The following is a 57,671-nucleotide window of genomic DNA, read 5'->3' as shown; positions in this document are numbered from 1 at the left end:
TCTTCTTACAGCATAGAACTGGAAACTTTTACCGATGACGACAGCATGAAACTTGTATACGATTACGTTCATAAAAATTTCGATAAGAAAATAACACTTGAGGAAGTGGCTGCAGTTTCTAACATGAGCATCGTTACATTCAACAGGTTTATTAAGAAGAGAACAGGAAAAACATTCATTAATTACCTGAACGAGATAAGAGTGGGCTACGCTGCAAGATGGCTCATTGAAAAAAAACTGACGGTGTCGGAAGTTGCTTTCGAGTCGGGTTTTAACAATATTGCCAACTTCAATAAAATTTTCAAATCTTTAAAGAAATGTACTCCTTCGGAATTCAAAAATCAATTTACCGGTATTAAAAGGGTTCAATAATTCAACAAAATAATTCTTTTACTCTTTTTTTGAGATGTTGGTGATGTTTTTTGTTAATATTTTATTAATTCTAAAATACGTAAAAGCGGCTTTTTAGCTATAAAAAGCTATTTTATTTTTCAAATAATTTAAAAAAAAGACACAAATATGACGATAAACAACCACAATAACCCCCTCATTAAAAACAAAATAAATAACTAAAAATCAACAAATTAAAATAAACAAAACGGAATAAAAATTTAGCATCAGGTAAAATAATACTGAATTATGACAAAATAACATTAATCGCAATTGGCTTCAAAATTTAGCTTTGTCATCAATGTGAACAAAATGTTAATTCAACCTAAACATTAATTTCTTTTCCGTAGCAATTATGAGAAAAATAAACACCCCCTTACTAAGCCCGGTTCTACAGAATAAAGCCGCCTTATTTTTTGCTTTGGCCTTTCTTCCTGTAAGTTGGGTACATGCTCAAAAGACAAAGCGCGATACTTTAAAAGAGACAAAAATTGATGAAGTTGTAATGATAGGTTATGGCGCTCAGAAAAAAACGGATATAAATTCTGCCGTATCCTCTATAAAATCGAAAGACATTCAGGATCTGAAACAGGTTTCCGTAGACCAGATGCTTCAGGGAAAAGTTGCGGGAGTTTCCGTAACGAACGGTAACGGACAGCCGGGAGCGGCTGCTTCTGTACGTGTGCGCGGAACGACTTCCATCAGTTCCAGTAACGAACCATTGTATATTATTGATGGTGTCCCAATTTCCGGAGATGCAACCAACAGTTCCACTACGGGAAGACCGATTGCAGGTAACGATACTTCTGCAACGGGAGGTTCGGGAAACGCCGCAGTTTCTCCGCTTACCTTTCTTAACCCTAATGATATAGAATCAATAGATGTACTTAAAGATGCTTCTGCAACGGCAATCTATGGTTCGAGAGGAGCAAACGGTGTTATCATCATTACTACGAAATCGGGCAAAAAAGGAGCGGGAAAGATAAGCTATGAAGGTTATACATCGGTTTCCAGTATTTATAAATATCTGGATGTGATGAATCTTCAGCAGTATGCAAGATATCAGAATCAATTGTCTGATCTTTTTAATCTTCAGCCAAGACCTGAGTTTGCCCATCCTGAATTGCTGGGTAACGGGACAAACTGGCAAAAAGCGATTTACAAGACTGCTTTTTCTCAAAGCCATCAGCTTTCATTTTCCGGTGGTAAAGATAATACCACATTTTACATTTCGGCGAACTATCTTAATCAGGAAGGTAATATTATCAATACCGGACTCAAAAGATATACGTTCCGGACGAATGTAGATTCTCAGGTAAATAACTGGCTGAAAGTGGGCACGAATATTACAGGCGGAGTAAGCAATGAAAACTTTACGGTAAACCAAAGTTATAACGGGCTTATCTCCAATACGCTTTTACAGGCTCCGGATATGCCGATTTATAATTTTGACGGAAGTTATGCTTCTCCTCCTGCAGGACAAAATGTTAATTATTTCAATCCTGTTGCCGAAGCTCTTACCAATACGAATAAATTAATCCGTAAAAATTTCCTTGGAAATCTGTATGCTGAAGCTAAAATTACGAAAGGACTGAAATACAGAATGGAACTTTCTGCGAATACGGAATTTTCTGAAAACAAAGAATTTCATCCTTCTTATAACAGAGGCTCTCAATTTAATCTGATCGCAGATTTGTATGTGAGAAATCAGGACTGGTATTCTGTAAATTTTAAAAATTTATTAACGTATGATTTTTCTTTAGGAAAGAATAAATTTACGATACTTGCCGGACAGGAAGCACAGGATGTTCATTATAAAGGATTCAGCTCCATAGGACAGGGGTTTAAATCGAACGATGTTTACGGATTAAATCTCGCAGACGATGTTACAACAACTTCATTCCAAGGAAGCAATTCTCTTTCTTCACTTTTCGGAAGAATTATTTATGATTTCGACGGCAGATACAGCCTTACTGCTTCCATAAGAGCAGACCGTTCTTCGAAGTTTGATCCTGAAGCGGATAACGGCAAAAAACAGTTGGGATATTTTCCGGCAGTTTCTGCTTCTTGGAGAGTAACAAAAGAAAAATTCATGGAATGGATTCCTTCAAACATCATCAGTAACATCCGGTTCCGTGGAGGTTACGGAGAGACAGGAAACCAGAATATTCCAAACAACAGATATACTTCCCTGCTTACTATTTATAATCTTGTAGGAAATCTTTCTAATAAAAATCTGAAGTGGGAATCTATGCAGCAGACGAACATCGGGGTAGATCTTACTTTACTGAAAAGACTTAACGTAGCGATAGACTGGTACAATAAAAAATCGAAGGATTTTCTTTTTCAGGCACCCCTTCCTAGTTACGTAACCGGAGGAGCAAATTATTACGGAGGTATTGATGCCATGTACTCAAACATCGGTTCTATGGTGAACAGAGGTATTGATCTTAATATTTCTTATGAAACAAAAGGGGAAAAATTCAACTGGACATCAAATCTTGTTGTTTCCAGATACAGAAACAAATTATTGAGTCTTGCGGACGGTTTGTCGGATATTAATACTCAGGTAAACCTGAACGGTTATCTACCAATGGTGGCAACCAATACTTTAATCGGCGAACCTGTGGGCGTTTTCTGGGGATATAAAACCAATGATCTTTATCGTACGGCAGACCAGCTTAATAATGCACCTACTCAGTTCGGAAGCGCACCAAAACTGGGAGACGTTCGTTACGTGGATGTAAATGGAGATGGTAAAATCAATGAGTCTGATATGACGATCATCGGAAATCCGCACCCGGATTTTACATTCGGATTTACCAATACTTTCAGATATAAAAATGTGGATCTTTCTGTTTTTGTACAGGGTTCTGTAGGTAATGACATTCTGAATCTTACGAAAAGAAACGGTACAATGAATTCCCAGTTATATCAAAATCAACTGATGGGTGCGCTTGATTACTGGACACCAGATAATCCAAATGCCAGTTTGCCAAGACCGGTTGCAGACAATAACAGCACCAATCTTCTTATTTCTGACCGTTATGTGGAAAAAGGAGATTATCTGAGAATACAGAATGTAACTTTAGGATACACCGTTTCCCCTACTTTTGCTTCTCAGCTTAAACTTACAAGATTCAGAATCTACGTAAGCGCACAAAACCTGTTTACCATTACAAAATACAGCGGATACGATCCTGAAATAGGATCTTTCAATCAAAATGTCTTACTGACAGGAGTTGACAACGGAAGATATCCTTCTCCCCGAACATTTAATTTTGGAGTTAATTTAGATTTTTAATTAATTATTTATGAAAGCTTTACAATATTTTAAACATACAGGTTTAGCCGTTTCATTTTTGGGGCTTGGCCTTCTGTCTTCTTGCAGCAGAGAATTTACAGACCGTCCTTCCGAGGATTCCATCAGTCTGGAGAATTATTATCAGAACAACGAACAGGTACAGGGAGCAACAGACGGAATGTACTACAAAACATGGTTTCAGTTCAATAATAAGTTTTTCTACGCCATTTCGGAAGTAGGTTCGGGAAATATGTACACGAATTCCTCGGATGTGAATGCCATGCGTAATTTTTCCATCAACTCTTCCGATGCGGAAATGTTCAATGGATGGCAGTCGTTGTGGGCGAATGTAGCACAAGCTAATAATCTCATCAATAATTTACAGAAAAGAGCCGGTGCGGGAGTTTCTCAGGCGGTGATCAATCAGGCTTTGGGAGAAGCTTACTTTATGCGTGCCACTGCTTACTTTTATTTAGTGAGATTATGGGGACCTGTTCCTATAATTATTGATAATGAAGCTGTTGCTGCCAATCCTAAAGTAAACACTAATTTTACAGAAGATGTATATGAGCTGATCCGGAGAGACTATTCCAAAGCGATAGAATTACTGCCTGCAAAAATAAGAGGCGGAGACTATTCTTCGAATGCGAAGGTTTCTAAAGGTTCTGCGAAAGCTTTTCTTGCAAAAGTATATTTGTACAATAAAAATTATACAATGGCAAGACAACTTGCTGAAGAGGTGATTAACAGTGGAGAATTCAAATTATTAGGAGGAACATCGCAGTATTCTCTTACCAGTAAATCTTTCGGAGATCTGTTCACTTATCCTAATAACAATAATGAAGAATCTATATTCGCATTGCAGTGGAAAGGCGATATTAATTATGGATCTGCCAATAACTGCAACACACAATTTGGGATCAGCAACGGAACGTATTCTACCTCCAATGCGTCTTACGGCGGTGTTTTTGCGCCTTCTCAGGATATTTTAACGTTATATGATACGAATGATATAAGAAAAGCCAATACCATCATGTTTCCCGGATATACGTATACGGATATAAAAGTTAAAAACGGACAGAATTTTCAGACTGGTTTCACTGTTCCGCCAGCAGACCAGATCGGAGGTCAAGGTGCAGGTGCAGCCATTAAAAAATATTGCATCGGAATTGTAAATGGAAATTCCACAGGTCCTGTAGACAGTTGGGCAATGATGAACAACAATACGTACATTATGAGATTTGCAGAGCTTCTGCTGATTGATGCCGAAGCGATTTTAGCAGGTGGAAGTTCTACTTCAGACGGCAATGCCTTAAAGGTTTATAATGCTGTAAGAAACAGAGCAGGTCTGTCGAATGTTACTTCTTTCACTTTTGATGATTTGTTTAAAGAACGAAGAAGAGAGCTTGCTTTCGAAGGCGATTATTGGTTTGATCTCGGAAGAATCGACCGCAGTAAAGCCATCGCCATCATGTCTGCTCAGAACCGTGGAAATATGTATACTGCTGAATATTTTACACCTTCTTCCAGCAGCTTCACCCTGCCTTATCCTGCAAATGATGTGGCTAAAAATCCGAAGCTTTTGGATAGCCCGGTACATTATCAATTTTAAAATTTACAGAAAATGAAAAATAAAATATTTTATACGAAATTATTGGCATGGCTCATTCCTATCATCGGTTTGCTTTCTTCACAGTCCTGTAACAACGAGGATGATGATATGAAGGGGACGACTCCTGTTATCGAACTGGTTTCTGCATCGGTAGATGCCAACAACAAGCCTGTAGATCCTTTGGTAAGCACCCATATCGGTTATCCGTCTAATACTTATGTTATTAAAGGTTCCGGTTTTGCCAGTCTCAGACATATCTATTTTAATGATTATGAGTCTACCTTTAATCCTAATCTGGTTACAGACAATGCGATCATTATTACCATCAATATCAATACACCTTATGTTAACGGAAGTAATAAATTAAAATTAGTGACCGCAACCGGAACTGTTGAGTATGATTTTGTCATTGCTCCTCCATCTCCGATTTTTAACGGATTCCAAAGCATCAACGCTGCCGACGGAACCAATATTACTCTTAAAGGGAACTATTTCGTTAACCCGACAGTAAAAGTAGGCAATACGGATGCAGCTATTGTTTCTTACGATCTTACCCATATTGTTGCCACGCTTCCCGCAGGATCTCAGGGTAAAAAAGTGTCTGTAACTACTTTATCGGGAACTGTTACGTACTCGTCTCAAATAGGCACTTCAATTTATGATGATACCTTCTCTGGCGGTATTTCTAATGCTACATGGGCAGGAGATACTTATGATACGGCATACAGCACAGATCCTGCAAACATTAAACAGGGAGAAAAAGCAATAAAATGGGATGTAAAAGCATGGTCTGCATTCCAGATCGATAACAGTCCTTCTATTCCTTCCGCTGCAAAAGGAATTCGGTTTTATATAAAATCTACCTCTGCAATAAACAATGGATTACGTCTTATCTTAAATTACAGTTGGGGAACTACTCCTTCTATAAGCGTAGGAACAGAATATCAATATGTTGAAATACCTTGGTCGTCTTTCGGATTAACTTCCGCGCCTTCTACAATGAATATTGTATTCAATAATAACACAGGCAATACCAATACAATATATATGGATGATATTGGTTACTACTATTAAAAAAAGCATTCAGTCATCCCATATACAAATACAGCACACAATACTAAAGATATTTTTTTTATATAGTTTTATTCTCTTAGACGTACATGGTAAATCATGTACGTCTTTTTTTCAGCCAAATCTATTTTTATACCGACTTTCTTTCTGCCATCCAGCCTCACCATATGTGTCTATAAAGCATATTTTAACTTGTACCATTCCTACAGAAACGAAAGAAATAACACAAGTAGCATCCTGTTTGTTACGCGTGATATACCAAAGTGCATCACCATGAGCCACTCCCCATGAGGAAACCCTGTGAACTAATAAATCTGCCTCATCTCTGCTGTTTACGACTGCAACCCTTACCTGCGCTTCTCCTGACGATGCAGTCTGATATATTCTTGCCATTTTAAACGTTTTTTATATTATGTACGAAATAATCTCACTAAGGTTTCGCGTATTTCATTCTTTTAAGTAATTGAGTAGTGTGATAGCCGTCGAGAGAAGAACCGGCAACTGTTCCTGCCTTTTCAATATCCAAGATTCCTGTTTCATCCCAGATTTCTTCAGGGAAATATAAGTCTGTAATTTCGCCGACAATTAAATGCGTACCGTTGCTTTTTACAGAAACAATTTCTTTCAGGATTAACCCGATCTGTATGCTCGACTCCTGAACAAAAGGTGCTGAAAAATTATTTTTGTATTCAGCAGTTAGTCCAGAAGCATCAAATTCTGACTGTTCGCGCTTGTATCGTGCCGATGTCTGGTGTGCTTTTTCAAAAATTTCTTTATTCACATGGTTAATGGTATAATAACCTGTCTGTTGTATATTTTCCAGCGTATGTCTTTCAACGGAATCCGGTCGGGAAATAAATCCCATTAAAGGAGGATTCGCGCCGATGTGCATTACAGAATTAAAGACAGCAAGATTGGCTTGCCCATCTTTATTTACGGTTCCAATTAAATTAAGACTTTTAAAGCCACTCAAAGAATTAACAAGTGCCGTTCTTTTCCTTTCTTCTGTTTCGGCTATCTGCTGATTGGTAAAATGAATTAACATTAAGTATTGGGATTTAAATTTTTAATTAAAATGTATTTAAAACAGAATTTAATTCTGCTGATGTTGAATGATTTTTGGAGAAAATGTTATTACGCTTACAAAACTGTATGAGAAAGCCTGTCAATTACATTGTCAATTTTAAAGCATAAATTTTACAGACAATGATTCATTGTCACAGTGCAGTTCTCTTTTTAAACATCTGAAAAAAGACATTCACAAAAATAACGATCGCTGTGATGATTGCCGCAATATAAACGGTCTGGTTGGAATGCTGATTGGCTACCGCAATTGCAATTAATGCCCAGACTGCCACCAAAGCAAAAGCTCCCATCTTCTGTTTCCAAACCATATACAAATGAATAATGGCTGCAACGGCAAACATGATCACCGTCCACACAGTTTCTGAAATTCCAAAGCCGGACCACTGTATTTTTTTAAGATAAGCTGCTATATCGGCAATTAAAGCTACAGAAATCCAGCCCGAATAAATATAAAAAGGCAGACGAAGGAAAATTGCTGTTTTAAGATCTTTAGATACTAAAATGCTACGGTTATTTCCTATAATCTTAAGCAGAGATATGAATAAAACCACCATAATTGGAATCGTAAGAAAAGTATATTCATACAACCACGTAAATATCCAAAGGCTGTTTGCCACGCAGGAAACGGTAAACCACCAACCGACATTTAAAATAGTTTTTTCTTTGGTATCGGTATTTTTCGTAAACGGGCCGTAATATATTAAAAAGCCCAAAAGTCCGAGGTAAATCAGTCCCCAAATGGAAAAAGCATATCCTGCAGGAGTGAACAGGTTCTGATATCTGGCTGAAATGGTAGCCATCGTTTCATTATTAAAAATTCCGGTGTTGGAAAGATAGTTTACCACAATAGTTGCCACCAAAGCAACTGCATTTAAAATCTGAAATAGCTTTGCCATAATTTACTTTCAGTTAAATTAATCAAATTTACATCAAGCGGAGAAATTCTGCCAACAAAAAAGTATGAATTTTAAACTCTGTGAAGATTTGAGTTGAATCTGTTTTAGCCTAGCTGAACTTTTACGAAAAAAAAAGAAAAATAACACTCCCATTTTGAAGTTATACATTTTGTTTTATTTTGGGCTTAATTTTTGACATCAGTTCGAAAAGTGTATATGCAAGCAGACTTTTTTTGGTAGATTTAATTAAAATTTAGTTTGAACGTTCTTCGATCAGATTGACATCGTAAACATCATATTTCATGTATTCAGTTCTTGAAAAATTTATCCGGAGTAAAGGCGAAATCTCTTCTGAAAAAATAGAGATCATTACTTCCTGTTTTCAGCCGGTGAACACAAAACGAAACGAAATACTTCTCCAATATGATGAGGTATGCAAATGGTATTACTTCATCAATAAAGGATGCATCCGTCTGTTTACCACCACCAAAGACGGAACAGACAGTTCAAGATATTTTGCTTTTGAAGGAAATTTTGCAACCGCTTTGCCCAGTTTTATCGACCAGAAACCGGCACAGGAATATCTTCAGACCATTGAAAAATCGGAGCTGCTCCGCATTTCGAGGAAAGATTTTTATCTTCTCGTAGAAAATGTACCCGAATTTGCCAAAATCTATACCGAAATTCTGGAACTCGGATTCATCATTGCCCAAAAGAGGATTTATGGATTTCAGGGTTTTGATGCTTTGGAAAGAGTAAAATGGCTGATCGAATATCAGCCGCAGCTTTTGCTTCGGGTATCGAACAGGATGGTTGCTTCTTATCTGGGAATATCGCCTTCCACATTAAGCAGAATAAAATCGAAACTGTAAAAACGTTGACATAGAGCAACGTTTTTAATTTTTGGGGTGTCTAACTTTGCAAGACATCGAAGTAATTTAAAATATAGAAAAATGAAATCATTAATTTTTAGCATTCTTTTCGCTCTTTTGTCGATAGGAGCTTCTGCTCAGAAAAATAATTTTCAGCTATCCACTCACATTCTGGATGTTTCAAAAGGAATTCCTGCTCCGGGAGTTAAAATTAAGCTGGAAAAATACAATGAGCAATCGAAAACATGGTCTTTTGTGGATGAGAAAAGTACAGATACAAATGGCAGAATTCCGGATTTTCTTCCGGCAGAAAAAGAAAATCTGGGCATTTTCAAATTAACCTACTACACGAAAGATTATTTCAAAAAAGACCATACCGAAAGCTTTTATCCTTTTGTTGAGGTCGTGTTTGAAATTAAGGATAAAAATCATTATCATGTTCCCATCACGCTTTCGCCTTATGGATATTCCACATACAGAGGAAGTTAAAAATAAAACAGTATTTTGAAAACAGGCTTTAGCATTAATTTTGGTTAAAGCCTGTTTACTTCTATTAATTAAAATTGACGAATGCCCATTCCTGTTTATAATCCTACACTGAACTCACATTAAGTTGCATTCGTAATTTGGGCTGCCTGTACAGATATTCATTTGCCAGTTGTACGCCGCCATCTTTCAAACCAATGAACTGATTTTCTTCTGCGTTATATTCTTTTCCGAAATGAGCGTTTTCATGCTTAAGATAGAGATCAATATCAGAAAACTTCCGATAGGTTATATATAGACGCAAAGTATCATTAATTGTTGTTATGTAATGAAAATCGGTGCTTTTATTCAATTCAATCACAAGATGCGGCCAGTTTTTAATGGTCTGTGAATGCAGCAGAATTCCGTAATACGATGCATCATAATCAAATACATTTTTCAGAACGTTATTCTGCATAATGTAATCTTCAAAATCTGTCAGGCGCAATTGAGGACCCGCACTGAAAATTCCGAATAAAAAAGCGGTAATCCACGAATTATCAATTTTAAAATATTTAATGCTTTCCTCCGTACTCAGATCTGGATGAGGAAGAAGGTAATAAACAGGAAAATTTCTGAACTGTATTAATCCTGTAATATAATTCAGCAACAAATCCGGAACAGCAGGAGCCTGCGTTACTAAATTAGGCAGATAACTGTATTGGTTTTGTTCCTTTAGCAGATGATGTATTTCCAGATCGTTCTTCCATTTTTTCAATTCCTGAAGAACCTTATTGTCATTCATAATCATTAATCTTCCGAGTTGCCATGCCGCAGAATAGGTCATGTCGTACATCTTCGTATCTTCATTCAAAAGATTAAGATAATCCTGATGATCCGGAACATCCGTCCATCCTCTTTCCTGTATCCAACCATAAAGATCGAATGAATAATTCCAGTTGGTAAAAGGTCCCTGATACCATGAAACGATTTTCCCTCCTGCTTTCAGTTGATGTTCAAGCGGTATTTTTGCAAGATCAATTAATTTTCTTACCGCTTCATGCTCCACATTCATAGTCATTTTAAAAGGCTGAAGCTGTAATTCATACAGATAACCTTTTAAGTTTTTACCGTTGTATCTTAAATATTCAAGGATGTAATTATTCTGCTCTTTTTTCCCGTTTTCAGTTTCTTCAAAATCGCGGACGGATTTTGGTTCCGGCAGTTTTTCCCATTCTTGTTTACGTGCTTTTAAATAGGCTTCATTCTCGGATATTAACCAGGCAAGTTCAGGATTGGCTGCTTTTTTCAATTCTTCCAAAGTTAAAACTTCCGAGTCGGCTAAGCCTTTCTGAAACGTATTGAAATCAGGATGTTCTTTCAGCTTATTGATATTAATCTGATAAAGATCTGCACTGATGCTTTCAAAAGACCATTCTGCTAAAACAACGCAGGATTTTGTCTTTTCATATTCATTTGCTCCGCTGAAATTATTTAACTGATATTTTTCTTTTTCCTGATTGTTTACTTCAGCAGAATAATAACAGACGAATACTTTATATTTGGTATCCGGTTCTACCCTTCTGTGAGAGATCACAATGGAAGTTTCTTCAGGAAGATTCAGCTTTTTCAGTTCTTCATGTTCCTGAACTCTTACGTGCGCGAGCTGCGAAACAAAATCCACAGACGGAAAAATTTCACGGTTTCCTTTTAAAAGATTAAGAATTTTTAGTGGTTTTGGCTCCGCAATGTCTTCCAATGAATCATTAAGATGGTTGGTATCGCTTTCCAGTATTTCAAAATCTCCGGAAGCCAGTTCTTCTTCTTTCAGCAAAACCAAAAAAATGTAGGGAATTCTGTTTCCTTTATATTGACAGTCAAATTCCCAAGGCAGAGTACTTCTCCTGAACTGTACATGCGGAAAAGCTCCTGCAAAATCGCCTGTATGTTCATTCGGAGGATACATTGCCAGTATTTCATTCTGAGGAATAGCGGCGTTGTAACCTTCTACATAAAAAACAATCTCCTGTTGCTGAACTGTGGTGAGATTATTCTGAAGATCAGTCTTAATCTGGTATTTTCCTGATCCTACTGTGGGGATATGCGACGGAGCAATGCCTGTTTTTTCTTCTGCCATTTTAAGCGATTTGATAGGTTCCTAAAGATTTTCCTTTGTATTTGTAAACTTCCGTGGTATTTTCCAGATCGGAATAGTCGATTTCCTCTTCATTTAAAATTCCTAAAACAGTCATCATGCTTTTATCCGGCTGTGCAGAATTTTGATTGTATTTTGCTTCCGGTGATGTAAAATCATCCCGATAGGTTTTGGCACAGGTATCGTATAAAGATGTGGTAACAGGATTAATTCCGGATTCTGTTTTAGAAAACTCCAAACGGATGCCTTTGCATATTTCTTTCAGCAATTTTGAACCGGATAATATTTCTTCCTGATCCGGAATTGTATTTGTGTGATTCCAAATGGACTTGGGAAGCGATTTCAGCACCGGAGAAACCTGAAAGGAGGAAAAGTGCGAAACGGCTCCTGTAACCGATAACCCGAGTTTGCTGTCTAACGGAGCAGAATCTTTGTAAACAGGATAGATATTCTCCTTTTTTACACTTTCGGCAGTCAGTTGATCTCCATTGATTTCTGTAACCGGAATTTCGGAAAAAATTTCTAACGCAAATGTTTTCGGATTAACCACAATAGATTCTGTTCCGTCCTTTCTCTTTATTTTTTTTATAATTCCTGATGCAATATTGCAGACCAGAATTTTTGCAGGTTCCGGTAAAAAGCCGGCAATGAATTCTTCTCTGGTTAATGCAGTATTAATAGATTTCTGATGGTTGCCGAATTTAACTTCCAGTTCATAACCTGCCACTTTAAAAGTCGCTAATCCTCTGAAATCCGGCCCTTCCAGTTGTAATCTGGCACTCAGATTAAATGTCTGATTGATGCTAAAAAGCCATATATCCACCACTATTTTGGCATAGATCTGAACATATACTTCTGCTTTGTAATAAAAAGGCTTCCATGAAATAATGAAATCTGCACTGAAGAGAAGTCCTATTTCTGCATAAACCACGCGTCCGTTCAGGATAAGATTCAAACCTCCTGCAAGACCTGCCATAATGCAGCTTGGCGTTAAAGCAAAATAGGCTTTACCGTAAAAATTAACAGGTCCCAGATTAAAGCTGAATCCTAAACGCGGCGTATTATTGGGATAGTGAACCGGAACTTTAAAATTGGGATGATACCCTCCCAGAGTAAATACGAAGTCTCCTGCAGTTTCTCCTTTCAGCCACATTCCTAAAGCAAAACCGCCTGTTAATTTCAGTTGAGGCAACAATATATAGTTGTTCTCCGTTAGTTGTCCCTGTGCGAGAAAGATTCCTTCTTCTAGATCTGCACGCATGGAAAATGCGAATTCAAAATAATAAACTCCCTCCAGCTTCATGGTAGATAAGCCCAAAAGATGTAAAGACGTTTTATTTCCGAAAGCTACTGCAAGTATTCCTGTAGTAAAAATCATTTTGTAGGAATCAAATTTAATTCCTGCAATAATTACATAACTGTTTTCGCGAACAGGCAAATAACGGTTAAAATCTCCAAAAATCTTTTTAATGGAATCTCCCTGTTTTAAACCTCCCTGATGAACGATTTTAATGAGGGGAAAATCCGGAATCTCGGTAATCTGAGGCATTATAAAATCTCGGTTTAATCCAAATCCCAAAGCAAATCCGTGGATGTAAAAAGCAGGATCTAAAGGTATGGGAATGCCCAAATATCCGAATGCGAATAATGAAGAGTAGTTTGGTGTTTTGATGTAAGATCCAATGGCTATTATTTCAATTTTACCCAATCTGAAGGTTAATAAACCATTGTATTCTTCCGTTCCGTTGTGTATTTCTCTTAAAAATGCTCCTGCGATAGAAAGTGAAGGGGTATCATAGATTATGGCAAGTCCCTGCAAAGTAAACTGAAGCTCCTTCCATAATTTTTCCAGACTGAAGTTCTGAAAAACCGTAAAAGGAACTTTAATTCCCAAGCCTACCAACTGCAAACCAAATGGCCCGACATTGAAATCTGCAGATACCGCAATCTGTATGAGATTTTTTTCGATGGAGGGTTTTATCTCATTAATTTTTACCAACGGATGCTGTTTCTCTTTTTCCTGCTGAGTATTTCCTGAAGTCCCGGAATTTTGTTTTTTTGCGGGATCTGAAGCCGGAAGCGCAGGAACTTTTATGCCTTTAAGATCAAACCCGGGAAAGGTAATTTTCTGTTCTTCGTTTCCTGTTTTTAAAATCAATCCTGCATTGAATCCGGCGTTGAGAAACAAATTATCATTGTTTATCCAGATTTTCTGACTGATGAAATTTTTCTTTGAAAAGCTGATCAATTTCTCCCGATCAGGCGTTAATGAATTTTCCTTCTGCGAAAGATACACGAGTTCAAGATCTGAAATTGCATATTCTTTAAGATACTCTCCCACCAAAGGCATTTTTGAAAAACTGATGGCTTGGTTAATGGCTACTGAAAACAGTTTAAACTCTTTAGAAAATACACCTTTAAGCTTTAAGTGTGAATATTTTGCTTCCAGTTGAAAAGCGGTAAGGCTTTCTGTATCGTCTGCGATTTTATAGATCCCGAAATTAAGTTTTTCCGGTACAAAAGGAATGATAATGTCTTTTACATCGCCTTCGTCTTCCAGAAGTCCGGAAATATTTTTTGAAACATCCGGCAACTGACCAACCAAAGAAGTTACGGAAACGTCATCATCCATTTTCGTTCTGTTTCCTGTAATTTTAAAGTCAATCTTTTTTATTGAGACATCAAGCTCAAGCTGAATATCAGCTTTTGATAATGATGGTTTTTCCATGATGTAAAGCTGTTTGATGGTTTTCGCGGATCATATTATAAAGATTCAGTTTTTTCTTAAAATCATTATCTTATTTTCATGATATAAGCTAATTTTACGTGCTGTGGATTCGGGACTTCCACCGGCGTTGGAGTTTCATGACCGATCGCAAATTCTGTGGCTATATTCTCGTCTGTACACCAACTGTTTTCTCTGTAAATAGTCTGATTTCTGGAAGTAGCTTTCGTTCCTAAAAAATCAAAATTATTTCCGCCTGTTCCGGCTTCTACTTTATAATATTTTGTGGTAACGGTACTCCAAACCCGCGGAATATTTTTTTCGCTTAGTGTAATGGTATTAGACCTGTTGTAAACCTGGCTGTTTTTCTGGCCGATTCCGGAGTTCCCGAGAATAAAGCTTCCTCTAAGATCCGGAGTGTTATTAAAGCCGTCGCAAAAAGCCCAGCCTTCGGGAAGCGTGGTTCCGTAAAATGCAACGATGGCTCCTACCGGTAAAGAAACCAGTTCGTTATTGGTATATAAAGAGTTGTTGACATCGGTTCTGCCGGAAGTGATCTTCACCAGTTCTTTTGATCCTTTCATAATTTTAAGCTCCTCATTAAGTAATTCTATCTGGTTTTTCAGCTTAATGAGATCTGCTGTTAAAGTACTGATGACTGTATTCTGAGAATCCAAAGCATTAATGGTTGCTTTTCCGGAAGTAAGCTTTTCAATGTCTGCTTCATTCGCTTTAAAGTCTTTGATGTTTAAATTTTCTGCCATGATTTTAATGCTTTAGAGTGAGTAAAAGATTTTGCCTGTTTTGATGTGGAATTTCATCTTTCCGTTTCTGTAGCCGGGAATATTTTTGTATTCGAGATAGAAAGGATATGCACCGGACGGATTTGCAGGGGCAGATTGTTTTGCTTTTAATCCCGATATTTCCATAATAATGGATGTTCCTTTTTTCAGCAGGTATTCTTTCTGAAAACACAGGAAGTCGTTGTCTGTAGATTTGGGTTTTGCAGGTATGGTCGTGAAGGACTGGTGTTCCAGCAATTTGGTATTGTTGGTTTGTTTTGCATCATTTTCGAGGATGGTAAAAAAGTTGCCTGTAATCCTGAAACCGCTGTTTTCCGACAGCTTAAGATCCAGCTCGGTGGTGTTGCTTATTGCCAGTCTTATGGTCTGTGCTTCGTTTGCTGTGCCATTGTACAACGTATCGTTGCCCAGAATAAATACTTCGAACGGGCTTTCGTTTTCTCCTCTTATATCCATTATTTCAAAAACTTTATCGATGATGAGAGGCTGAGATTTTGTATAGGTTTTAGAGAATTCATCTTTCGTAAGTGTTATATTATACATTTCAAGCTGCACTAAAATTCTTTCCTGATCTAAGCGGTTCACGATGGAGAGATCATTCAATACTGCGGTTAAATTTGTATTTTCAGTGTTCTGATTTTTAAAGCTAAAGGAAATGTGCAGATCGTCTGATTCTTCGGTCTTGTTTGTTTGTACAGCAGAATATTGAAAAAAACCTTTTTTCACTTTAAGTTTTGCCGCACTGTTGTCCTGTCTTTCTATGGTCATCTCTCCCGGAAGAAGTTCGAAGGATAAAGGTTTCGGATCATTTTCTATGACCAGTTTATCAAAAGCGGAATTGTTGCTGAGAGTAAAGCTTACAGTATCAATTAAAGTAGATTTTGAGAGTAAGGTAAGGTGTTTTCCGATAGATGTATTGACGAGGTTTTCTATTTCATCTTTGGAAACATCATTATATACCGACAGATCTGCAATGCGAAGCTGATCTCCGTCTTTATTGCCTCCGACAATGATGTTCTGATCTTCAGCAGCGTCGTTAAATGAAATTATGGCTTTTTTCAGAACTAAGAAATTATCATCCGTAAGATAAAGCTCTATATTTCCTGAAGAATTATAATAAACGGAGGCATTAAACCAGTGGTTTTCCCGGATTCTGAAGTCTTCATCGTTTATTCTGACGTTACTTTTAAAAGAGACAGCGTTTCTGTTATTAGATTTGATGACGCTCAGTATTTTATCCCCGATGGTGATGAGATTAAGAGCCTCGCTGCTGTTTTTTTTATGATAGTTAAAAAAGAAATTAATTAAAGTTCCTTCTTTACCGATGCTTTTTTTAAAGTTTAATTCTAACTGGGTTTTATCTTTAAAATTGAGATAAGAACCTTTATACTCATCAAAATCAACATTTAAAGCACTATTTTGTAAACCGGACTGAACCTGGGTTTTGTAATTATTAACAATGTCATTATTCACTAAATTATCCAGTGGAAAGTAATATAACAGTTTTGCCATGATGTTTAGAATTTAGTAGATTTTATAGACAGCCATCCTTCTTTTAAAACAAGATCGGGAATGTTTCCGGAGTTGGTATTAAAGTCCCCGATCTCCAGAATGGCTTTGGAGGTATTCTCAATCAGCTTCAGCAATAATTTTTCATCGTCATCGGGATCTTCTTTTATTTTAATCTTTTCCCATTCTTCCCGGTTTACAAAATGGATCTGATCTTCCGGATAAAAGGGATATTCCTGAATGATTTTTTTATTGATGAGGCTTTGCTTAAAGCGTTCTCTGATGATTGCTGAAGCGTTTTCTGTGGTAAAAATGTACATTCTGCCCAACAATTCTCTGAGTGTGATGATTTTATTGGAGGTTTTCATTAATAGAAGTTCAGCCAATTCTTTTTCAGGATCATTTAATTCAGAATTGTCTTTTTCTTTAAGTGTTTTTGTTTTTTCAGTGTCTAAATAATAAATTTCTTCGCCCAGCAGATTGTTTTCCTGCTTCATCACATATTTTTCCCGAATGATAAATTCTTTGAGTGCTGTATATTTTTTATTTTTAAACTGATTAAAATCTAAAGCGATCTGCATAGATTTAACGTTTTCGCTTCTGCCGATTTTACCGGTTATCACATCGTTAATAAATTCATTTCTTATGCTGTATTTTTCCGTTTTATTTCTTATCTGAAATTCATTTTTATCGATGAAATAGATATCTTCCTCCGGAAAAAATGTCTTCAATTCATTAATTAAAATATGTTCTTCTTTTAAGTCTGAAAGCAGCGTCTGTAAGTAGGCTTCGGATTCAAAATTCTGAGAAAAATCGATGGCTAAATTTTGGGTCATCCGTTTTTTTAAGGGCGGATTTGCAGGAGATAAAGGTTCTTTTTTATTCTTTTTTTCCAGTTCGATCCACGACCACTGATAGCGATTATCTTTAGCAATGGATAGCTGAAGGTTTTCTTTGGGCGTTAAAACAGGCGCTGTTAATAACGTAAGTTCAATTCTTCTCAAAGCATCTTTAATGGCATTGTACGGCAGTCTTATGCGCTTTTCGGGTAAAATTCCTGTTTTGATGTTCAGGTTTCCTTTAGGATGAATCAGAAGATATCTTTGGCAGGCATTCAGCGTATCATTCAGAGCCAGAAAGATTTCTTTGTCCTGATTTTTATAGCTTATTGAAGAGCTGTACATGGTTTTACCTTCAATTTCGTTCCATTTTTCTCTTCCGTCGATTGGGTTTTCTTTCAGAAAATCTTTCAGAGAATAGTAAAAACGGCTTATTTTCTTTTCTGCATCATTATTAAAATAAATTTTGCTTTCCAAAGCTTTCAAACCAAGTCTTTCGTTATGTTCTTTATTTTCCAGATGGTAATGCCAGTAAGCCAGAACGCCGTCGTTATACTGATTTAAATCTCCAATGGACATCGGGATTTTCACTTTATCGTATTTTCTCTGGCTGTTGTAGGTATTGATCGTGATGTTTTCTGAATAACTGATGTCATGCAACGCTTCTCCTCTGGTGAATAAATTGATGTTCACTAAAGTAATCGCAACAGGCACGGAAGAGATGGTTTCCAACAGAGACGGATTGGCATAATCTTCGGGTGAAATATGCTCCATTGTTCTCTGCAGTTCTTTTATAAACTGATCTTTTTTGTTGGTTTTGCCAATTCTTTCGATAATCCAGTGAATAATTCTTCTGAGATGAGGATTTCTAACAACTGTTGTATAGTCTGTGTTTTCCTGAGCTAAACCGGCATCAAAAGGGGAAGATTCCCAAGCTCCTTCTGTGTCTATTGCCCCTAAATGTTTTCCGTGCGCATCGAAAAACTCTATCCGCTGATTAAGATACACCGGAACCATCCATCCGAGTACAGGAGATTTTTTTCCTTCTGTTGCTGTTCTTGTAAATCTTGTGCTTACGGCAGAAGGCTGAAGATATCTTGGCGGCAGTGCAACCCAGTTATCTTTATTTTCGATTTTCTGCACATGGGTTGTAATTATTTTTTCCGGCTCGATGATTCTGTTTCTTCCGAAAGAATCTACAATTCTCAGTCTGCTCATTTTAAAGGCTCCGTTTCTGAACGGATTGAATATGGATAATCTGTTTGGTGTTAAAAGATCAAGGCTGTTTCCATATTCTTTGCATAAATCTTCTATGCTTTTTGCCATCTCTTTATGATCTGTAAATCCGTTGGGAATGAGGGGTAAGACGGACAAGCCATTGCTTCTCTGAAGCATTAAATTATTGAAATCTGAAAGGGTAAGTTCAAACAAGGAAGTTTCTTCCAGTTTCTGAAGAAATATTTTTATTTTTTCTATTAATTCCGCGTTGTCTTTTTCATCAATACGAAGAAGATTTTTGCCTAATTTTTCTTTTACATATTCTTTAACCTCATCGCTTACAAAGGAATGCCCATAGTAAATATTAGGATTCGGCATATACGCAATATCATGCAAAGGATAGGCTTTTATTAAGTCTGCATTAAGCTCATCCAAAATGTAGGAATCCTGTAAAAAATTTTCTGTAAAATTAGTATCGGAAGCCAGATAATGGCCTTCTTTTTTAGGCAGAAATAAACTTTCCCATTCTACTTTATAGGTATGCCATTGATTGATCCTGATTTCCTGAGAACTGACCAGATTGAGAACATTTTGACGGCTTTCTTTCTTTTCCGGATTGAATAAAGGTACCGACTGTATTTCTTCCGGAGCAGAAGGATTGCTGAAAAGATTGAAAATGCTGTTTTTTTTCGGAGACGAAATAATAACGCTTGGCGGCAGCGGTTCGTAATAATCGGTTCTGTTTTTTTTGGACAGAATCATTCTTGTTTTATACCGCTGATGCAGGAGGTTCCGGAGTTCTTTTTCATTTATGGTTTCTCCGGTCTGTTTTGCTTTCAGTAGAAATTTAATGAGAGCATAATCGCGGTATCTTGTGTAATGTTCTGATATTTTTCCGGAAAATAAATCTTTTGCATTCAGAGCTTTGTCTTTTGTATTTCTCAGCTTTTCTTTTAAGATGCTGATCTGTGAAATTAACAGTTTAAGATCTTCTTTAAGTTTATTGATGTTTTTATCTTTGCTTAAAAATAAAGCGTTTAAATACGTAGACCAGTGCAGATACAGACTTTCAATTTTAGCCTGTAATCTGAAGGTATCCAGCTCATAGCTGTTTTGTATTTTGTTGAGATTTTCCAGCTCATCTTCCAAAGCTTCGGTATAAGAAATCTTGAGGAGATCCGGTAAAGAAACGCCTTCCCAAACCGCAAGAATTTCATCGGATTTTGCAGACTCCTGAAAGGTTTTAAGCTTATCTTTTATCTTTTCATACTGTAAAGCCACATTTCCGCTGAACTCAAAATCCAAAAGACTGCTGTCTACATCATATTCCTGAACAGCATCTTCCTGATCAGAAATAACAATATTCAGAACATATTTTGTTGTTCCGGATGTTTTATTAAACTGTTGCTCGTGCTGTTTATTCCTCAGTCTGGAAATCCAGTCCAGATTAAGCTCCTTCAGTTCATCAAAATTAATGATTGAAGCAATCTGTTCTTCCTGTTTCTGAAGATCCTGCCTGGAAAGATCCGGGTTGTTGCTATTGATGATTAATGCAGAAAGTGTCTCGGGCAAGGTATTCGCAACAGCAACATCAAAGGATTCTTCATTTTCTGTGGCTTCTCCGGATTTTAACTGAAAATTACCTGCAACGATATATTCATCGGCTGCGCTTTGTCCGTAATGATCTACCCATCCGATAATCTGATATACTTCGTTTTCTGTTCCGTCTTCATCATAAAATCCAAATACACTTCTGCAATTGGGATAATGGATATCGAATGAAAAACTTCCCCATCCCAAAGCACTGAGATTTTTTAAATAATTCGTCTGGGAATTGGTCTGATAGATCCAGTCGTTCAGTTTATATTTTCTTCCCACATATGCAAACTGAAAAGTATCTGTTGCTTCTTCCGCGTAGGTACAGGTATTGTTTTTATTCAGTTTAGGATCGTTAATGTTCCATATATAATCGCTTTCCACAATCCATTCCTCCCCATCACGCTGTCTTTTTATATACCAACGATTGGGAGCTTTTGGCAGATTTCCTTTATCATTAAATTTTTTAAAGAATGAAGGAAGAATAAAATGAAGATGAACTCCCTTATCCAGATAAATGGAATTATCCCATGAAAAAGGCCTTGGAATAATCGAGTTTGTTTCGAGGGGAACATTGGGATTTTCAAAGACATGACGCTCTGTATTCATCCACGGAATATTTTCAAAACGGATATCCTGACCAATTACCTGTTCAGGCGAATTGAGATACAAAGTATTTATCCGGAAAGGAAGTATATTGGGCATAATTATTTTACAGAGTCTTCTAACTGTTTAAAGATATCATCCGTAGATCCCAAAGTCATCATTTTCTTCACCACGTTGCGGTCTGTATTCCAGATAGAAAAATTAACTGAATTGATGGACATTGTATTAAATTCTGAGAAGAACGCCTTACTGTCTATACTTATGGACAGTGCATATTCCCATTTTGCTTTTTTGTCATCCTTCAGCTTGGTTCCTCTTTCATCGCATTCTTCCATTACAGGTGGTTTGCTTAAATCTGCTTCTGTATTAATATAATATGCCTTTTTATATAAATAAGCAGTTTTCAGATAAAAATGAATCTTATTGATGTCGAATTCATTATCCGAGCTATTCTGTTTTAGCTGATCTGTAACCTGTTGTGTAGCGGCGTTAGAATCACTTCCAAATATTTTATCAAAATCATTTTTTAAATCCTTGAAAGTTACAAAATCATCCGATGAAACTTTTGTAGGGACAAGCAAATATTCTTTAGCAGTAATCTTTCCATTCGCAGTCTCCTGATCCGTACTTTGAACAACTAAGGCTAAATCTCTTTTTAAAAAAGTCAGGGATATTCCCAATTGAAATTGACTCATGATATAATTTTTTTTAAAATTCCTACTCGTGTGGCTTTTCAGAATACGCCCCGTTTTGTAATGGTTTCTGGTCTCCATGATTATTGTTTATTTTTACGCCTGATTAAGAATCGGGTTATGTAAATTTAATAAAAGAAAGCACTCGGCATCATTTTCTCTATCATAAATTTCTGATTTTTAAATCATTAATAAATCGTCAGAGTTTTTCATTCATCCTCTCCGTCATTTGTCGCGTTTAGTAACCAAAATTATAGGAAAATAATCCTATTCATTTCAGTAGAAATACTGGTTTTTTTATCAATTAAAGTTTTAAAATCTACCTAAAAAATTACTGTAAATAAAAATCACGTCGCTTTATGAAGCGACGTGATGGTATGAAATTTATAAATTTCTGAGCTCTGTTGTATTTGAAAGAATTATATCAACCTGTCAAAATGAATCGGAAGATCATAAATTCTCTTTCCGGTTGCATGGAAAATCGCGTTTGTAATGGCAGGAGGCATTCCTACTCCACCGATTTCGCCTACCCCTTTTACGCCCAAATCATTTACAAATGAATCATTTTCTTCCACAAATACCACTTCCAGATCATGTATATCTGCATGGACAGGAATATGATATTCACCCAGATTGGCATTCATATATTTTCCCAACTCATGATCGAGTATGGTTTCTTCGTGCAAAGCTTTGCTGATTCCCCAGATCATGCCTCCCAAAACCTGACTTTCTGCTGTTTTAGGATTGATAATTTTCCCTGCTGCAACGGCTGTAACCGCTCTTTTTACTTCAATAATTCCCAACTCTTCATCCACTTCTACCTCAACGAAAACCGCACTGTGAACAGCTCTGGCTTTTTTTCCATACTTTAATGGGTTGGGCATTGCAGAATTTGTGGTTCGAATTGCTTCTCCGCCATTTTTTTTGAAAATTTCTTTGACATCTACCTGTATTTCAGGCTGATCTTTTACGGTGATAAAACCATTTTTGAATATAACGTCTTTAAAATTTACATTTTTTAAAACAGAATCATTCAGATCTTTAGCTCTTTCGAAAAGTTTCTTGTTTAAAGCCTGACAAGCATTCTGTACCGCAGGTCCCACTGTTGCCGTAGTAAAAGATCCCCCTTGAATCGGAGCAAACGGCATCTTACTGTCTGCATACGAAAACGTAACATCTTCCATGGAAAGTCCCAGTTCATCTGCCGCAATCTGCGTCATGATCGTCTTCGTTCCGGTTCCGATGTCGGTCACTGCACTTTTTATTTCAACTTTTACATCAGCAGTCATGATCGCTTCTGCACGTCCCAAAATACGGTTGGCATCCCAAATTCCGGTAGCCATTCCGTAACCGACGAGCTTATTTCCACGCTTCATACTTCGGGGTTCGGGATTTCTTTCCTTCCATCCGAATTTTTCCGCTCCTTTCAGGTAACATTTTCTAAGTTCTTTACTCGAATATTCTTTATCACTGCTTTTATCAATTTTTGAATAATTGATAAGCCTTAATTCCAGCGGGTCTATATTTAATTGATAAGCGATTTCATCCATTGTTACCTCTATAGCATGCATTCCGGTACTTCCGCCGGGTGCTCTCATATCAAGCGGACTGTAAACGTCTAACGGAACAATTTCATGTTCCAGCAATGTATTTTCTGCAGGATACAGCATATTGCCCCAGTTCACTACAATTTCCACATAATCTTCAAACCGCGAAGTTTCACCGGTTGCTTTGTGATAAATGGCATTTACTTTCCCCTCTTTATCGGCTCCAAATTTTGTATGCTGCAACGTCGGAGGTCTGTGTCCGATCATGTACATCTGCGCACGATCCAAAGTGACACGAACATTACGTTTTAAAGCCAGCGAAGCCATTACCGCCATAAAAAGCTGCTGCTGCGGACGAAGCCCCGAACCAAAACCACCGCCTACAAACGGTGAGATGACCTGTACATTTTTCATTTTAAGCCCGAAAACATTCGCAACATACATTTGGGAATTAATCGTTCCCTGTGTTTTATCGTAAATAGTGAGTTTGTCTTTTCCTTCGTAGATCACGGTGGAAGCATACATTTCCATAGGATTGTGATGCTCGGTTCCGTGGCTGAAATGGCTGTCGGTTTTAACAAACGAATTTTCATATTCTTTTTTGAAATCACCGGTAGGTTTTGGCGGAGGCGGTTTCAGCAGCGAAGCCAGTCCTTTTTTAGGATCTCTGGCTTTTTCAAGATTTTTCTTCAGATCCGTTTCAAAATTTTCGTCTTCTTCATAAACCACTTTTATTTTTGCTGCCGCATAACGTGCCATTTCAAATGCTTCTGCAACCACCAGAGCAATCGGTTGTCCGTTATATCGGATTATATTATCTTTAAGGGGTTTAAAAACAGTTCCGGGAGGCGCATCCATATCGGCATACTGAAAATCAAACCAGGCAGTTGAAGGTTTATTTTCATGGGTGAAGACCTCAATAACTCCTTCTAATTTTTTTATTTCTGATGTATCGATGGTCTTGATTTTACCTTTTGTAATCGAACTGTTCACAATGTACCCATACAATAAGTCCGGAGCATCATATTCTGCTGCATATTTTGCTTGACCTGTTACTTTCAGATGACCTTCAAGACGATTTATTGATTGTCCGACAGACGGTGTATTTTTCATAAAATTTTCTTTAGCATTCATAATAATTTATAAAGAAGGTTTTGCACCCGGTCTTTGTGACGCCGGATCAAGAGCCATCATACAGTTTCTGACGATTGCTTTTTTAGCGAGATTAATTTTAAAACTGTTATGCTCAAAACCTACGGCTCCTTCCAAAATAATGTCAGCCGCAGCCGCAAAGTTTTCCGGATTTGCTTCCTTATCTGTTAAAAAATCTTCAGCTTCTTTTACACGCCACGGTTTGTGCGAAACACCACCCAAAGCAATTCTTGCTTCTTTAATTATTCCGTTTTCCAGTTCCAGACCGGTAGCAACGGAAACTAATGCAAACGAATAAGAACTTCGGTCTCTTAATTTCAGGTAAGAATAATTTTTTGAAAATCCTTTTTCGGGCAGCTCAATTCCTGTGATAATTTCTCCTTTTTTCAGATTATTATCGATCTCCGGAGTATCTTCCGGAAGTCTGTGAAAATCTGAAAATTTCAATGTCCGATCTCCATCCGTTCCCGATATATGAACGACTGCCCCCAAAGCTGCTAGAGCAACACACATATCCGAAGGAAAAACAGCAATACAGTTTTCGCTGTGTCCTAAAATTGCGTGAATTCGGTTGTACCCTTTCATCGCAGAACATCCGGAACCCGGAACTCTTTTATTGCAGGGAGTATTAATGTCGTAAAAATAATAACATCGGGTTCGCTGTAATAAATTTCCGCCATTGGTCGCCATATTTCTGATCTGTGCCGAAGCTCCCGCCAAAATAGCTTTAGAAAGAATCGGATATTTTTCTTCAATAATTGGATGATACGCTGTATCTGCATTCGTCATTAAAGCACCGATACGAATTCCTCCGTTATCAAGTTCAGTAATCTCAGCTATTCCGTCAATGGGATTAATATCGATTAAAGTGTCTGCCTCGGTAACAAAATATTTCATCAGATCGATGATATTAGTACCTCCGGCAATGATTTTATTATTTTCATTTGTATGGGTCAATGACACCACTTCATCAACGCTATTGGCTTTTGTATAGGAAAAATTATTCATAAGTACCTTGTTTTACTGCCATTACAGCGTTAATAATTCCTTTGTTGGCTCCGCATCGGCAAAGATTTCCGCTCATCAGTTCCTGAATTTCTTCCCGCGTATTTGCCTTATTTTCATTCAGTAATCCTATGGCGCTGCAGATTTGTCCTGGAGTACAGTATCCGCACTGGAAAGCATCATGTTCAATAAAAGCTTTCTGAACGGGATGCAGGTTTTCACCGTCGGCAATCCCTTCTATGGTTGTAATTTCAGCATCATTTTTCATAACGCAGAGACTGAGGCAGCTCAAAACTCTTTTGCCGTCAATCAGAACCGTACATGCGCCGCACTGCCCATGATCACAGCCTTTTTTTGTTCCGGTAAAATGCAGATTTTCTCGAAGAGCATCAAGAAGTGATACCCAGGGAAGTACATCCAGATGATGTTCCTTTCCATTTATTTTTAATGTAACAGATTGTTTTCCAGTGTTCGCCATAAATCGGTAGTTTGGTTATGGATAGTGATACAAAAAAAGAACCGTTATTATTGAAAATATCCTTTCCGTGGTATATTAAAGCCTGAAATTGATTTAAATATATTCAATCTAAATAAGGAAAACAGATCATAAAAGGATGAAAAAATATTCTGTACCGTTCAGATACAGAATATTGATATGATTCTAAAATAGAAAACAGCAATCTATTTGTGTGACAATGCCATTAAAATTTTATCGGGAGTAATCGGCAAATCTCTCATTCGTATACCAATGGCATTATAAATTGCATTGGCTATCGCAGGTGCTGTACCAATAATTCCTACTTCTCCGAGACCTTTCGCGCCGGAAGGGTTAATATTCGGATCGGGTTTATGAATAAAGTCGACTTCAATAATCGGAGCATCCGCATTAACGGCAAAATGATATCCTGCAAGATCATTACCGATTAACGTTCCTAATTTTGCATCGATCTGGTTTTCTTCCATCAGCGTCATTCCGATCCCGCCAACTGCGGCTCCCGACATCTGATTGGCTGCTGCCTGACTGTTGATAATCTTTCCTCCGTCTGCCACGACTGCCAGTTTTTCAATTTTAACTTTTCCGGTTCGCTTATTAACGCGGACTTTGCAAAAATGTGCCGCTGATGAACAGAAGGCAAATTTCTCACGCTCGCTTCCCGGTTTTGAAGCTACTTCAAGACGAATTTCAGCCAGATTATTCTTTTCGAACAGTTCTTCATAAGAAACAGAAACAGTTGAATTATTTTTTAAACTGATGCTTTTATCTGAAAGAAGAATATTTTCCAGAGCAGCTCCTTTAAAGCTTCCATTAACTAAGGATGCATATTCCGCCAGTTTTTGTTTCAACTGATTGCTTGCATCGTACACCGCACCACTTACCGATGAAAGCCCCGTACTTCCACCCTGACTTGGCGCAGGAGGAAGCGCAGAATTTCCCAATTCTATATTGATTTTATTTTTTGAAATTCCGGTAATTTCGTGGGCAATGTTCTGCATTCCGGTTCCGGTTCCCGTCCCGATGTCTGTCATCGCGGTCTGTACAACGAGACTTCCGTCTTTGCTCATGATAATTGCTGCTTTGGCTTCTGCTCTTCCTGCATTCCACATTCCGACAGCCATTCCGTAGCCGATGTACCAGTCGCCTTCAATAACGGTAGACGGAGTTGCTTTTCTGGCATTCCATCCGATCATTTTAGCACCTTTGTTTATACATTCATCCAGAAAATGAGTAGACCACGGCAAATTTGAATCAGGATGTTTTTCCAGTGAAATATTCTTTAACCTCAACGTTACAGGATCCATTTTCAGCTGGTAGGAAAGTTCATCAATGGCAGATTCCAGAGCGAATACTCCGGTACAGTCTCCCGGACCGCGCATCCAAGTTGGTGTGCTTAAATTTAACGGAACATTTGCCGCTTCCGTTTTTAAATTGGGAAACTTGTAAATTAATCTTGTCACGCGGGTAATACCGTCGTTAAAATTTTCATAGACTGAAGTTTCATTCTTTGCCTGATGTAAAATTCCTGAAAGATTTCCCGACGGATCTGATGCCAATTTTATTCTCTGCCATGAAGCCGGTCTGTAACCTGTTGCCGCAAACATCTGCGGTCTGGTAAGCATCAGTTTTACAGGACGTCCAACCTGTTTAGCTCCCATTACCGAAGCTAAAACGTGTGGCCAGATTCTGAGTCCGGAGCCGAAACCGCCTCCTACAAATTCACTGAATACCTGTATATTTTTTTCAGGAATGGAAAATAATCTTGCAAATGTTCTCTGAACATTATTTACCCCTTGGTTTTTATCGTAAAGCTTCAACGTATCATTGCCTGTCCAATGAGCAATCGTGGCGTGCATTTCCATCGGATTATGTACATCTGCCTTAATATTGTATTGCTGATCTACTGTGAATGGTAAATTTTGCCAGCTGTCAAAATTTCCTCTTTCTTTTCCTTCTGCTTTTAAAACAACTCTTTCTTTCGCAGAATTAAAATCGACTTCAAAACTGTCTTTCTGATATTCTGTTTCTACCAATGACGCGGCAAAAGTTGCGTCTTCCAGTGTTTCTGCAATCACCATCGCAACAGGCTGTCCTTTGAAAAATATCTTATCCGTATGAAAAATCGGTAAACCGAATCTCGACTGTTTAATTTTTTCTTCAGTATCTATACCCGGAACCGAAGGTTTGTGCAGATGGGTAATGATATCAATAACGCCTTCCACTTCTTTAGCTTTATCAACTAAAATCGACTGTATTTTTCCGGAAGGAACTGTACTGTTGACCAACACGGCGTAGCACATATTTTTAACTTCGTATTCAGCAGCGTATTTACCGCTTCCGGTAACTTTTTCCACTCCTTCAACACGTCCTTCGGGTCTTTTGGATCTGATGTTCAGTAATTCTAGTAATCCCATAATTGTTACTTTTTAATATATCCCGATCTTATTGATTTACACAATTTTGTAATGCTGTAACGATAGCTCCCTGAAGCATCGGTATTTTGTAACCGTTCTCAGACAAGGGTTTCAGATCTTTGGTTGCCAGTTTCGCAGCTTCTTCAAAGATTTCTACCGTAGCTTTTTTCCCGTTCAGAAATTTTTCTGCTTCTAACCATCTCCAGGGTTTATGCGCCACACCACCGGAAGCTAAGCGGGCATCTTTTATTCTTTTCCCGTCCAGATCCAGTGCTGCTGCAACCGAAACCAATGCAAAAGCATATGAAGTCCTGTCTCTTACTTTTACATAAGCAGAATGTTTCCCGAAAGCATTATCCGGAATTTCTATATTGGTTATTATTGCATCCTGTGGTAAAGTATTATCTAGCCAAGGTGTATTTTCCGGCAGTTTATGAAAATCTTTAAAAGGTATTTTAATTTCTTTCTGATCTTTTGTCTGAGCGGTAACAGTGGCATCCAATGCAGCCAGAGCCACACAAAAATCCGACGGATGAACCGCAACACACTGATTATTATATCCTGCAACGGCACTCATTCGGTTTGCGCCATCAATGGCACTACAACCGCTGTTGGGTTTTCTTTTGTTGCAGGGGGTTGTAATATCATAAAAATAAGGACATCTGGTTCGCTGCAACAGATTTCCCGCTGAACTTGCCATATTTCTTATCTGTGGTGAAGCTCCAGCTAAAATAGCTTTTGAAATGAGAGGAAATTTTTCCGTCACTTCTTTGTTGTTTGCTACTTTACTGTTACTCGCCATTGCGCCAATCTGCAAACTGTTATTCTGATGATTTACTGCATCGGATAATGCTGTGGTAATATCAATCAGCTTCTCCGGCTGGGCAATGTTTTTTTTCATCAGATCTACCAGATTCGTTCCGCCTGCAATATACTGACTGACTGCTGATTTCATGGCAGAAGCTTCAGCAGCAGATTTTACTTGTTCAAAATTAAATGGTCTCATTGGGCTGCAACTTTTTGAATGGACTGAACAATACCGTTATACGCTCCGCAACGGCAAAGATTACCGCTCATATATTCTTTAATTTCTTCTACAGAACCTGTATGACCTTCATTAACGCAGGCAACAGCAGACATAATCTGTCCCGGCGTGCAATATCCGCACTGGAAACCGTCACATTCTATAAATGCCTTCTGCATCGGATGAAGCTCATCTCCGTTTGCGAGACCTTCGATGGTTGTGATCTCTTTTCCCTGAGCCATTGCCGCCAAAGTAAGGCAACTCAGGGCTCTTTCCCCATTGATGTGGATGGTACAGGCGCCACATTGTCCGTGGTCACAGCCTTTTTTAGATCCTGTAAGATTTAACTGTTCTCTGAACAGATCCAATAAGGTAGTTCTCGTATCCACATAAAGGGTATGACTTTTTTTATTGATGGAAAGCGTAAGTCTGGATACGTTTTTCTTGGGAACAAGATACTGTTTCACATCCTGATAAAATGCTTTTACCGAAGACGGAATAGCCATAAAACCAGCCAGTAATCCTGAAACTTTGAGGAAGCTCCTCCTGCTGTATTGTCCTTTTAATTCCATAAGTTATTTTTTAATCAATATAATTGTATACGGATAGGTTTTAACAAATATCATCAATTAAAATAAGAAATTGATGATATACATTACAGTTTTATATACCAATATTACAGTTTTGGTTGAGGCTGCGAAAAAAACAGATAATATTTATGTAAATTTGAATATATAATAACTTTTTAATGATTTTATCTCAACAAAAATCATACATAAGTTGAAAAAACAATGAGTAATCCATAAAAATGTTTTCGGATGAAAGAGATCAATGATATTGTAAAAGCATATAAAAAGGCGCATTTAAATGGGTTAAAGGCTGCTTTGGCAACGGTGGTAAAGGTAGAAGGTTCTTCATACAGACAGGCAGGGGCGAGAATGTTGGTTACAGAAGACGGACAGCTTACAGGCGCCATCAGTGGAGGATGTTTAGAGGGTGATGCTTTGAGAAAAGCGCTGCTTGCCATTCATCAGAAAAACAATAAGCTCATTACGTATGATACCAGTAATCCGGATGATCTGGAATTTGGCGTTCAGCTAGGATGTAACGGAATCGTACATATTCTTTTTGAATATATTGATGAAAATTCCTCTCAAAATCCCATCTCCCTTTTAGAGAAAACAACGAAAAAAAGAGATGAATCTGTTATTATCACCATATTTTCACTGGAAAAAAGAAATAAACAGACCGGAACTGTCGGATTGATAAAAAAGGAAAATACAATAATATCGGACTCAGGTTGTATTTCAGAAAGTGAACTGAATCGCTTTTCTTCAGAAGTTTTAGAAAAAAAACAAAATATACTCACTCAGATTTCGTCAAATGAAATTCTGTTGCAATATGTTCCGCCACAGACCACGTTGATTATTGCAGGAGCGGGAAACGATGTTAAACCTTTGGTAGAAACGGCTTCCATTTTAGGATGGAAAACAATAATTGCAGACGGAAGAGCAACACACGCCCTGAAAAAGAGATTTCCTATTGCGGATGAAGTATTGCTCGCAACGCCTGAAGAAATCATAAAAACAATAGAAGTTGACGGAGCAACGGTTTTCGTGATGATGACGCACAATTATAATTATGATCTCGCTTTGCTGAAGCTCATTATCCATCAACCGATACAATATATAGGATTACTGGGTCCTAAAACCAGGTTCAACAGAATGATGGATGATCTTAAAAATTCAGGAATTACGGTCGGAGAAAAAGAATTAAATAAACTTTTTGGTCCGGTTGGAATAGATATTGGTGCAGAGACTTCGGAAGAAATTGCCATTTCCGTAATTGCAGAGATCAAAGCGGTCTTAAGCGGAAAAAAAGGTTCCTCATTAAGGGATAAACCAGAAAAAATGCATACTGATATTCTCAGTATATAAGGAAATTATGATAACAGATCAATTCGGAAGAACCCATAATTATCTTCGGATATCTTTAACGGACAATTGCAACCTGCGCTGCTTTTACTGTATGCCGGAAGAAAATTATGATTTCACACCGCATGCTAAACTGATGCAGGCGCATGAAATTGATACCATTGCCAGATTATTTGTGAAGCACGGCGTTACTAAAATCAGACTTACAGGAGGTGAGCCGTTCGTAAGAAAAGATGCTTCAAAGATCATCAGAAATCTGGGAAAACTGCCTGTACAATTGACGTGTACCACCAACGGAATCCGAATTGATGATATGCTTCCCGAAATTATTCAGTCAGATTTTCAGAGCATTAACATCAGCCTTGATACTTTACAGAAGGAAAAATTCCTGAAGATTACCCGCCGCGATTATTTTGACCGCGTCCTCAGAAATATTGATCTTTTACTGCAGCATAACATCAAAACCAAGATTAATGTTGTTGCCATGAAAAATATTAATGATGATGAAATTTCAGATTTTATCACTTTTACAAAAGATCATCCTGTAGAAGTTCGGTTTATCGAGTTTATGCCTTTCAGCGGAAACAGATGGAGCAGCAATCAGGTCATGACACAAAAAGACATTCTAAATATCATCAGGGAAAAATATGATTTTAATCCGCTTCCTGTCGGTTTTCATGACACGGCAAAGCCATACAGCATTGATGGGCATCAAGGAAGCTTTTCGATTATAAGCACAATGAGCGAACCGTTTTGCAGCGGCTGCAACAGAATCAGGCTTACCGCAGACGGAAAATTAAAGAACTGTCTGTTTTCAAAAAAAGAAACCGATCTTCTTACGCCTTTACGAAATGGTGAAGATATTTTACCGATTATAGAATCTGCGATCTGGTCTAAAGCAAAAACGCAGGGCGGACAACTGAATGAACAATTTGAAAAAATAAACACATCAATCATTCAGAACAGAAGTATGATCAATATTGGCGGATAATGAAAAATACAGGAATTATATTACTGGCAGCCGGAAATTCTTCGAGAATGGGATCTCCCAAACAGCTTTTGGTGTATCAGGGAAAAACATTTTTAGAAAGAATAACTGATACTGCTTTAGAAGTATTTGATCCGAATCAAATCGTTTTGGTTCTCGGAGCCCGTCATCATGAAATATCTTCTGTCATTAAAAATAAAAATATACACATCGTTATCAATGAAAACTGGGAATCTGGAATGGCTTCCTCCATACAATCAGGAATGAAAACACTGTCCTGTCTGTTTCCGGAAATGGAAAGATGTTTCATTTCGGTATGCGATCAGCCATATCTTACCAGTGATTTATTTTCAAAAATGCTTCAGTTGCAGGATACTTCAGGAAAGGAAATTGTTGTTACAAAATATGCCGATACATTGGGCGTTCCTGCTTTATTTTCTAAAAAATATTTTAAACCGTTAATGGAACTTACCGGTGAACAGGGCGCCAAAAAGATCATTCATCAGAATATAAACGATGTGGAATCTTTTGAGTTTGAAAAAGGCGCTGTTGACATTGATACTCCATCAGATTATAATCATTTAAAAACCCAACCATGATAAGCGTAGAAGAAGCAAAAAAAATAATCGAACAAAATATTCCGGAAAGAAAAACCCAGATTCTTCCTTTGAAAGAAGCATTCGGACATACAACCGCAGAAGATATTTATTCAAAATATGATATCCCGAATTTTTCACAATCCTCAATGGACGGCTACGCGATCCGTTTTGAAGATAAAGATTTAAAGCTGAAAATTTCAGGCGAAATGCAGGCGGGATCTACAGAACAGTTTCATCTCGAAAAAGGGAATGCCTGTCGTATTTTTACGGGAGCTCCCCTTCCCATCGGTGCAGATACCATCGTTATGCAGGAAAAAGCTTTAATAGAAAACGGATATCTCACGGTTCATGATAACGACCTCGAAAAAGGGCTGCACGTACGAAATGCCGGAAGCGATGCGAAAAAAGACAGTGTGGCAATACGTTCGGGAAGTTATCTTTCGGCTGCCGCCATCGGATATCTCGCCGGAATTGGATGTACGGAAATCAACGTTTTTGCTCCTCCATCCGTTTCGTTAATTCTTACGGGCAACGAACTCGTACAACCGGGAGAAAATTTAGCTTTTGGTCAGGTGTACGAATCCAATTCCTATCAGTTGGAAAGTGTTTTAAAACAATGTGGAATTACTGCCGTTAAAAGCTTTTGGGTAAAAGATGATCCTTCTGAAGTTGAAAAAACACTGGATCACGCCATTTCTAAAACAGATATTGTGATTTTGGTGGGCGGCGTAAGTGTCGGCGATTACGATTTTGTAATTGATGCCACAAAACAATGCGGTGTTGAACAGAAATTTCATAAAATCCGCCAGAAACCCGGTAAACCTTTCTATTTCGGAACGAAGGGAGAAAAACTTGTTTTCGGGTTACCCGGAAATCCGTCATCGGCATTAACCTGTTTTTATTTATATATTTCGCCATTACTTTCAGAAATAATGAAACGTCCGGCGATTACGGAGAAAACCAATGCAACTTCAACTTCTTCGTATGGAAAGAAGACCGGTTTTACCCATTTCCTGAAAGCAGCCTATGAAAACGGAAAAGTAACGCCGCTCCATGCGCAGGAATCGTATCGTCTCCAGTCTTTTGCAGAAGCCAATTGTCTGATGATTTTACCTGAAGATTCGGAAGGCTGTAAAAAAGATGAAGAGGTTGAAATTATTGTATTAAAATAAAGATCAAATAATGAATGTAGAATTTTTTTATCTGATCTTATTTGTCATTGCAGCTTTATATGCAGCAGTCGGACACGGCGGTGCAAGCGGTTATCTGGCGTTAATGGCTTTGTACGGAATAGCTCCCAAAGAAATGAAACCGACCGCTTTGGTGCTTAATCTGTTCGTCTCGCTTACTTCTTTTATACAATATTATCGGGGAGGACATTTTAAACTCAGGATCTTTATTCCGATTGCTTTAGCGTCTATTCCTTTGGCTTTCGTGGGTGGAATGATTCATATTGAAGACACTTTGTACAAAAGAATCTTAGGTATTTTACTGCTTTTTCCTGTTTTCCGTTTTTTCTTTTTTAAAAGTCCGGATGACAGTGAGCTGAAAGATCCCCAAATCTATTTATCCTTACTTTTCGGAGGAGTGATCGGTTTATTATCGGGAATGATCGGCATTGGGGGAGGAATTTTGTTATCTCCGGTGTTGATTTTACTGAAATGGACCAACCAGAAACAGACCGCCGCAATCAGCGCTGCTTTTATTTTTGTTAATTCCGTGGCAGGTCTAGGAGGAATGTTTACCAAAGAGATCGCCTTTACCAGCGATATGTGGATGTACATCATTTGTGCGTTTGCAGGAGGATTGCTTGGTGCTTATTTAGCTTCAAAAAAACTGAACCAAAACGGTCTGAAATATGTACTTGCTGTTGTACTTTTGATGGCTTCCTACAAATTAATATCAAGCACTATTTAAAGATCATTAAATGAGAAATTTAATTTTACTTCTTACAGTTTGCTGCGCTTCCGTTGCTTTTGCCCAATCTGCAAAAAGCATTGAGATTATCGCTCCGGATAACCAGAAAACAATTGTAACATCCGCCGAACTTTTGAAATATCCACAACATACAATAGACAGCATACAGATTACCAATCATTTAAAAGAATACAAATCTACCCTTAAAAATATAAAAGGGGTTTTGCTGAAAGATGTTCTTTCAAAAATTTCATTTAAAGAAAAATCACCAAAAGTTTTAAGCGAATATTACATTACCTGCATTGCAGAAGACGGCTATAAAGTTGTTTTTTCGTGGAACGAAATCTTCAATACTGCTGTCGGGGATACTGTTCTGCTCATTCCTGAAACGGAAAGCAGACTTAAAGACGGTATTTCTACCCTGTCTCCCACCGATTTTGCCACTGGAAGACGATATGTAAAAATGTTGAAAACAATACAGCTAAAAAAAGTAAATGAATGAGTACTGTAAAAATAATAAGCTTTGGCAAACTGAAAGAGATTTTAGGTCCGGATTTTGAAGCGGAAGCGGAAAATACCGATGAGCTGATCAATCAGCTGAATGAAAAATTTCCCCAGTTGAAAGATTTAAAATTGAGAATTGCGGTGAATCAGAAAATTATTTCAGAGAATACAGCTTTACAAAATAACGATGTGGTAGCTTTAATGCCACCTTATTCAGGAGGATAAATTATGTTGAATTCAGAACGCTACGACAGACAGATTAAATTACAGAGTTTCGGCATCGAATCTCAGGATAAACTTACTTCAGCGAAAGTTCTGGTAATTGGAGCCGGAGGTTTGGGCTGTCCTGTTCTCCAATATCTCACCGCAGCCGGAATCGGGAATATCGGAATTGTCGATGATGACCGTGTTTCGCTGAGCAATCTGCACCGGCAGATTCTCTACAATTCGGATGACATTGGAAAACTGAAAACCGAAGCTGCTTTCGAAAGGCTGAATGCGATGAATCCCGAAGTACATTTTAAGATTTTTTCCGAGCGGATAATTTCCCAAAATGCAGTTAATATTGTTTCTGAATATGATGTCATTATAGACTGTACCGACAATTTCGCAACACGCTACTTGCTTGATGATGTATGCCGGATTTTAGAAAAAACTCTTATTTTCGGGGCAATCTATCAGTACGAAGGTCAGATTGCTGTTTTTAATGTCAGAAATAAAGAAGGTTTTACAACGCATTATCGAAATCTTTTCCCTGAACCTCCAAATCCAGGAGAAGTTCCTGACTGTAATGAAGCGGGAGTCTTGGGCGTTTTACCCGGAATTATCGGAACTTTGCAGGCTACGGAAGCCATTAAATTAATGACAGGAATCGGAGAACCGCTGATCAATAAATTAATGACAATCGATATTCTAAGTTATCAGACTGCTGTTTTTGAAATTCCTTCGTTAAATTTAACGGATAAAAATATTCCTTACAGTATTGAAGAATTTGAGAACATGAATTATCAGCTTCACTGCGGAATTGAATTTGCCGGAATTAAAAATATTTCTCCTTCAGAATTTAAAGAAGCCGCAAAACTCCCAGAAACGGTTGTTATTGATGTTCGCGAACCGGAAGAACAACCAAAACTGGATGTTCCGTATATTTCAATTCCATTATCTCAACTAAAAGAAAATGTGAACCATATCCAAAGCCGGAATATCATTGTTGTCTGTCAATCCGGTAAGAGAAGTCTGTCCGGAGTGAAAATTTTACAGGAAATTTTAGGACGGGAATACAGCATCAGTCATCTGGAAGGCGGAATCAATCATTTAAATAAAGAAACTCATGAGTAAGATTAAAAATATATTTCAGAACAGTCCTGTTTCACCTTTATTCATAGCGGAAAGCATTACCAAACATTCCACGAAAACGGAAATTGGAGCCCATCAGATTTTTCTGGGACAGATCCGCGCAGATGAAATTGATGGTAAAACGGTAAAAGCGATAGAATATACAGCTTATGAAGATTTAGCCATCAATCAAATGGCAGTTATCAGAGAAGAAATTTTTGCAAAATACAATTTGACCTGCATGCATATTTATCACAGCTTAGGTATTGTGAATGCAGGAGAAATATGCCTTTTTGTGTTTACCTCATCAAAACACCGCAAAGAAGCAACTTTAGCCTGTAACGAAGTGGTGGAACGTATAAAAAACGAACTCCCGATCTGGGGCAGAGAAATTTTTGAGGATGAAACGCATCAATGGAAAACAAACCAATAAACCATGGTAGATATTACTTTTAAAACCTTTACGCTGCGAAAAGCAATTGCAGCGGCAACGATAAAAACTTCAGCAATTTCAACGGTAAAAGCCGTAAAAAACGGGACGGTTCCAAAAGGCAACGTTCTTGAATTTGCAAGAGCTTCGGCTTTACTGGCGATTAAAAAAACGAGCGATGTTATTCCGGACTGTCATCCTTTACCTGTGGAATTTGCCGCAATTAATTATGAAATGAGTGGTTTGGATATTAACATCACCGTTGAAGTTCATACCATTTATAAGACCGGCGTAGAAGTTGAAGCCATGCATGGAGCTTCTGTAGCAGCTTTGGTTATTTATGATATGCTGAAACCGATTGATAAAAATGTAGAGATTTCCAATATTCGGCTTTTGGAAAAGCAGGGCGGAAAAAGCAGTCAGAAAAATATTGAAACGGAAAACCTTACTGCCGCAGTAGTTGTCTGCAGTGACTCTGTTTCTCAGGAAATTAAAAATGATACTTCAGGAAAACTTTTGATAGAATCTCTTAACAATCACGGAATCAGTAATGTTGATTATTCAGTGGTTCCTGATGATGTTTCTGCCATTCAGGAAAAAATAGAATTCTTTAAAAATAGAGGCTGTCATCTTCTTGTTTTTACAGGCGGAACGGGTCTTTCGGATCGTGATGTAACGCCGGAAGCGGTTTTACCATTCATTACCAAAGAAATTCCGGGAATTATGGAAACCGCAAGAAACTACGGACAGGATCGTGTGAAAACATCCATGCTTTCTAGAGGAATCGCCGGATTTTCTGATGATATGCTGATTTTAACGTTTCCGGGATCTTCCGGTGCGGTAAAAGAATATGTTCAGGCACTGTTTCCGCAGGTTTTACATGTATTTTCCGTAAAAAAGGGAGATGGACATTCATGATGTTCAATCACTTCTATGTACAATTAACAATAAAAATTGGTTTTAGCCGAAATTGATAATAAGTTTTGGCTAAAGCCAATTTTCTTTCTTATTCATTAAAATGGGCTAAAGCCCATTTCTATTGATATTTGCGTTGTTCTTTAAACTCATGCTGATTATCTATTTCTCAGGAGAAGAACTGTTTTCTCTATTTTTTCCACAGCGGTTTCAATCTCCGAAAGAGTGGTATATTTTCCTATGCTGAATCGTATTGAAGCCAGTGCATCCCGATCACTCATTCCCATTGCCTGAAGCACGTGAGAAGGTTTTGTGGTAACGGCATTACAGGCAGAACCGCTTGAAACGCAGATATTTCCTAAGGAAAGAATAAGATCTTCAGAATAAATACCTTCAAAACAGATATTGGTGGTATTGAAAATCCTTGTGGAATGATCTCCATTGATGCTTGTCTGAGGAATTTTCAGCAGCTTATTTTCAAGATGATCTCTTAGCATTTTAATTTTTTGAGCATCCTGTTCCATCTCCATAAGTGCGATCTCGGCTGCTTTTCCCAATCCGATAATTCCCGGAACATTTAAAGTACCGCTTCTGAGGTTATTCTGTTGTACTCCCCCCTGAATTTGTGGCTGTATTTTATTTTTAATCGCGGAAGCAATATAAAGCGCGCCTATTCCTTTGGGTCCGTAAAATTTATGGGCTGAAAAAGCCATCAGATCAATATTCAATTCCTTTACGTTCACAGGTATTTTTCCAACAGCCTGTGTTGCATCACAGAAAACACAGCAGCCTTTTCGATGCGCCATTTCTGCGATTTCCTTTATGGGGTGAATGATGCCTGTTTCATTGTTAACCAACATGATACAGACCATCAACGTTTTTTCGGTAATTAATGATTCCAACTCAGCAAGATTGATTTTTCCCAAATGATCTACATTGAGATAATCGACCTGAAATCCATCTTTTTCGAGTTGCGCACAGGTATCTAAAACGGCTTTATGCTCTGTGACAACTGTTATGATGTGATTTTTACCATGATCTTTTTTAAATCCTTTTAAAGCAAGATTTACAGATTCCGTCGCTCCGGATGTGAAAATAATTTCCTTAGTATCTGCGCCAATGAGTTCCGCTACTTCTTCAGATGCATTTTCAACGGCTTCTTTTACAGTAAGTCCGAAAAGATGAGAACTTCCTGAATTGGCATATAACTGATTAAAGTAAGGCAGCATCGCATCCACTACCCTCTTATCAACCGGAGTTGTTGCGTTATAATCAAGGTAAATAAAATCATTATCCATCATAACATTCTAATTCATTTATAAAAATAGCGAACTTTTTCAGGTTAATTTTAAATTTAGTTCAGAAGTTTGTGTATCGCCGAATATTTGTAGGGTTTAAAGCAATCTTTTTGCCGAAAAACATTCATTATATTTGCAGTATGCTTTCCAAGAATGATTTTCCAAAATTAAACGGACTCGTCCTTGCCGGAGGAAAAAGTCTGCGGATGGGAAATCCTAAAGACAAAATCAACTGGCACGGCAAAGAACAGCGGTATCATGCGGCAGATCTTTTAGCTCCATTCTGTGATGAAGTATTTATTTCCTGCAGACAGGATCAGCTTGAAAATTTTAACATGGATTATAAAGCGCTTCCCGATACTTTTCAAAATATGGGACCTTTCGGCGGGCTGCTTTCGGCGTTTCATTTTCAGCAAGACAAAGCGTGGCTGGTTATTGCCTGTGATCTTCCTCTTTTAGACCAAAGTTCAATAGATTTTCTCATACAATCCAGAGATCCGGAAAAAATGGCAACAGCTTATGAAAGTCCTTCTGAAGGATTACCGGAGCCGTTAATTGCCATCTGGGAACCCAAAAGCTATCCTTTGCTTCTTCAGTTGATTTCAACAGGAAACTCTTCATTAAGAAAGGCTTTGATTAACAGTAATGTAAAAATACTGAAAGCTGAAAATCCGGATTTTTTAATGAATGTAAATACGCCCGAAGAACTGATCAATGCAAAGGAAATCTTACGAAAGCAGATTTAACAGAATTAGGAAATAAATTAAAAATTTTCCCTGAAGATAAGTTTTCAGAATTATACCTGTTTAAACAAACTTATTATAAACAACAGTGCTAATCAATAATATTCTGAGACGTTTTTTGAGGCACAGCAATAGATTTTCCAGTGATTTCGTGGATCGTTTCATCGATCATATGGCACATTGTATTTAAGGCTAAATCATTGGCATCCGTTCCAAACGGTTCTTCAATTTCATCGGCAATGGCTTCAAATGCAACAAATGTGTATGCTATAAAGACCACAATAAGCGGCATGAACCATCCGAGCGAATCTACAAGACCGAAAGGTAACAAAAAACAATAAATGTACACTGTACGATGCAGCAGAACTCTGTAGCTGTACGGAATAGGAGTTGAAATGATTCTTTCGCAACCGCCAAGAATATCGGAAAGTTTATCAAAATTTTCATCAAAACGTGCCTGCTGTACAGAATCAAGAACAGCTTCATTTTTCAATTTCTGAACCCATTCGGCAAGCAGCCGTATAATAACAGCGGGTTTATATTTTGATGCTACAACGATTTTCAAATGTTCATCATTAAGTCTGGATTTTAAATCTTCGTAGCCATCTGTTCCTCTCAGTTGATGCTTCAGTGCAAAAGCAAATGCACTAATAAGCTGAACGAAATTATGAAGAGAAACATCATCATTTTTATTGCCCAATGTCATTGCCTGTCGCGTAAGTGTCCGTGAAGTATTCAGCAGATTTCCCCACAGTTTTCTTCCTTCCCAGAATCTGTCGTAGCTTGCATTGTTCCTGAAACCAAGAAATAATGCCAGAACAAATCCGAACAGGGTAAGTGGTGCCGGATTCAGCGGAACTTTAAACGAAAAAATATTTCCGTGAAAATAGGTAACCAGTAAAGAAAAAGCCAACAGCAATCCCAGACGGGGAAGCAGAGCGGGCAAAACGGAGCCATGCCATACAAAAAGCATTCTGAACCAGTGTTCCTTTTTTCTTATAATCATTATTGAACTATAAAATATTTTAGATTTTTAACTTATCCGATGACTATTTCCGTAGCTGATATATATTTTAAGTTGTTTTTCAAGCTTAAAATGATTCATAACAGCGATTGCATTACTCCAAACTTGTTCCGGATGCGGCAATAATATGCTCGTCGATCTTTTTAAAAATATACGGATCGTGTTTTCGGATTTTGATTCGGACATATTTGGAAGCGGGCATATTGGCTCCATTCACTACATTATTGATGGATACCAACACATTGGTTTCCGGGAAATAAGTCATGGTGCTTTTCTGAGGAATAGGATATTTTACCACAATAAAAAGCGGTGCTATTCTCTCTTTGCCGTCATCATAATTGAAAAGATCTACATGATCTCCTTCTTTCAGACCAGCTTTTTCAATGTCTTTTTCGTTCATCACCACCACTCTCCTTTCATTGAAAATTCCACGGTAGCGGTCGTTTAAACCATAAACTACTGTATTGAACTGGTCGTGTGTTCTGGTGGTTCCCATCAGATATTCATCATCGGCAAGCGAATTATCGGGTACGGATGTTATATTGAAGGCTGCTTTTCCCGGATGGAATTCACTGTTGAAAACTCCGTCTCTCGCTGAATTCGGAAGATAAAAACCGGCTTTCTGCACTACTCTTTCGTTATAATTTTCAAATCCCGGAATGCATTGCTCCACATCATCACGAATGGCATCATAACTGTTGATGAATTTATCCCAATCCACTACAGAACGTTCTCCCAAAACCGCTTTTGCCATTCTGCAGGCAACGTGGGTTTCATTGATCAGATGTTCTGAAATCGGATCCAGAATTCCTTTGGAAGCCTGTATCACGCCCATTGAATTTTCGGTACTTATATGTTGAATTTCTCCGTTTACAATATCTTTTTCACTTCTGGAAATCACCGGTAAGATCAGGGCTTCTTTACCATGAATCAGGTGATTTCTGTTCAGTTTTACAGAAACCATCACCGACATTTCGAGATTACGCATTGCTTCTGCTGTAAAGCTGGTATCGGGAGCTGCGGAAAGGAAATTCCCTCCCATACAGAACATGAATTTTACTTTTTCTTCATGCATCGCCTTCAGCGATTTTACCACATCATAGCCTCCTTTTCGGGGTACTTTAAAACCATAATATTCCTCAAGTCTGTCCAGCTGTTCTTTGGTGGGATGATGGTTGATAAGCAATGTTCTGTTTCCCTGTACATTGCTGTGACCGCGTACAGGACAAGCTCCGCCGCCTTGAATTCCGATGCTTCCTTTCATTAGTAAAAGGTTCACGATATTGTAGATCATTTCCACGCCGTTGTGCTGCTGCGTAATTCCCATTCCCCAACAAATAATCATGCGTTTTTTTGAAGCGATCATTTGCGCTGCTTCTTTCAGACTTTCAACAGAAATTCCGCACTGTTCAGATAAAAAATTGAGGTCATATCGTTTTAATTCTTCAGCCAGTGCTTCAAAACCTGCTGTTTTTTTTGCTATAAAATCCTGATCCAATACTTTTCCGGGATTTTTTGCTTCTTCTTCCAGTACAAGGATCTGAAGGGCTTTTAAGAGCGCCATATCTCCATTGATTTTAACAGGAAGATATAGATCTGACAATTCAAATGGCTTATTGAGTAAGGCACGAACGTTCTGAGGATCTTTAAATCCTTTCAGACCTGCTTCCGGAAGTGGGTTGATGCCTATGATTTTTGCTCCGTTTTTCTTTCCTTTTGTAAGGGCAGAAAGCATTCTCGGTGAATTGGTTCCCGGATTCTGTCCGATAATTATGATGAGATCGGTATCATAAAAGTCTTCCAGTTTTACGGTTCCTTTTCCGATACCAATGCTTCTGGAAAGTGCATATCCTGAAGTTTCATGGCACATATTGGAACAATCGGGGAAGTTGTTGGTTCCGAATTCACGGGCAAACAACTGATATACCCAGGTTGCTTCATTGCTGGTTCTTCCGGAGGTGTAAAATATAGCTTCGTCGGGAGAATCCAGAGCATTTAATTTTTCGGAAATTTTTGTAAAAGCTTCATCCCAGCTTATCGGCTGATAATGTGTTGCTCCTTCCGGAAGATACATCGGTTCTGCAATTCTTCCCAACTGGCTGATTTCAAAATCCGTCATTTTGGCTAAATCGTATACCGAATTCTCTTTAAAAAATTCTGCTCCGATTTTTTTTGAAGTGGCTTCTTCAGCCAGAGCTTTTGCTCCGTTTTCGCAGTATTCCCCCAGTTTGGAACGTTCGTCATCCGGATCGGGCCATGCACAGCTTGGACAGTCGAATCCGTCAAACTGGTTCATGGTAAAAAGTGCTCTTCCGCCACGAAGGACTGAGGCATTGAGAACCAGCTGTTCCAGTGAATGAACGACTGCAGGAACTCCTGCTGCCCAATCTTTTGGCGGCTTAAGCTTAAGATTCATTAATTTATAAGGAGATTCCGCCGAAGGCTGTCCGCTGTTTTCTTCTTTTTTATTGAATATCTCTTTATTTCCCATGACTTCTACATTTTTAAAAAATGAAAAAAATTAGCATTTTATATTCGGATTAGGATAATTGTCGCTTTGATCTTCCAAGGTATTATCGATGCAGACAAAATCTTTTTCTACTAAAATTTTCACCGGACCGGATTGTCCGTCAAATCCTACCCTGTCGGTGGAAATCCATTCAGCGATCATGGTTTCAGGCATTTTTAAAACCATGGTGTTATCGATGAAAGCCGATGAGAGTTCTGCGTCTTCTGTTTTTTCAATAGAATAGATAAAAGGACGGTCTATAAATTGTGTGGTACTTGAAATTTTTCCGTTTTTTCCGAGTTCTGCTACTTCAGACTGAGTGAGGCGAAATCTTACGGAGTTGTCTTTTATTCTTATTTTCATAATAGATTTTCAATTTTAAAATGGCTTGCGGAATGGTAGATATTAAACCGGTTGTTCCGCAAAAAGCCTAATAAAGTAATATCAAATTCTTTGGCAAGGTCTATTGCCAGACTTGAAGGCGCTCCTATTGCGGCAACAGTTGCAATTCCTGCCATTGCAGCTTTCTGAATGAGTTCAAAGCTGGCTCTTCCGCTCAGAACCAAAATTTTATTGTCCAGTGGAAGAAGATTGGCAGACAGCGCATATCCTATAAGCTTATCTAAAGCGTTATGTCTTCCCACATCTTCACGTATGGCAAGAAGGTTTCCTTGTAAATCAAATAAACCTGAAGCGTGTATGCCTCCCGTTGCACTGAAATTATTCTGGAAAGACTGTAGTTTTTCGGATAATTGATAGATCGTATCCAGAGAGACTTCTGTGTTTTGTCTTTTTTGATCTTTAAAAATGCTAACTGTTTTTATAGATTCTATGGATCCTTTTCCACAAACTCCGCAACTGGAAGTTGTATAGAAGTTTCTGTCGGCTTTCATAAGTTCGGGAACAAAACCTTCATTTAATTCTACAATAATAATATTTCCGTTGTTTCTGGAACATTCTTCCTTTGGAGAATAAATGGCTTTAACCTGTTTATTACCGGTTATAATTCCTTCTGTAAATAAAAAACCAACCGCCAGTTCTTCATCGTTTCCGGGGGTTCTCATGGTAACAGATATATTTTTAGATTCTTTTTTATCTGCTGAATAATAGGAAACTCTTATTTCTAACGGTTCTTCTACAGAGACATCATCCGTATAATGAAAACTGATGTTGTCCTTAACTTTAACGATTTCTATCTGCTTTACCGATTTATCTGATAACAGATGGGCTTTCATAATATAATGATAATTGGTAAATAAAGGTACAAATTTTATTCCTGAAATAGAGGGGTAAGCGGAAATCTGTTCTTCTTTCTTATTAAAAATTTGTTTTTGGATATTTAATTAACATCAAAAAATACTCTTGAAAGAACAGTTTCATCATGGTATGAATTAATAAAAGTAAATTTTGATTTTATGGATTACATTCAATTTTCAATTCATCAGCAGATTTCTGAATTCCGTAGGTTTCATTCCTGTCAGTTTTTTTGAATAATCTTGTAAATATGATGAATTCTCAAAGCCCAGTTCATAGGCAATCTCGGAAACGGTTTTTTCTTTCAACCGCAAGTGATTTTTCGCTTCGGAAATCAGGAAAATATGAATAAGCTCCATCGTTGTTTTTCCGGCTTCATGCTTCAGTACATCACTTAAATAACGTGTGGATAATGAAAGATCATATGCCATTTACGTTATATTCGGAAGTCCGCTTTTTCGAGATTTCCGTTCTGAAGATATTGTATTAAAGCAACATTAAACTTTAAAGCGGGTTTTCCCGATAAGCTGAATGTGGTGTACAAACTATGATCTGAAATGATCTGAATTATTATGATGAATCATTATCTGATCTGATATTTTTTCTGTTTTCCCTATTTCTTTTTACAAAACAAAGACACTTACAAATATATAAGTGCCTGTTTAAAAAAATGGATTGTAACTGTTTAGATTAGGGCTTCCTGATCATTGGGGGGATTTCTGTTTTCTGATCTAATTTTTATTTCGTTTGGTTTCGATTAAAATAAACATTCTAAAAATCTAAACTCAGTATTATTTTCCTGTTACTAAAAACGTAAAGGATCGATTCGCTAAATTACCATCCTGATCGCCTGTTTTTATTCTGATGACTGTATTTGAGACAAATGAGACCTGAGTATTCTCTTTAGTATTCAGTCTGGATCCAGGCTCTCCGGGAAGAGGATTGGTTCCATTTGTGGTTCCCGCCTGTACACCGCCATTATAGCCGTAAGAATCTACAACATTACTTGAAACACCATATACTTCAGATAACGGAACATCAAATTTTATGTCAAAAATACCATTTGCGGGATTAGATATCGTATAACCGTTTCCTATAACTGTATTAATTCCGCCTTTGTTCGAAGAAAAATTATTCACTCCTACCGTGTAACTGCTTCCATTTATACCTCCTATGGTACGGCTGTCTGACAAAGTTCCACTCGCAGCAGAATTGAATTTTGCATATACCGTTCCTCCCAAAGATCTTGCAGCATCAGAAATCGCACTTTGCTCTGGCTTTATTCCGACCCAAACATTTCCGTCAAAGTAATAATATCCTGATTTAATGATATTAGCTGTTTTAATTGTAGTGGGATTAGCCGCTGACGTTACATAAAGTATAGCTCCGGTTTGTTCTATGGTATATAAATCATCTTTAGCCTTCAGCTGATTTCCAGTTAATTTCGGAGTTATAAAACCATCTATTCTGGTAAGATCGGCAGGTGTGGAAACCATTTCAAAAGTTGCTTTAGGGTCGTAGGTATTCAGCCCGAAATAACCTGTGTTTGGAGCAAATCTTGCCCATTCCGTATAAGCTGTTGCACTGGTATATTTGCCGAAAGAGATGTTTCCTTCCACTCCGCTTCTTCCTGATGTATAGATTCGTGTTCCTGCTGAGCTTCCGTTATTGCCTATAGCAGGAAAATATCCGGGCTGCGTTAATCCGTATTTCTCTCCTGCACCGTCGTTTACAACCCGTCCTACTCCATAATGAGAGTCTGTAGGACCAAACTGTATAAATCCGTTCACATTAAGCTTTGCAATTGTACTTACACCGCCGATTCCTACATTTCCTGTACCCGAAAAATTCAATGAGTTTCCATTCAGATTGGCAGTTCTGTTTCCGGTAAGTGTGCCATTGGTATTATATAAATTAACAGAGGAGGCACCTGTCTTCATCCATTTACTACCATCATAATAATAAAATCCTGCTGCATCGGCATTCACAACCTGCCCTGTTAAGACAGAAGCAGGAGAAGTGATGTAGAGTATGGCTCCAGTCTGGTCTATCGTATAGGTTTTAGCAGCCAACTGATCCCCTGAAATTTTAGGCACGATGACACCATCCAGTTTTGATGTATCTGCTGGATATCCCGTTACATCCAAAGTTGCTTTTGGCGAAGCGGTATTAATACCAACCTGAGAAAATAACAGTGTAGAAAACACTAAACTTTGTGCTAATAATAAACGTTTTTTCATTTTGAAAGATTTTAAATGTTTTATATAAGGAGGTTATAAAATAGAATGAGTAATTATATCTTATTTTATCTTGAATTAAAGGCAGACATATCCTGTAATAGTTTTTAAATAAACCATTACATTAATTCTCGTTAAAAATTATTGATTTTATCTTGCTAAAAATTCAAAGGAATCACTTTATACGTAAATGCACTAAAAAGCAAAAAGTGACATTTTTTATCTGAAATAAACTTGTTTTGGGGTATAAAATTTCGTGCGTTAAAAAATTAACACAAAAAATAATGAAAAAATAAAATTTATAATTTTAATAGAAATGAGTCACACCATTCTTTCGGCAAACAAAAACTAACATTAAATGGTTGATTCTCTGAATTGTTTTGGAGTGCACCCTACATTTTTCTTGAAAAAATTAACAAAATGGGCTGGTTCATTGAAGTCTAATCGGAACGAAATTTCTTTTACCGATAAGCCTGTTTGTTTCAGCAAAGATTTCGCATCATGAATCATAATATTATGGATATGCTCTTTAATTGTTTTTCCGGTTTCCATTTTCAGTTTTCTGCTGAGATAATTGGCATTTACATTCAGAGCATCTGCATAGTAACTTACCGATTTTGAATAGGCAAGATCATTTCTCTTTTTCTCTTTATTCAATAAATTCATGAAAGATAAAACAAGATTTTCTTCATGGTAAATTTTAGTATCGGAAAACTGTTCAAAATAATATTTATCATAAATACCCTTTACTTTCAGCAAGATAATATATAAACAGGCAGCCAAAACAGGTCTGTTCTTCAAGCTGTAATTTTTATAGTCTTTATTAAAAAACTCAAACAATGCAACCAGATCTTCTATTTCTTCGGGTAAAATCTTGATGGGGATCGATTTATCTGCCTGAAAATAAGGATAATCTGCAAGCAATTCTTTTAAAAATGAATATTCTTCCACAAAATTTTCGGAAAAAAATATTCCATACTTTACGAGTGTGGTTTCCGTTAATTCACAGGAAACCGTCTGTCTGGGAGGTACAAGGTAAACACTCGGAAACTCCATTTCTTTTTCCCAATGCGCTACTTTTATTGTTCCTCCACCATCTATAAAAAGATTCATCGCAAAAAGTTCAGACTTTATCGGAGCAACACTGAGATTAGGAGCTACCCAAACCTGCTCTACTTTATCCAGCCAAATATCCGGACATTGTGGCGGAGAAACATTCAGAAAACTACAAACTTCATAGATATTTCTGAAATAGATGACTTCTTGTTTTGCACCCATAGTATTTGATTTTCAGTGAGTAATGATTTACATTGCAAATTTAACTACAATTTATACAGATAAAATTGCAAAAAAAGAAACTATAATTGCGAAAAAATTCAAAAAAATAATGAAAGCCTATAAATGCAATACAATTAACTGCTGGCTGACTTCAGTATTGAAAACTAATTCTTTTCCCTGAAACTTTAAGGCATATTTATTGTAAAGTATGAAGGACACCAAATAAAAAATTTAAATATGAACAACGAAAAAAATGTAGCCGTACTAAACGATTTACTGAACATTACCAATGACAGGATTGAAGGATTTTCAAAAGTGGAAGACAAAGTATGGGACACTCATCCGGCGTTGAGAATTGATTATGACCATATGGTTTCGCAGTCTCAGACTATGAAAAATGATCTGATAACACACATTAACGAGCATGGCGGTGAGGCAGATAATACAACCAGTACCGCAGGAGCTTTTCACAGAGCATGGATTGATGTAAAAAATGCTTTTTCAGCAGATAAAGATGAATCTACGCTGGAAAATGTTGTTTTCGGAGAAAAAGCAGCGATTGATGCCTATCAGGATGCTTTAGACAGCGGAGATATCTCTCCAGAATGTTCAAGACTCGTTTCGGATCAGCTTCATCATCTGAAATCTTCTTATTCAAAATTTGAAAATCTTGAAGCAAGAAATTAACAAATAAATTTCATCACCCATAAAGAGAGTTTTTCAACTCTCTTTTTGCGATTATATAAACCAATTATCCATGAAGAATATCGACAGTATTGCCCTTATCGGAGGCGGACCGGCTGCTTTATTTGTTGTGAAACATCTTATTGCAGAAAAAGTTTACCCAAAAGAACTTTATATTTTCGAAAAAAGCGAAGCTTTAGGATCCGGAATGCCTTACAGCCATTTTGGAGCAAATTTTGAACACGTTGCCAATGTTTCCGCCAATGAACTTCCGGAATTACCACAGTCCTTCAATGATTTTGTGACAAAAAAAGATCTTAAAGATTATCCGGGCTTTGTGAGCCCAAACCACGGAAACATCAATGAATACAAAGTAATTCCCAGACTACTTTTAGGAAACTATCTGGAAGATCAGTTCAATATTTTACTGAAAACTGCCGGTCAGCATAATATTAAAGTCAAAGTTTTTAAAAACACAAAAGTTGTAGATATTGACAGGAAAAATGATGATTTTTTTACGGTAATTACAGAATCCGGTGATGCTCACAACGTGTCTAAAGTAATTATCTGCACCGGACATCAGTGGTCTTCTGAAAACGAAACCCGCAGCAAAGGATGGTACGATTCTCCTTATCCTCCTTCAAAGTTTGAACGTACTTCCGATCATCCGGTTGCGATCCGCGGAACCTCGCTCACCGCAGTAGATGCGGTAAAAACTCTGGCGAGATTAAACGGAACATACATCAAAGAGAATGACGATCTGAAATTTAAGATTAATGAAGAAAACAAAAATTTTTCCATTACCTTATTTTCGAAAAGGGGATTTCTTCCTGCTTTAAGGTTTCATTCCGAAGGAAGTCCCTATTCGGAAGGCTGGATCATGTCTCATGATGAAATCCAAAAATACAAACAGGAACATAACGGCTTTGTGGATCTGGATTATGTGTTCGACCTGAATTTTAAACAACCGCTGAGAAAGAAGAATGAAAAATTTTATCATGAAATAAAAGACCTCACGATTGAAGAATTTGTTGAAAAAATGCTTGAATTGAGAGAAAAACTGGATAGTTTCCAGCTTTTTAAAGCTGAATATGCTGAAGCTGAAAAATCAATAGAAAGACATCAGACCATTGCATGGAAAGAAACGCTGTCTGCTTTCAGCTATGCAATTAATTATCCTGCCAAACATTTTTCAGCAGAAGATATGATAAGACTCAGAAAAACCCTGCTTCCGCTTATTTCGGTGATCATTGCTTCTCTTCCACAATCTTCCTACAAAGAGCTTATTGCGCTTTATGATGCAGGAGTACTGAATTTAATAAGCGTGGATGATGAAAGCTATATTGAATCTCATGAGGAAGAAGGAATCATTTATCATTATACGGATGAAGAAGGAAATAAAAAATCCGATCATTACAGACTTTATATCGATGCCATTGGTCAGCAGCCGGTTCAATTTAACAGCATTCCTTTTGAAGGTCTGAAAAACGGAAGATTCATCAGTTCTGGCTACATCAAATTCAGAGATCCTGAAAAAGGTAAAAGTGAATTTGAAAAGGACAGCAGCCATATTATGAAAACGGAACCTGATCATTATTATCTTCGGGTAGACGGACTGAATATTAACGATCATTTTCAGGCTCTGGATTATTACGGAAAAGTTACAGAAGATCTTTACATTATGGCAGTTCCGTATATTGCAGGATTAAATCCGGACTATTCCGGACTTGATTTTTGTGATACCGCAGGAAAAAGAATTGTACAATCTCTATTATAAATGAGCTTCAAATTCCGCATTCGTCAGAATTTTATAAATTGGGCGAATGCAGTTTTTTGAATTCTCAAAGATGGATAAACAATTTAGAATTGTTTTTTGGTTCTGTTTATTATTAACTCACCTTTTTATCAGGAAGAGTAAACCAGAATGTACTTCCCTCTCCCAGCTTACTGTCAACTCCAATTTTTCCCGAATGCTTTTTAATAATTTCAGAACAGATATATAATCCAAGACCAAGCCCTGAATAAGATTTGCTCATATGCTCCACACGGTAATAACGGTCGAAAAGATGAGGAAGTAGAGATTCCGAAATGCCGTTTCCAAAATCGCGGACAGAAACTTTGATCTCATTTTCCAGTGACTCTATGGAAATATGAATTTCTTCGGAATCTTTGGCATATTTAACCGCGTTATTCACGAGATTTACCACAACCTGTTCTATCCTGTGTTCATCGGCATACACCATCAGATTTTCATCTCCTTTTAAAATAAGCTGATATTTATTTTCGAATCGTACATGGCTGCAGCTTTTACTCAGCATCTCGTGCAGATTAAAAACTCCGTATTCGAGCATTAACTGATCCTGCCCTAATCTGCTCATATTCAGTAAATCATCAATCAGCATATGCATTTTCTCGATCTCCTTATCCGACTGTTCTATAAGGCGGGTATGAATTTCAGAATAAGGACGGTCTTTTATCCTGTTCAGCAATTGTATGGAAGCCTTTACAGCGGTTAGCGGAGTTTTCAGTTCGTGACTGGCAACGCTTAAAAAGTCGTCTTTGCGCTGTTCCGCAAGCTTTTTTTCTGTGATGTCGGAAGTCATTCCCACCATTCTGTCTGCAACACCGTTTTTATTATATCTGGGTCTTCCGTGCGCCTGAATCCAGTGGATGGAGCCGTCCTTCCATTTTACAGGGTATTCTGCTTTATAGATGCCGTTGGTTTTAATGGCTTCCTTTACCAGACTTCTCACTTTTTCCCTGTATTCGGGAAGCATCGCTTCAAAGAGATCCGGATAATTGAATTCTTCTTCGGGCATATATCCGAAATTATATTTAAACTGATCGTTGCTCTGCATGATTCCGGTTTCAAGATCTACTTCCGTGGAGCCCAATTTGCTTGCATCCAGAGCAATTTCAAGCCTGTTTTTTATTTCAGTAAGCGAATGTCTGGATTGTACCAGCTCGGTAACATCATTTGCCACCACGAGAACAGATGTGCTTTTATTATTTTCATTAAATATCGGCTGATACGCAAAATTGAGGTAAAGCTCTTCAAGTTGTCCGTTTTTTTCTATCAGAACCCTGTTTTCTTTGCCAAAATAAGGTTCTCCCTTCTCATGCACTTCCGTGAGAATATCAATAAATGATTGTCCGATCAGTTCCGGAAGTGCTTCCTGCAAAGGCATCCCGACAATCGACCGGTCTTTGTTCCAGATATTCAGAACCATATCGTTCACAATATCTATTTCAAAATTTTCTCCTTTTAAAGAAGCCATCGCTACAGGAGCTTTTTCCACCAAAGTTTTGAATCTTTTTTCGTTTTCAGCTAAAGTATGATTGGCGGTTAACAGTTCTTTTCTGGTCTGTAAAAGCTTATTGTTAACACTAAAAAGCTCTTCATGCTTAGAACTAAGATCTTCGTTGGTAGCAAGATATTCTTCATTAAGTGCGGAAAGATCATTAATTAGTTTCTGCTCAGACTTAGATTTTTCATCCACCATTTTTAAAGCTTCCTGTCTTTCTGTAACTTCAGATGCGGTGTGAAGTATATATTCAGTTTTTCCTGAAGAATCGAGAATTGCCTTATATTCAAAATCGAAGTAAAATTTCTGGAGCACTCCGTCGATATTAAGTATAGCGGGATAATCTTTCGCTATAAAACTTTGTCCGGATCTCCAAACATTCTGCAGCATATCAAAAAAAGGCTGCCCTTTTAATTCGGGAACAGCATCCAGAATATTTTTTCCTACAACACTGCTGCCTTTTCCCCAAAAATTAATCATGGCTTCATTTGCGCTTATGATTTTGATATCATCACCCTGATAAACAGCCGTTGCGTTGGGAGAATAAAATAGGACAGACAATAATTTTTCAGGGGAAATATTCTGAGGAGAATTCATAATTCAATTTAAATAATCAAATATAATTATTAAAAACTACTAAAAAAACCGGAATATAAAGTTTTATGAATTTTAATAATTGTTTTTTGATACGATCTTCAAACGAAATGTAAGCCAAAACAAACAATTTTATGTTGATCCTGTTTTATTTTACAGTAAAGGGAATTACAGTTTGAAAACTGATATATACCGGGTTTGTCTACACTTTTTTAAAATAGAAATATTCTTGTCGGAAAACGCAAGGACGCAAGTTTTTTATTAATCCCAAATCTTTAAGACGCAGGAAAATCAAAGACTTTCAATAAAGGATTGATATTTAATTTTATCGCGATTAAGCTTAAACAGGTTTGCCATAAAAAAAAGCGGCTGCAAAAAAAAATTTGCAGCCTGCTTCCTAACCAAATAATATGAAGATCTCTTTACATTTATTCTACTTTTTTACCCCATCGGGTTTTATTAAAAAGACGCAGCTTCCAGCCACTACAAACAGAATTCCTGCTAAAATAATAGCCGAAGAAGGATTATTTCCCAGAAAATTATTAAAAATAAAACCGAAGGATAAGGTCTGAATGAGCATCGGAATAACAATCATCATATTGATCACTCCCATATAAATTCCTCTTTTGCTGTGAGGAATGGATGGAGAAACCATAGAATACGGCAATCCCATCATGGAAGCCCATCCGATTCCCAATGCAACCATCGGAAGCAGAATGAAGTATTCATTTTTAATAAAAGGTAAGGTCATAATACCTAAACCTGTAAGGAACAAACAAAATATATATGTGTTTTTAGAACCAAATTTTTTAGCGAAGGGAACCAAGAGCAAAGCGGAAAGCATCGTGACGATGTTATAGGAACCGTTCATTAATCCGGTCTGTCCTACCGCAACCTCAACCTGATGCAGTATTCCTTTTGCCCAGCTTAAGTCTTCTGCAACAATTGAAGCGCCGTTTTTTGCACTTTCCAGAAAATTATTTGCTTTAGATTCATCCGCTTCGGAAATTCCATACAGCGACGATTTCAGCATCGGCGTGATGAACTGCCAATAGACAAAAAGTGCGTACCACTGGAAAAGATAAACCAACGCGAGTTGCCAGAGAACTTTCGGCATTTCTTTTATTGCGACAATAATTTCTATAAAAGGTGTAAAAAATGTACTTTTTTCCTTTGCTATTCTTAATTCTTCAATTTCTTCTTCCGTTGGCGGGATTTCGGGTGTTTTATACACAGACCACGCCACAGATGCGATTGAACAGAACGAACCCAGAAAGAAGGAATAATAAACCCATACAGGAATTCCTCCGCTTGCAGAATTTCCGCCTAAATATTTCTGAAAAACAAATAACGATAGATTGGCAAGGGTAATCCCCGCTCCCACAAACAGACTCTGCATCTGAAAACCAAATGTCTGCTGATCTTCCGGAAGTTTGTCTCCAATGAAAGCGCGGTAAGGTTCCATTGCGGTATTGTTTGCGGCATCCAGAATCCATAAAAGTCCGGCTGCCATCCAGATGGTAGAACTAAAAGGAAATAAAAACAAGGCTATACTGCAGAATAATGCTCCTAACAAAAAGAACGGTTTTCTGCGCCCCCATTTTGGACTCCAGGTTTTGTCGCTGATGGCTCCGATTAACGGCTGGATCAGTAACCCGGTAATGGGACCCGCCAGATTGAGGATGGGAAGCTGTTCTGCATGCGCTCCCAAAAACGAATAGATGGGATTAACCGCAGTCTGCTGAAGTCCGAAACTGTACTGAATCCCGAAAAATCCGACATTCATATTCCAGATCTGCCAGAAACTCAGGCGCGGAATGATTCTTTTTGCGTTCATAAATCTGTGTTTACAAGTTCATAGTTTTTTCCGAGAATAAGATCTGCATTATTTTTGAAACTGCGGATAATATGATGTTCAATTTCCAAAACTTTTTCTACAAAGTCACTTTGCTCGTCACGATTGCGTTTCATACGATTTTCGTGAGTGTCTCTGTAATTGCGGTCTATGAAAATTTTAAAATCAAATTCTTCAATTTCGAGAATGTAGGTTCCTTCCACAATGATGACCTCGTACCCTGAAGTGCCGATTTTTTCACTGCTGATCAGATTCTCGCTGTAGTAAACCAAAGGCTTTTCAATCTCCGCAGATTCTGTTTTAAAATCTTTTATATTCTGAGATAATTTTTCAAGATCTACTTCCTGAATTCCTACATTATCCAGAGATTTTAACCGATTCTCGTGGTTGGTTTTCGGAGGAAGTTTAAAATAATCGTCCATCTGTAAAACCAGACTTTTCACATTCTCCTGCTCCAGAATTTTCTTTAGGGCAAAAGCAGTTACCGATTTTCCGCTTCCGCTTTCTCCTGCAATCCCGATCGCAATTTTCTGCTTTCCATTCAGGGGAAAGTTTTTTTTCAATAATGCTGTTATTTCTTTGGCTGTAGCCAGATGTTTTTCTTTTAATTCTATAACGTCGCCGACCATTTTTTACTTTTTTAAGATGAAAAATTTGAAAAACTGTACTTTAATAAGTCATTAAAAGATATCCCGATGCCGAAAAGCAAAGCTGATCTGTTCCCAATGGCAATAGTTGATCTGTGGAATAGTATTCTCTGAAATGCTCTCCTTTTTCATTCATCAGTTCTTCGTACTGCTTCAGGATTTTTTCAGGAATATCTGTTACGCCTTTCTGTTTAAGTCCGAGACAAAGCCAGCCTAAAAATATCGGCCATGAACCTCCGTTATGGAAATGATAGGGTTCATTTTTGAAGCTGTAGCTGTAGTTGTTTTCCAGCAGTCGCCAATCGTCATCTCCGGGAAAAATCACTGGATAAAAAGCAGGAAGCATCCAATGTCTGAATTCCTCTTTTACTCCATTTAAAAATTCTGAAAAAGCGTTTGTATTCAGATCAAAATCCAGTAAAAGAGCGAGTGCATTTCCTGCAAGATCAAAACGTCCGTCATATCCGTTTGCATTCAGCGAAGCGTAGAAATAGGGTTTTGCAGTAACTTTCGCATAAGCCGTTTCATGGTATTTAGCTGAATCTGAACCATTTTCATTTTTATAAAAATTTTCCTGAATCAGATTTTTTGTATTTTCCGCTACTGTTTTTAATGTTTCATCATCATAAACTTCAGCAGCATTTTTTAAAGCCCAATATCTCAGAACGTTATCGTACAAAGTATATCCGGAAGTTACATATTCATCTGCCCAGTTTCCGCCCAACGGACTGTACACCAAACCTCTCTGATTGTATTCCCAGCTTTTAAGACAGGAAAGAGCTTTGTAAATTTTTTCTTTCAGACTGTTTTTAAGCTCCTGATTTTGCGTTTTTGTAAAATATTCGCAGGTTGTAACGATCCACCAGGTTGTGGCGTCGGTTCTTCCTACGTGTGTTCCGTAGCTTGCTTTATCATTCACCACATTGGAAGGGATCTGTCCGTTTTCCGCCTGATGTTTAGCGAGTGTAAGAACAGATTTTTCCAGTCCGGCAAGAATTTCTTCGTCATTTATTAAAATTCCGGCATATCCCGTCATCATAGAATCTCTCGCCCATACTCTTGCGTAGTTGTCTCTTTGTTGTGCAGATGCCAGAATTCCTTCTTCTGTAATGGCTTTCCTTATAATTTCAATGGCTTCCTGTCTAAACATATTATATTTTTTTGAAAAAAATGCGGAATGAACTTTCATTCATTCCACATTTAGAGGTAAAAGTATTAAAAGTCAAATTTTACACTTGCGCTGTAGCTGCTTCCCGGAAGCGTTCTTGCTCTTACGATTCCGTTTCCTCCTGCGATAGATCCTTCTTCAGCTTCTGTAACTGCAATGGTGTTGAAGATGTTGTTTGCATTTACGCTAACCGAAAGATTTTTCATCAGTTGGTAAGAAATATAAGGGTTTACAATCGCATAACCAGGCATAATTAATTTGTTTGAATCCTGAGTGTAAGCTTTTGTTGCTCCGATTAAATAGAAACCAACATTCAGTTTATCTACGCTGAAGTTAGGGTTTACGGAGTACATGAATTTAGGTGTTCTTCTAGGCGTGTTTCCAACGATGGTAGGATCCAGTGCGTTTTTAATTTCCGCGTGAGTATAGGTAAGTCCTGCTTTTATGTCAAAACCTTTTGTAATTCTGTAATATCCGTCTAATTCTACCCCAAGAGACTCGTATTTGTTTTCTGTTTTTCTCTGTGTAGTCGCTTCGTAATTCGCTTCCTTAGTTCCTGCATAGAAAAGCGTTGTATTAAGGAAATATCCTGCTCCTCTCAATTTGTAACCGGCTTCCACCTGATTTACTTTGTTTACTTTTACAGCATCCAATGCAGGATCATCATTATTGGTATAGTTGTATCCGGAGAATAAAATTCTGTCCGCAGAAGCACTTCCACCCTGGCTCACTCTTGCAAATACGGCATTTTTACTGTTTAAAGCATAGTTAGCTCCCACTGAATATCCGAAAATTCCGTATCTGTAGTTTACAGGAACATTGATGTTGTCGTTAGAACCTACCAACTGTTCAGGAATATCGATTACTCCGTTTCCGTTCATATGGTAAGTTTGCATTAAACAAAACAGATTGATAACTTAGTTAAAAATATTAACCAGAAGAGCAAAAGCAGCAGGATAAAGACAGACGCTCGAAT

The 57,671-nt window shown here is 37.6% G+C and carries 47 protein-coding genes (1 of these 47 running past the window's edge); 19 read left to right on the top strand and 28 right to left on the bottom strand.

The features are described from left to right. The 4 genes from BW951_RS19660 to BW951_RS19645 form a co-directional block, all read left to right on the top strand. Nucleotides 1-372, top strand: the 3' end of a protein-coding gene (locus BW951_RS19660) for a helix-turn-helix domain-containing protein (RefSeq protein WP_076395929.1). The gene continues 507 nt to the left of window position 1, outside the view; only the last 372 of its 879 coding nucleotides appear in the window; the start codon falls outside the window, past its left edge; its stop codon occupies nucleotides 370-372. Nucleotides 373-745: 373 nt separating this feature from the next. After that, complete coding sequence (locus BW951_RS19655; RefSeq protein ID WP_076395927.1) at nucleotides 746-3,694, top strand: SusC/RagA family TonB-linked outer membrane protein; 2,949 nt, start codon at nucleotides 746-748, stop codon at nucleotides 3,692-3,694. Nucleotides 3,695-3,704: 10 nt separating this feature from the next. Next, nucleotides 3,705-5,306: a RagB/SusD family nutrient uptake outer membrane protein gene (locus BW951_RS19650; protein ID WP_076395925.1), complete on the top strand. Its 1,602-nt coding sequence runs from the start codon at nucleotides 3,705-3,707 to the stop codon at nucleotides 5,304-5,306. 12 nt (nucleotides 5,307-5,318) lie between these two features. Continuing rightward, the gene (locus BW951_RS19645) at nucleotides 5,319-6,380 is read left to right on the top strand and encodes an IPT/TIG domain-containing protein (protein ID WP_076395923.1); all 1,062 of its coding nucleotides are present in this window, start codon (nucleotides 5,319-5,321) and stop codon (nucleotides 6,378-6,380) included. A 111-nt stretch (nucleotides 6,381-6,491) separates the two neighbouring features. Here the strand turns inward: BW951_RS19645 and BW951_RS19640 are convergent, their stop codons facing one another. The 3 genes from BW951_RS19640 to BW951_RS19630 all read right to left on the bottom strand — a co-directional run bounded on the left by BW951_RS19640 (nucleotide 6,492) and on the right by BW951_RS19630 (nucleotide 8,359). Continuing rightward, the gene (locus BW951_RS19640) at nucleotides 6,492-6,770 is read right to left on the bottom strand and encodes a 7(1) septoil knot domain-containing protein (protein WP_076395921.1); all 279 of its coding nucleotides are present in this window, start codon (nucleotides 6,768-6,770) and stop codon (nucleotides 6,492-6,494) included. A gap of 37 nt (nucleotides 6,771-6,807) precedes the next feature. Then, complete coding sequence (locus BW951_RS19635) at nucleotides 6,808-7,422, bottom strand: flavin reductase family protein (protein WP_076395919.1); 615 nt, start codon at nucleotides 7,420-7,422, stop codon at nucleotides 6,808-6,810. Nucleotides 7,423-7,594: 172 nt separating this feature from the next. After that, entirely contained in the window at nucleotides 7,595-8,359 is a 765-nt protein-coding gene (locus BW951_RS19630; RefSeq protein WP_076395917.1) for a hypothetical protein, read from the bottom strand. Nucleotides 8,360-8,661: 302 nt separating this feature from the next. Between BW951_RS19630 and BW951_RS19625 the strand changes: the two genes are divergently transcribed. Further along, nucleotides 8,662-9,231, top strand: a complete 570-nt coding sequence (locus tag BW951_RS19625) for a Crp/Fnr family transcriptional regulator (protein ID WP_076395915.1) — start codon at nucleotides 8,662-8,664, stop codon at nucleotides 9,229-9,231. Nucleotides 9,232-9,312: 81 nt separating this feature from the next. Then, entirely contained in the window at nucleotides 9,313-9,720 is a 408-nt protein-coding gene (gene uraH, locus BW951_RS19620) for a hydroxyisourate hydrolase (protein WP_076395914.1), read from the top strand. Between the two features lie 103 nt (nucleotides 9,721-9,823). Here uraH and BW951_RS19615 read toward each other — a convergent pair whose 3' ends face one another. From BW951_RS19615 to BW951_RS19560, 12 genes are all read right to left on the bottom strand, one after another. Beyond that, nucleotides 9,824-11,833 (bottom strand): hypothetical protein, encoded by a 2,010-nt coding sequence (locus BW951_RS19615; protein WP_076395912.1) that lies wholly within the window; start codon nucleotides 11,831-11,833, stop codon nucleotides 9,824-9,826. A gap of 1 nt (nucleotide 11,834) precedes the next feature. Continuing rightward, a complete protein-coding gene (locus BW951_RS19610; RefSeq protein ID WP_076395910.1) occupies nucleotides 11,835-14,579 on the bottom strand; it encodes a DUF6603 domain-containing protein in 2,745 nt (914 codons plus the stop codon). Nucleotides 14,580-14,644: 65 nt separating this feature from the next. Continuing rightward, nucleotides 14,645-15,340, bottom strand: coding sequence for a phage tail protein (locus tag BW951_RS19605; protein ID WP_076395908.1), 696 nt, complete (start codon nucleotides 15,338-15,340; stop codon nucleotides 14,645-14,647). Between the two features lie 12 nt (nucleotides 15,341-15,352). Then, nucleotides 15,353-16,891 carry a hypothetical protein gene (locus BW951_RS19600; protein ID WP_076395906.1) on the bottom strand — a complete coding sequence of 513 codons (1,539 nt, stop codon included), beginning with the start codon at nucleotides 16,889-16,891 and terminating at the stop codon, nucleotides 15,353-15,355. A 5-nt stretch (nucleotides 16,892-16,896) separates the two neighbouring features. Beyond that, nucleotides 16,897-21,246 carry a PAZ domain-containing protein gene (locus BW951_RS19595; protein WP_076395904.1) on the bottom strand — a complete coding sequence of 1,450 codons (4,350 nt, stop codon included), beginning with the start codon at nucleotides 21,244-21,246 and terminating at the stop codon, nucleotides 16,897-16,899. A gap of 2 nt (nucleotides 21,247-21,248) precedes the next feature. Continuing rightward, entirely contained in the window at nucleotides 21,249-21,842 is a 594-nt protein-coding gene (locus BW951_RS19590) for a hypothetical protein (protein ID WP_076395902.1), read from the bottom strand. Between the two features lie 416 nt (nucleotides 21,843-22,258). After that, nucleotides 22,259-24,499 (bottom strand): xanthine dehydrogenase family protein molybdopterin-binding subunit, encoded by a 2,241-nt coding sequence (locus BW951_RS19585; RefSeq protein WP_076395960.1) that lies wholly within the window; start codon nucleotides 24,497-24,499, stop codon nucleotides 22,259-22,261. 27 nt (nucleotides 24,500-24,526) lie between these two features. Further along, on the bottom strand, nucleotides 24,527-25,546 hold the full coding sequence (locus BW951_RS19580; RefSeq protein ID WP_076395900.1) for an FAD binding domain-containing protein: 1,020 nt from the start codon (nucleotides 25,544-25,546) through the stop codon (nucleotides 24,527-24,529). Further along, nucleotides 25,539-26,021, bottom strand: a complete 483-nt coding sequence (locus BW951_RS19575) for a (2Fe-2S)-binding protein (RefSeq protein ID WP_076395898.1) — start codon at nucleotides 26,019-26,021, stop codon at nucleotides 25,539-25,541. Before BW951_RS19575 ends, BW951_RS19580 begins: the two co-directional genes overlap by 8 nt. Before the next feature lie 203 nt (nucleotides 26,022-26,224). After that, nucleotides 26,225-28,453 carry a xanthine dehydrogenase family protein molybdopterin-binding subunit gene (locus BW951_RS19570; RefSeq protein WP_076395896.1) on the bottom strand — a complete coding sequence of 743 codons (2,229 nt, stop codon included), beginning with the start codon at nucleotides 28,451-28,453 and terminating at the stop codon, nucleotides 26,225-26,227. Between the two features lie 28 nt (nucleotides 28,454-28,481). After that, entirely contained in the window at nucleotides 28,482-29,459 is a 978-nt protein-coding gene (locus tag BW951_RS19565; RefSeq protein WP_076395894.1) for an FAD binding domain-containing protein, read from the bottom strand. Then, nucleotides 29,456-30,049 (bottom strand): (2Fe-2S)-binding protein, encoded by a 594-nt coding sequence (locus BW951_RS19560; protein WP_050379753.1) that lies wholly within the window; start codon nucleotides 30,047-30,049, stop codon nucleotides 29,456-29,458. Before BW951_RS19560 ends, BW951_RS19565 begins: the two co-directional genes overlap by 4 nt. 246 nt (nucleotides 30,050-30,295) lie before the next feature. On the opposite strand from BW951_RS19560, the gene BW951_RS19555 reads away from it, so the two are divergent. From BW951_RS19555 to moaCB, 10 genes are read left to right on the top strand one after another with little or no spacing between them, the layout of a single operon-like run. Further along, a complete protein-coding gene (locus BW951_RS19555) occupies nucleotides 30,296-31,414 on the top strand; it encodes an XdhC family protein (protein WP_076395892.1) in 1,119 nt (372 codons plus the stop codon). A 7-nt stretch (nucleotides 31,415-31,421) separates the two neighbouring features. Continuing rightward, nucleotides 31,422-32,402 carry a GTP 3',8-cyclase MoaA gene (gene moaA, locus BW951_RS19550; RefSeq protein ID WP_076395890.1) on the top strand — a complete coding sequence of 327 codons (981 nt, stop codon included), beginning with the start codon at nucleotides 31,422-31,424 and terminating at the stop codon, nucleotides 32,400-32,402. Next, complete coding sequence (locus BW951_RS19545; RefSeq protein WP_076395888.1) at nucleotides 32,402-32,998, top strand: nucleotidyltransferase family protein; 597 nt, start codon at nucleotides 32,402-32,404, stop codon at nucleotides 32,996-32,998. The genes moaA and BW951_RS19545 overlap by 1 nt, the downstream gene beginning before the upstream one ends. Next, nucleotides 32,995-34,170: a molybdopterin molybdotransferase MoeA gene (locus BW951_RS19540; protein WP_076395886.1), complete on the top strand. Its 1,176-nt coding sequence runs from the start codon at nucleotides 32,995-32,997 to the stop codon at nucleotides 34,168-34,170. The genes BW951_RS19545 and BW951_RS19540 overlap by 4 nt, the downstream gene beginning before the upstream one ends. Nucleotides 34,171-34,180: 10 nt before the next feature. Next, entirely contained in the window at nucleotides 34,181-34,915 is a 735-nt protein-coding gene (locus BW951_RS19535; protein WP_029293849.1) for a sulfite exporter TauE/SafE family protein, read from the top strand. Nucleotides 34,916-34,925: 10 nt separating this feature from the next. After that, entirely contained in the window at nucleotides 34,926-35,417 is a 492-nt protein-coding gene (locus BW951_RS19530; protein ID WP_076395884.1) for a hypothetical protein, read from the top strand. Next, nucleotides 35,414-35,644, top strand: a complete 231-nt coding sequence (locus BW951_RS19525; protein WP_076395882.1) for a MoaD/ThiS family protein — start codon at nucleotides 35,414-35,416, stop codon at nucleotides 35,642-35,644. The genes BW951_RS19530 and BW951_RS19525 overlap by 4 nt, the downstream gene beginning before the upstream one ends. A 3-nt stretch (nucleotides 35,645-35,647) precedes the next feature. Next, entirely contained in the window at nucleotides 35,648-36,757 is a 1,110-nt protein-coding gene (moeB, locus tag BW951_RS19520; RefSeq protein ID WP_076395880.1) for a HesA/MoeB/ThiF family protein, read from the top strand. After that, nucleotides 36,750-37,187, top strand: a complete 438-nt coding sequence (locus BW951_RS19515) for a molybdenum cofactor biosynthesis protein MoaE (protein WP_076395878.1) — start codon at nucleotides 36,750-36,752, stop codon at nucleotides 37,185-37,187. Before moeB ends, BW951_RS19515 begins: the two co-directional genes overlap by 8 nt. Nucleotides 37,188-37,190: 3 nt before the next feature. Continuing rightward, nucleotides 37,191-38,102: a bifunctional molybdenum cofactor biosynthesis protein MoaC/MoaB gene (gene moaCB, locus BW951_RS19510; protein ID WP_076395876.1), complete on the top strand. Its 912-nt coding sequence runs from the start codon at nucleotides 37,191-37,193 to the stop codon at nucleotides 38,100-38,102. A gap of 155 nt (nucleotides 38,103-38,257) precedes the next feature. On the opposite strand, the gene BW951_RS19505 is transcribed toward moaCB, so the two are convergent. Then, entirely contained in the window at nucleotides 38,258-39,400 is a 1,143-nt protein-coding gene (locus tag BW951_RS19505) for a cysteine desulfurase family protein (RefSeq protein WP_076395874.1), read from the bottom strand. A gap of 107 nt (nucleotides 39,401-39,507) precedes the next feature. On the opposite strand from BW951_RS19505, the gene BW951_RS19500 reads away from it, so the two are divergent. Continuing rightward, nucleotides 39,508-40,143 (top strand): NTP transferase domain-containing protein, encoded by a 636-nt coding sequence (locus BW951_RS19500; protein WP_228427574.1) that lies wholly within the window; start codon nucleotides 39,508-39,510, stop codon nucleotides 40,141-40,143. Nucleotides 40,144-40,231: 88 nt separating this feature from the next. Here BW951_RS19500 and BW951_RS19495 read toward each other — a convergent pair whose 3' ends face one another. The 7 genes from BW951_RS19495 to BW951_RS19465 all read right to left on the bottom strand — a co-directional run bounded on the left by BW951_RS19495 (nucleotide 40,232) and on the right by BW951_RS19465 (nucleotide 48,442). After that, nucleotides 40,232-41,146, bottom strand: a complete 915-nt coding sequence (locus tag BW951_RS19495) for a bestrophin family protein (RefSeq protein WP_076395870.1) — start codon at nucleotides 41,144-41,146, stop codon at nucleotides 40,232-40,234. A 112-nt stretch (nucleotides 41,147-41,258) separates the two neighbouring features. Beyond that, nucleotides 41,259-43,655 carry an FdhF/YdeP family oxidoreductase gene (locus tag BW951_RS19490; RefSeq protein WP_076395868.1) on the bottom strand — a complete coding sequence of 799 codons (2,397 nt, stop codon included), beginning with the start codon at nucleotides 43,653-43,655 and terminating at the stop codon, nucleotides 41,259-41,261. 30 nt (nucleotides 43,656-43,685) lie between these two features. Further along, nucleotides 43,686-44,036: a DUF7009 family protein gene (locus BW951_RS19485; RefSeq protein WP_076395866.1), complete on the bottom strand. Its 351-nt coding sequence runs from the start codon at nucleotides 44,034-44,036 to the stop codon at nucleotides 43,686-43,688. Beyond that, nucleotides 44,033-44,908 (bottom strand): formate dehydrogenase accessory sulfurtransferase FdhD, encoded by an 876-nt coding sequence (fdhD, locus tag BW951_RS19480; protein ID WP_076395863.1) that lies wholly within the window; start codon nucleotides 44,906-44,908, stop codon nucleotides 44,033-44,035. Before fdhD ends, BW951_RS19485 begins: the two co-directional genes overlap by 4 nt. A 198-nt stretch (nucleotides 44,909-45,106) precedes the next feature. Further along, nucleotides 45,107-45,358: a helix-turn-helix domain-containing protein gene (locus tag BW951_RS19475; protein WP_076395861.1), complete on the bottom strand. Its 252-nt coding sequence runs from the start codon at nucleotides 45,356-45,358 to the stop codon at nucleotides 45,107-45,109. Between the two features lie 360 nt (nucleotides 45,359-45,718). Next, on the bottom strand, nucleotides 45,719-47,167 hold the full coding sequence (locus tag BW951_RS19470) for a hypothetical protein (protein ID WP_076395859.1): 1,449 nt from the start codon (nucleotides 47,165-47,167) through the stop codon (nucleotides 45,719-45,721). Nucleotides 47,168-47,518: 351 nt separating this feature from the next. After that, nucleotides 47,519-48,442: a helix-turn-helix domain-containing protein gene (locus BW951_RS19465; RefSeq protein ID WP_076395857.1), complete on the bottom strand. Its 924-nt coding sequence runs from the start codon at nucleotides 48,440-48,442 to the stop codon at nucleotides 47,519-47,521. Between the two features lie 237 nt (nucleotides 48,443-48,679). On the opposite strand from BW951_RS19465, the gene BW951_RS19460 reads away from it, so the two are divergent. Both BW951_RS19460 and BW951_RS19455 read left to right on the top strand, forming a co-directional pair. Continuing rightward, entirely contained in the window at nucleotides 48,680-49,129 is a 450-nt protein-coding gene (locus BW951_RS19460) for a PA2169 family four-helix-bundle protein (RefSeq protein WP_076395856.1), read from the top strand. Between the two features lie 70 nt (nucleotides 49,130-49,199). Next, the gene (locus tag BW951_RS19455; protein ID WP_076395854.1) at nucleotides 49,200-50,903 is read left to right on the top strand and encodes an FAD/NAD(P)-binding protein; all 1,704 of its coding nucleotides are present in this window, start codon (nucleotides 49,200-49,202) and stop codon (nucleotides 50,901-50,903) included. 112 nt (nucleotides 50,904-51,015) lie between these two features. On the opposite strand, the gene BW951_RS19450 is transcribed toward BW951_RS19455, so the two are convergent. From BW951_RS19450 to BW951_RS19430, 5 genes are all read right to left on the bottom strand, one after another. After that, nucleotides 51,016-53,028, bottom strand: a complete 2,013-nt coding sequence (locus BW951_RS19450; RefSeq protein WP_076395852.1) for a PAS domain-containing sensor histidine kinase — start codon at nucleotides 53,026-53,028, stop codon at nucleotides 51,016-51,018. A 430-nt stretch (nucleotides 53,029-53,458) separates the two neighbouring features. After that, nucleotides 53,459-54,862 carry an MFS transporter gene (locus tag BW951_RS19445; RefSeq protein WP_076395849.1) on the bottom strand — a complete coding sequence of 468 codons (1,404 nt, stop codon included), beginning with the start codon at nucleotides 54,860-54,862 and terminating at the stop codon, nucleotides 53,459-53,461. Continuing rightward, nucleotides 54,859-55,509, bottom strand: a complete 651-nt coding sequence (locus tag BW951_RS19440; RefSeq protein WP_076395847.1) for a uridine kinase family protein — start codon at nucleotides 55,507-55,509, stop codon at nucleotides 54,859-54,861. Before BW951_RS19440 ends, BW951_RS19445 begins: the two co-directional genes overlap by 4 nt. Nucleotides 55,510-55,549: 40 nt before the next feature. Continuing rightward, a complete protein-coding gene (locus tag BW951_RS19435; protein ID WP_175608852.1) occupies nucleotides 55,550-56,677 on the bottom strand; it encodes a glycoside hydrolase 100 family protein in 1,128 nt (375 codons plus the stop codon). A gap of 65 nt (nucleotides 56,678-56,742) precedes the next feature. Further along, on the bottom strand, nucleotides 56,743-57,591 hold the full coding sequence (locus tag BW951_RS19430) for a TonB-dependent receptor domain-containing protein (protein WP_175608851.1): 849 nt from the start codon (nucleotides 57,589-57,591) through the stop codon (nucleotides 56,743-56,745). Nucleotides 57,592-57,671: the final 80 nt, after the last annotated feature.

It is taken from the genome of Chryseobacterium gambrini, from assembly GCF_900156825.1.
Taxonomy (GTDB): Bacteria; Bacteroidota; Bacteroidia; order Flavobacteriales; family Weeksellaceae; genus Chryseobacterium; species Chryseobacterium gambrini.
Note: the sequence above shows the minus strand (reverse complement) of the source record. Positions and strands in the feature narration are given on the sequence as shown.

Bases quoted from the DNA above. Each gene is read 5' to 3' on its own strand.
- BW951_RS19605 (WP_076395908.1), bottom strand. From the start codon at position 15,340: ATGGCAGAAAATTTAAACATCAAAGACTTTAAAGCGAATGAAGCAGAC.
- BW951_RS19610 (WP_076395910.1), bottom strand. From the start codon at position 14,579: ATGGAAAAACCATCATTATCAAAAGCTGATATTCAGCTTGAGCTTGAT.
- BW951_RS19435 (WP_175608852.1), bottom strand. From the start codon at position 56,677: ATGTTTAGACAGGAAGCCATTGAAATTATAAGGAAAGCCATTACAGAA.
- BW951_RS19495 (WP_076395870.1), bottom strand. From the start codon at position 41,146: ATGATTATAAGAAAAAAGGAACACTGGTTCAGAATGCTTTTTGTATGG.
- BW951_RS19650 (WP_076395925.1), top strand. From the start codon at position 3,705: ATGAAAGCTTTACAATATTTTAAACATACAGGTTTAGCCGTTTCATTT.
- uraH (WP_076395914.1), top strand. From the start codon at position 9,313: ATGAAATCATTAATTTTTAGCATTCTTTTCGCTCTTTTGTCGATAGGA.
- BW951_RS19490 (WP_076395868.1), bottom strand. From the start codon at position 43,655: ATGGGAAATAAAGAGATATTCAATAAAAAAGAAGAAAACAGCGGACAG.
- BW951_RS19635 (WP_076395919.1), bottom strand. From the start codon at position 7,422: ATGTTAATTCATTTTACCAATCAGCAGATAGCCGAAACAGAAGAAAGG.
- BW951_RS19585 (WP_076395960.1), bottom strand. From the start codon at position 24,499: ATGAAAAATACACCGTCTGTCGGACAATCAATAAATCGTCTTGAAGGT.
- BW951_RS19475 (WP_076395861.1), bottom strand. From the start codon at position 45,358: ATGGCATATGATCTTTCATTATCCACACGTTATTTAAGTGATGTACTG.
- BW951_RS19555 (WP_076395892.1), top strand. From the start codon at position 30,296: ATGAAAGAGATCAATGATATTGTAAAAGCATATAAAAAGGCGCATTTA.
- fdhD (WP_076395863.1), bottom strand. From the start codon at position 44,908: ATGAAAGCCCATCTGTTATCAGATAAATCGGTAAAGCAGATAGAAATC.
- BW951_RS19455 (WP_076395854.1), top strand. From the start codon at position 49,200: ATGAAGAATATCGACAGTATTGCCCTTATCGGAGGCGGACCGGCTGCT.
- BW951_RS19470 (WP_076395859.1), bottom strand. From the start codon at position 47,167: ATGAAAAAACGTTTATTATTAGCACAAAGTTTAGTGTTTTCTACACTG.
- BW951_RS19655 (WP_076395927.1), top strand. From the start codon at position 746: ATGAGAAAAATAAACACCCCCTTACTAAGCCCGGTTCTACAGAATAAA.
- BW951_RS19570 (WP_076395896.1), bottom strand. From the start codon at position 28,453: ATGGGATTACTAGAATTACTGAACATCAGATCCAAAAGACCCGAAGGA.
- moaCB (WP_076395876.1), top strand. From the start codon at position 37,191: ATGGTAGATATTACTTTTAAAACCTTTACGCTGCGAAAAGCAATTGCA.
- BW951_RS19600 (WP_076395906.1), bottom strand. From the start codon at position 16,891: ATGGCAAAACTGTTATATTACTTTCCACTGGATAATTTAGTGAATAAT.
- BW951_RS19430 (WP_175608851.1), bottom strand. From the start codon at position 57,591: ATGCAAACTTACCATATGAACGGAAACGGAGTAATCGATATTCCTGAA.
- BW951_RS19445 (WP_076395849.1), bottom strand. From the start codon at position 54,862: ATGAACGCAAAAAGAATCATTCCGCGCCTGAGTTTCTGGCAGATCTGG.
- moeB (WP_076395880.1), top strand. From the start codon at position 35,648: ATGTTGAATTCAGAACGCTACGACAGACAGATTAAATTACAGAGTTTC.
- BW951_RS19630 (WP_076395917.1), bottom strand. From the start codon at position 8,359: ATGGCAAAGCTATTTCAGATTTTAAATGCAGTTGCTTTGGTGGCAACT.
- moaA (WP_076395890.1), top strand. From the start codon at position 31,422: ATGATAACAGATCAATTCGGAAGAACCCATAATTATCTTCGGATATCT.
- BW951_RS19575 (WP_076395898.1), bottom strand. From the start codon at position 26,021: ATGGCGAACACTGGAAAACAATCTGTTACATTAAAAATAAATGGAAAG.
- BW951_RS19565 (WP_076395894.1), bottom strand. From the start codon at position 29,459: ATGAGACCATTTAATTTTGAACAAGTAAAATCTGCTGCTGAAGCTTCT.
- BW951_RS19530 (WP_076395884.1), top strand. From the start codon at position 34,926: ATGAGAAATTTAATTTTACTTCTTACAGTTTGCTGCGCTTCCGTTGCT.
- BW951_RS19645 (WP_076395923.1), top strand. From the start codon at position 5,319: ATGAAAAATAAAATATTTTATACGAAATTATTGGCATGGCTCATTCCT.
- BW951_RS19640 (WP_076395921.1), bottom strand. From the start codon at position 6,770: ATGGCAAGAATATATCAGACTGCATCGTCAGGAGAAGCGCAGGTAAGG.
- BW951_RS19450 (WP_076395852.1), bottom strand. From the start codon at position 53,028: ATGAATTCTCCTCAGAATATTTCCCCTGAAAAATTATTGTCTGTCCTA.
- BW951_RS19615 (WP_076395912.1), bottom strand. From the start codon at position 11,833: ATGGCAGAAGAAAAAACAGGCATTGCTCCGTCGCATATCCCCACAGTA.
- BW951_RS19440 (WP_076395847.1), bottom strand. From the start codon at position 55,509: ATGGTCGGCGACGTTATAGAATTAAAAGAAAAACATCTGGCTACAGCC.
- BW951_RS19580 (WP_076395900.1), bottom strand. From the start codon at position 25,546: ATGAATAATTTTTCCTATACAAAAGCCAATAGCGTTGATGAAGTGGTG.
- BW951_RS19505 (WP_076395874.1), bottom strand. From the start codon at position 39,400: ATGATGGATAATGATTTTATTTACCTTGATTATAACGCAACAACTCCG.
- BW951_RS19545 (WP_076395888.1), top strand. From the start codon at position 32,402: ATGAAAAATACAGGAATTATATTACTGGCAGCCGGAAATTCTTCGAGA.
- BW951_RS19540 (WP_076395886.1), top strand. From the start codon at position 32,995: ATGATAAGCGTAGAAGAAGCAAAAAAAATAATCGAACAAAATATTCCG.
- BW951_RS19560 (WP_050379753.1), bottom strand. From the start codon at position 30,049: ATGGAATTAAAAGGACAATACAGCAGGAGGAGCTTCCTCAAAGTTTCA.
- BW951_RS19485 (WP_076395866.1), bottom strand. From the start codon at position 44,036: ATGAAAATAAGAATAAAAGACAACTCCGTAAGATTTCGCCTCACTCAG.
- BW951_RS19625 (WP_076395915.1), top strand. From the start codon at position 8,662: ATGTATTCAGTTCTTGAAAAATTTATCCGGAGTAAAGGCGAAATCTCT.
- BW951_RS19460 (WP_076395856.1), top strand. From the start codon at position 48,680: ATGAACAACGAAAAAAATGTAGCCGTACTAAACGATTTACTGAACATT.
- BW951_RS19525 (WP_076395882.1), top strand. From the start codon at position 35,414: ATGAGTACTGTAAAAATAATAAGCTTTGGCAAACTGAAAGAGATTTTA.
- BW951_RS19515 (WP_076395878.1), top strand. From the start codon at position 36,750: ATGAGTAAGATTAAAAATATATTTCAGAACAGTCCTGTTTCACCTTTA.
- BW951_RS19590 (WP_076395902.1), bottom strand. From the start codon at position 21,842: ATGAGTCAATTTCAATTGGGAATATCCCTGACTTTTTTAAAAAGAGAT.
- BW951_RS19465 (WP_076395857.1), bottom strand. From the start codon at position 48,442: ATGGGTGCAAAACAAGAAGTCATCTATTTCAGAAATATCTATGAAGTT.
- BW951_RS19535 (WP_029293849.1), top strand. From the start codon at position 34,181: ATGAATGTAGAATTTTTTTATCTGATCTTATTTGTCATTGCAGCTTTA.
- BW951_RS19595 (WP_076395904.1), bottom strand. From the start codon at position 21,246: ATGCCCAATATACTTCCTTTCCGGATAAATACTTTGTATCTCAATTCG.